Annotated in this window: 38 protein-coding genes and 1 pseudogene (2 of these 39 cut by a window edge); 7 read left to right on the forward strand and 32 right to left on the reverse strand. The window is 54.3% G+C overall.

What is annotated here, in order from left to right; all coding sequences use genetic code 11:
- A protein-coding gene (locus B1748_RS08130) for an alpha-mannosidase (RefSeq protein WP_087567397.1) crosses the window boundary here: on the reverse strand, positions 1–2,063 show its 5' portion. It extends 670 nt beyond the left edge of the window; the window shows 2,063 of its 2,733 coding nt (coding positions 1–2,063); its start codon is at positions 2,061–2,063; its stop codon lies off the left edge, out of view.
- A complete protein-coding gene (locus B1748_RS08135) occupies positions 2,060–3,814 on the reverse strand; it encodes a GxGYxYP domain-containing protein (protein ID WP_087567398.1) in 1,755 nt (584 codons plus the stop codon). Before B1748_RS08135 ends, B1748_RS08130 begins: the two co-directional genes overlap by 4 nt.
- A 319-nt stretch (positions 3,815–4,133) precedes the next feature.
- Here B1748_RS08135 and B1748_RS08140 point away from each other — a divergent pair, with 319 nt between their 5' ends.
- Together B1748_RS08140 and B1748_RS08145 are read left to right on the forward strand one after the other, a co-directional pair.
- Positions 4,134–5,123, forward strand: coding sequence for a Gfo/Idh/MocA family protein (locus tag B1748_RS08140; protein ID WP_087567399.1), 990 nt, complete (start codon positions 4,134–4,136; stop codon positions 5,121–5,123).
- A gap of 33 nt (positions 5,124–5,156) precedes the next feature.
- Positions 5,157–8,981 (forward strand): malectin domain-containing carbohydrate-binding protein, encoded by a 3,825-nt coding sequence (locus B1748_RS08145; protein ID WP_087567400.1) that lies wholly within the window; start codon positions 5,157–5,159, stop codon positions 8,979–8,981.
- A gap of 128 nt (positions 8,982–9,109) precedes the next feature.
- Here B1748_RS08145 and B1748_RS08150 read toward each other — a convergent pair whose 3' ends face one another.
- From B1748_RS08150 to B1748_RS08245, 20 genes are all read right to left on the reverse strand, one after another.
- The gene (locus tag B1748_RS08150; protein WP_087567594.1) at positions 9,110–9,829 is read right to left on the reverse strand and encodes a sulfite exporter TauE/SafE family protein; all 720 of its coding nucleotides are present in this window, start codon (positions 9,827–9,829) and stop codon (positions 9,110–9,112) included.
- Positions 9,830–9,930: 101 nt separating this feature from the next.
- Positions 9,931–11,508: a response regulator gene (locus B1748_RS08155; RefSeq protein ID WP_087567401.1), complete on the reverse strand. Its 1,578-nt coding sequence runs from the start codon at positions 11,506–11,508 to the stop codon at positions 9,931–9,933.
- Complete coding sequence (locus tag B1748_RS08160; RefSeq protein WP_179215467.1) at positions 11,505–13,265, reverse strand: sensor histidine kinase; 1,761 nt, start codon at positions 13,263–13,265, stop codon at positions 11,505–11,507. Before B1748_RS08160 ends, B1748_RS08155 begins: the two co-directional genes overlap by 4 nt.
- Before the next feature lie 115 nt (positions 13,266–13,380).
- Positions 13,381–14,742: an ABC transporter substrate-binding protein gene (locus B1748_RS08165; protein WP_087567403.1), complete on the reverse strand. Its 1,362-nt coding sequence runs from the start codon at positions 14,740–14,742 to the stop codon at positions 13,381–13,383.
- Between the two features lie 108 nt (positions 14,743–14,850).
- Complete coding sequence (locus B1748_RS08170) at positions 14,851–15,681, reverse strand: carbohydrate ABC transporter permease (RefSeq protein ID WP_087567404.1); 831 nt, start codon at positions 15,679–15,681, stop codon at positions 14,851–14,853.
- Positions 15,682–15,696: 15 nt separating this feature from the next.
- A complete protein-coding gene (locus B1748_RS08175; RefSeq protein WP_087567405.1) occupies positions 15,697–16,638 on the reverse strand; it encodes a carbohydrate ABC transporter permease in 942 nt (313 codons plus the stop codon).
- 235 nt (positions 16,639–16,873) lie between these two features.
- On the reverse strand, positions 16,874–21,352 hold the full coding sequence (locus B1748_RS08180) for an S-layer homology domain-containing protein (protein ID WP_179215468.1): 4,479 nt from the start codon (positions 21,350–21,352) through the stop codon (positions 16,874–16,876).
- A gap of 73 nt (positions 21,353–21,425) precedes the next feature.
- Positions 21,426–22,475 carry a peptidylprolyl isomerase gene (locus B1748_RS08185; RefSeq protein ID WP_087567407.1) on the reverse strand — a complete coding sequence of 350 codons (1,050 nt, stop codon included), beginning with the start codon at positions 22,473–22,475 and terminating at the stop codon, positions 21,426–21,428.
- 280 nt (positions 22,476–22,755) lie between these two features.
- The gene (locus tag B1748_RS08190; protein ID WP_087567408.1) at positions 22,756–23,658 is read right to left on the reverse strand and encodes a DMT family transporter; all 903 of its coding nucleotides are present in this window, start codon (positions 23,656–23,658) and stop codon (positions 22,756–22,758) included.
- 104 nt (positions 23,659–23,762) lie between these two features.
- Positions 23,763–25,658, reverse strand: a complete 1,896-nt coding sequence (locus B1748_RS08195; protein ID WP_256975576.1) for a cache domain-containing sensor histidine kinase — start codon at positions 25,656–25,658, stop codon at positions 23,763–23,765.
- Complete coding sequence (locus B1748_RS08200) at positions 25,645–27,285, reverse strand: response regulator (protein ID WP_087567409.1); 1,641 nt, start codon at positions 27,283–27,285, stop codon at positions 25,645–25,647. The genes B1748_RS08195 and B1748_RS08200 overlap by 14 nt, the downstream gene beginning before the upstream one ends.
- Before the next feature lie 169 nt (positions 27,286–27,454).
- On the reverse strand, positions 27,455–29,008 hold the full coding sequence (locus B1748_RS08205) for an extracellular solute-binding protein (protein ID WP_087567410.1): 1,554 nt from the start codon (positions 29,006–29,008) through the stop codon (positions 27,455–27,457).
- Between the two features lie 148 nt (positions 29,009–29,156).
- Positions 29,157–30,032, reverse strand: coding sequence for a carbohydrate ABC transporter permease (locus tag B1748_RS08210; protein ID WP_087567411.1), 876 nt, complete (start codon positions 30,030–30,032; stop codon positions 29,157–29,159).
- Positions 30,033–30,044: 12 nt separating this feature from the next.
- Entirely contained in the window at positions 30,045–30,992 is a 948-nt protein-coding gene (locus B1748_RS08215) for an ABC transporter permease (RefSeq protein WP_087567412.1), read from the reverse strand.
- A gap of 613 nt (positions 30,993–31,605) precedes the next feature.
- Positions 31,606–32,895 (reverse strand): Gfo/Idh/MocA family protein, encoded by a 1,290-nt coding sequence (locus tag B1748_RS08220; protein WP_087567413.1) that lies wholly within the window; start codon positions 32,893–32,895, stop codon positions 31,606–31,608.
- Between the two features lie 98 nt (positions 32,896–32,993).
- Complete coding sequence (locus B1748_RS08225; RefSeq protein WP_087567414.1) at positions 32,994–34,694, reverse strand: response regulator transcription factor; 1,701 nt, start codon at positions 34,692–34,694, stop codon at positions 32,994–32,996.
- Positions 34,695–34,720: 26 nt separating this feature from the next.
- The gene (locus B1748_RS08230) at positions 34,721–36,460 is read right to left on the reverse strand and encodes a sensor histidine kinase (RefSeq protein ID WP_087567415.1); all 1,740 of its coding nucleotides are present in this window, start codon (positions 36,458–36,460) and stop codon (positions 34,721–34,723) included.
- A 31-nt stretch (positions 36,461–36,491) separates the two neighbouring features.
- On the reverse strand, positions 36,492–37,376 hold the full coding sequence (locus B1748_RS08235; RefSeq protein WP_087567416.1) for a carbohydrate ABC transporter permease: 885 nt from the start codon (positions 37,374–37,376) through the stop codon (positions 36,492–36,494).
- Positions 37,377–37,409: 33 nt separating this feature from the next.
- Positions 37,410–38,270 carry an ABC transporter permease gene (locus B1748_RS08240; protein WP_087567417.1) on the reverse strand — a complete coding sequence of 287 codons (861 nt, stop codon included), beginning with the start codon at positions 38,268–38,270 and terminating at the stop codon, positions 37,410–37,412.
- Between the two features lie 142 nt (positions 38,271–38,412).
- Positions 38,413–40,074: an extracellular solute-binding protein gene (locus B1748_RS08245; RefSeq protein WP_087567418.1), complete on the reverse strand. Its 1,662-nt coding sequence runs from the start codon at positions 40,072–40,074 to the stop codon at positions 38,413–38,415.
- A 180-nt stretch (positions 40,075–40,254) separates the two neighbouring features.
- On the opposite strand from B1748_RS08245, the pseudogene B1748_RS37935 reads away from it, so the two are divergent.
- Positions 40,255–40,386, forward strand: a pseudogene (locus tag B1748_RS37935) (ROK family protein); the annotation flags it as partial.
- A gap of 77 nt (positions 40,387–40,463) precedes the next feature.
- Here the strand turns inward: B1748_RS37935 and B1748_RS08250 are convergent.
- The 7 genes from B1748_RS08250 to ligD form a co-directional block, all read right to left on the reverse strand.
- Positions 40,464–41,219 (reverse strand): arylamine N-acetyltransferase family protein, encoded by a 756-nt coding sequence (locus B1748_RS08250; RefSeq protein WP_087567419.1) that lies wholly within the window; start codon positions 41,217–41,219, stop codon positions 40,464–40,466.
- Positions 41,220–41,241: 22 nt separating this feature from the next.
- Positions 41,242–42,477: an aminopeptidase gene (locus B1748_RS08255; protein ID WP_087567420.1), complete on the reverse strand. Its 1,236-nt coding sequence runs from the start codon at positions 42,475–42,477 to the stop codon at positions 41,242–41,244.
- A gap of 29 nt (positions 42,478–42,506) precedes the next feature.
- Positions 42,507–43,904 carry a hypothetical protein gene (locus tag B1748_RS08260; protein ID WP_087567421.1) on the reverse strand — a complete coding sequence of 466 codons (1,398 nt, stop codon included), beginning with the start codon at positions 43,902–43,904 and terminating at the stop codon, positions 42,507–42,509.
- Positions 43,905–44,100: 196 nt separating this feature from the next.
- A complete protein-coding gene (locus B1748_RS08265; RefSeq protein ID WP_087567422.1) occupies positions 44,101–45,327 on the reverse strand; it encodes an RtcB family protein in 1,227 nt (408 codons plus the stop codon).
- 877 nt (positions 45,328–46,204) lie between these two features.
- The gene (locus tag B1748_RS08270; RefSeq protein WP_087567423.1) at positions 46,205–46,789 is read right to left on the reverse strand and encodes a ribonuclease H-like YkuK family protein; all 585 of its coding nucleotides are present in this window, start codon (positions 46,787–46,789) and stop codon (positions 46,205–46,207) included.
- A gap of 208 nt (positions 46,790–46,997) precedes the next feature.
- A complete protein-coding gene (locus B1748_RS08275) occupies positions 46,998–47,744 on the reverse strand; it encodes a tryptophan-rich sensory protein (protein ID WP_143810265.1) in 747 nt (248 codons plus the stop codon).
- Between the two features lie 320 nt (positions 47,745–48,064).
- Positions 48,065–49,384 (reverse strand): non-homologous end-joining DNA ligase, encoded by a 1,320-nt coding sequence (ligD, locus tag B1748_RS08280; protein ID WP_256975577.1) that lies wholly within the window; start codon positions 49,382–49,384, stop codon positions 48,065–48,067.
- 180 nt (positions 49,385–49,564) lie between these two features.
- Between ligD and B1748_RS08285 the strand changes: the two genes are divergently transcribed.
- The 4 genes from B1748_RS08285 (at position 49,565) to B1748_RS08300 (ending at position 54,990) form a co-directional block, all read left to right on the forward strand.
- Positions 49,565–50,767 carry a patatin-like phospholipase family protein gene (locus B1748_RS08285; RefSeq protein WP_087567425.1) on the forward strand — a complete coding sequence of 401 codons (1,203 nt, stop codon included), beginning with the start codon at positions 49,565–49,567 and terminating at the stop codon, positions 50,765–50,767.
- A 33-nt stretch (positions 50,768–50,800) separates the two neighbouring features.
- Positions 50,801–51,403, forward strand: coding sequence for a dihydrofolate reductase family protein (locus B1748_RS08290; protein ID WP_373271263.1), 603 nt, complete (start codon positions 50,801–50,803; stop codon positions 51,401–51,403).
- 5 nt (positions 51,404–51,408) lie between these two features.
- On the forward strand, positions 51,409–53,685 hold the full coding sequence (locus tag B1748_RS08295) for an ATP-binding cassette domain-containing protein (RefSeq protein ID WP_087567427.1): 2,277 nt from the start codon (positions 51,409–51,411) through the stop codon (positions 53,683–53,685).
- Positions 53,686–53,766: 81 nt separating this feature from the next.
- The gene (locus B1748_RS08300; protein ID WP_087567428.1) at positions 53,767–54,990 is read left to right on the forward strand and encodes an MFS transporter; all 1,224 of its coding nucleotides are present in this window, start codon (positions 53,767–53,769) and stop codon (positions 54,988–54,990) included.
- 160 nt (positions 54,991–55,150) lie between these two features.
- On the opposite strand, the gene B1748_RS08305 is transcribed toward B1748_RS08300, so the two are convergent.
- The 3 genes in view from B1748_RS08305 to B1748_RS08315 are tightly spaced (at most 56 nt apart) and all read right to left on the reverse strand, a layout consistent with a single transcriptional unit that may run on beyond the window.
- Positions 55,151–56,176 carry an SPFH domain-containing protein gene (locus B1748_RS08305; protein ID WP_087567429.1) on the reverse strand — a complete coding sequence of 342 codons (1,026 nt, stop codon included), beginning with the start codon at positions 56,174–56,176 and terminating at the stop codon, positions 55,151–55,153.
- 20 nt (positions 56,177–56,196) lie between these two features.
- Positions 56,197–56,946 (reverse strand): TPM domain-containing protein, encoded by a 750-nt coding sequence (locus B1748_RS08310; RefSeq protein ID WP_256975591.1) that lies wholly within the window; start codon positions 56,944–56,946, stop codon positions 56,197–56,199.
- 56 nt (positions 56,947–57,002) lie between these two features.
- Positions 57,003–57,671, reverse strand: the 3' portion of a protein-coding gene (locus tag B1748_RS08315) for a TFIIB-type zinc ribbon-containing protein (protein WP_087567598.1). The gene runs 363 nt beyond the window's last position; only the last 669 of its 1,032 coding nucleotides appear in the window; its start codon lies beyond the right edge, outside the window; the stop codon is at positions 57,003–57,005.

The raw sequence follows: 57,671 nt of genomic DNA on the forward strand, positions 1-57,671 counted from the left end.
GGCTGAGCAACCTTCGTTGACCGTCTAACCATATCGAAGGCAGAGGATGCCCATGATTGCGCGGCCCCAATGCCGGTCGCAATCTTCACGCGCAGGCGATGATCGCCGACCTGATTGTCGAAGCGCGCCGTCACGCCCACCCAGCGGTCGTGTTTGCCAAGGCTGAGCTCCGTCGTCAGGAGACATTCACGTCTGGTCGTTGAACGCCGCTTGCGGTCGCTCTCCAGTCCGACAGGCAGCTGCCAGCTTTGCGCGATACGGAGAGCCCCCCTTGCCGGACCTTCTTCCATCACGGAGATGGAAGCCTGCAGGCCCGCCGTAGAGAAGCGCTCGTCGAACAAAGGCGGCGAGAAGGTATAACCGTCGCCGATATCGCCTCCATCCTCGTATACGAGGACGTTGTCGTACTGTCGGCCGCTCGTCTTGTCGAGAAGCCGAACGCTTCCGTTCTGGCCGACCTCTACCCGAAGCCACTCGTTCTCGAGCGCATGTCCATCCACTAACGTGCGTTTATCCAGGGAGGCCATCCGAACAGGCGTCGCGGTAAAGGTCGCGTAACCGAGAGCCGGTAGCTCATGGGGGACAAAGCGCACGGTCGCCTTGCGAACGAACGCCAGACCGACCAGAATCCCCTTCTCCTCCGGAGGTACGGCTGCCTCCAGCAATCCGAGATCCCGGACCTCGTCGTCGGGATGATTGCCGGCAATCAGCTCCCGCCTCATATCCACCCATTGCGAAGGAAGCACGCGGCCTTCGCTGTCGCGGATTTCGAAAAAACGAATATCCGCGTCGGCATCCGGAAGCATCAATTCCACGGTCACCGTATCCTTGCGGCCGCGTTCCAGCGGGTTAAATACATGGAACACAATCGCCCCGTCCGGCAAGGCTGACGTATCGATTTCCGACGCGATATAACGGAGGGATTCATCCGTCAGCTGCTCCGCGATTTCCTGGGCCCATTCGAAACGGGTCATCATCTGCCGATGTACTTCGTCGCGACTGCATCCGCATATGGAGTCGTGGGGATGGTTTTGGAGCAGGTATTTCCAGGACTGCGCGAGCAGCTTATCCGGATAAGCGCCTCCCATGCCGTGCCATATGGCCGAGAACGGCTCCGCCCATCGTTCCAGCTCAAACTGCACCTTCGCGTTGAACTGCTTGAGGGGCATTCTGGAAGATAACACATTGGCCAGCAAAAAGTTGATCGAGCCGTCCGCCGAACGGTTCGTATCCCTCAGCTCGCCGACGGCCGTATACAGCCCATCGCCGATGCCGTCCGTCTCCGCCTTCGCGGAGGCCAGAAACTGCTCCATCGTGCTGTGGATCAGCTTGTATCCCGGAAAGCGCGGCGCCAGCTTGTTTACGATTTTGCTCAAATCGTCCTGCGGCTCCATATGGTCCACGCCCACCATGACAAGAACCGACGAAGCTTTCGTCGGAGGCAGCAGATGCCCCTCGAACAGCTCCCGCATCTGCCGTTCGGCCTTGTCTATATCGCCGTGAAGGCGGAATACGCTGTTATAGCCGAGCGCATTGGGGAACCGGTAAGCGAACAGCGTCGTTCCGTCCGCGCCCTGCCACTTCAGCTCCGTGCCCGACTGCGTGACGACCTCTCCGAGACCGCGCCAGAACACGGCCTCCTTCATGCCGAAACCGTCCAGAATTTGCGGCAATTGCGAGATATGGCCGAACATGTCCGGCAAGTAGCCGAAGCGCTGGCTGCCTCCCATTTCCTCGGCGATCCGAATGCCCAATTGAAAATTCCGAATAAGCGATTCGCCGCTGACAATCGATTCATCCGGCTGCACATACCAAGGGCCCAGCTTGATCCTGCCTTCCGTTATATAACGCTTCAACCGTTCCCGGTCTTCCGGATGAATTTCCAAATAGTCGTCCAACACGCTGCTTTGCCCGTCCAGATGAAAGCTCGCGTATTCGGGATCCCGCTCCAGAATCGCCAGCAGCTTGCCGACCAGCCGGGTAAGGCGAATGCGGAACTCCTGGTACGGCAGGTACCATTCCCGGTCCCAATGCGTATGCGGGACAATGTGTACGTTTATCATCGTTGCTCCTCCGATTGATATTGTTTTTTCATGCCGAAGAACGTATAAGGATCCAGAGGCTCCAGCGAAATCTCCGGCCGTTCCGCCGCAATCGTCTCCAGCAGCTCGACCAGAAACGACGGAGACACGAGCACCGTGCGATAGACGATAAATTGCGGCTCTTCCGTGGCCGCCAGGCTGCCGTAAACGACATCCACGGCTTCGCGTATCGTTCCATAAGGTCCGATGTTGTGGAAAAGCTGCTGGAACGGCGTTCCGTCCATCTCTCCCGGTCCTTGGTACTCCTGCGTAACGACGCCATCCGGCGAAAATTCGGCGTAAGCCTTCTGGACTTCCGTGTTGATGGAATCGTAGCCATTAAGCAAAAAGCCCGTTATCGTGAGGTCGAATCGCTCGTAGTACCGCCGGTTATGCGCGATCCAGGCATCCATGCCCGAAGGCAGACCCGAATGAATTCTCGGCTCCAACAAGTGGGTCGGATTTAAGTAACCCGCCCCGGAATCGCCGGATACAAATACATCCCGGTCCGATTTCGTCCGGTAGACGTAATCGAAAACTTGCGGAACCCGCTCCGACAGGTTGGGATTGAAGCCCCAAGCAAGCGGAAGCTCCCCTCTTCGCGGGTCGTCCCACAGGACGCCGACATGGGCGTTCAGCCATGCCGCCGAATCGTAATCCCCCATATAGAACATGACGTAAACCTTTCCCCGCTCAGGCTTTCGTGCCGCCAAGGCCGATCTTGATTGCTCATACCGTTCCCTGAGCGGATAATGGCGGTGGATCGAAGCGTTCGCCATGCCGGACAAACCGTAAGCGTCCGCGTCCATGATCGCATTGTAGCAAGATAGGATTTCCGCATGCCGCCACTCCGTCTCGATCGCGCCGTGCTTGCCGGGCCACATGCTGGCATCCGTATATTTCACGTACCAAGGCGTAAAGCCGCCGATTGTAAATATTTGTTTGCCCCCGCTGTTGCGGTATTGGCTCAGCAAAATGTCCTTCATCGTCCGCAGGTCGGCGCCTGGCGGCTGGTCGGGATCATCGCCGGGCGTCTCGTCGTCCCACGGACTGAGATCAAAGAAGAAGGCTTTGCGAGCGATATAATAGTCGTGATTGGAAAGCATCGTATTGTTCAAATCCGGATACCATTCCCCGTCCGGAATCCATCGATGGCCGTCCAGATAATAGGCAAGCAGCGTCGGGTCGCAAAATCCGGCGTCCAGGTAGTTTTCCTTGGCCCAAAGGTAGGCGTCGCACTTGGCGCTGCCCGTGCTTGGCGACCCGCTGCCCGGAATCGTGCCGGTTCCAGAGAATAGACCGACCAGGCTGCGTTTGACGGGAAGACGTCGATCCCCGGCAATAAATCTACTGTAGAACGATCCCGGCGACGGATCGTACCGCACCGGCAGCAGCCCTTCGACGCCGCAAATCGTAGCGGCTACATTCGATGTGGCCGGCACCTCGTCATCCCACAGCACGACGCCCTTCAACCAAGGCTCGAAGGCATCCAGCAATTCATCCCAGTCTCTCAGCTCGTGCCAGTCCTCTTCTGACAGAAACCCATCCGCGGATCGGTAATGCTTCAGCCAGTATTCGTCCGTCTCATCCATGAACGTCATATATAACCTGCAGCAATCCCGATTAACCACCCCCTGCAAGGCTGAAGCAGCTTTCAATAAGTCGTATCTCAGCTTGCTGTTTTCGGGACCGGTGAAGGAATGGATATAAGCCGAGGCCTGAAAATGGTACATCGCGATCCTCCTCGTTGATTCCTTGCCGTTTGAAAACGGCTGCCCTTATGGGCATCTTTATTGTAGGATGATCGTCCGCAATTAGACATTGATTATCCTACACAAACCTTTCATTATCCTACGGCAACGCTTTCATTCCTTAAGGAAACGCGATTCATTGCATGTTCCGCGAACTTTTTTGCAAGCGGATACAAACTGCGTAGAATTTTGAAACGTGTGCGTAGAATTCTGAATTTCGCGGCTGCCGCTCTCCTTTTATACTAGGGTCTATCAAGTTCATCTTCAAAAAATCAGCATTGAATCGGAAAGGTGGAATTTCATGGAGTTAAAAGTCGTAGCAATCGGTCTCCGCATTCATGGAGAGTACGCGATTCAGGAAATACTGAAAGCCGACAATGTGCAGCTGGTCGCCGTCATGGAGACGGAGGAACGCTGGCAGGCGGTTGCGGATCGGTATGGGGTGCCGTTCTACCGGGATTATTCCCTGATGCTGGACGAGATGGACTGCAATACGGCGATCGTCTGCCTGCCCAACGATCTCAAGACCGATGCCGTCATCGAATGTCTGAAGCGCGGCAAGCATGTCATCTCGGATAAACCCGTCTCGATCACCGAAGAGGAGCTGGAGCTGCTGGAGCGGCAGATTGCGGTCTCGGACGCCGAGTTTTCGGTTCTGCTGACCGAGCGGTTCAATCCGCTGTATGTGAAGGCCAAGGAATTGATCGATCAAGGAGCGATCGGCGATATCGCGGGCTGCATCATGATGCGTCCGCATGAATCGACGGCTCAGCGCGAGGAGCCCTGGATGTACGAGAACGCCCGCAACGGCGGCCTGATCGTGGATCTGATGATCCACGACATCGACCTGGCCTTGTGGATGAGCCGCGGCGAGGTCCGCGAAGTGACGGCTCGTTCGCTTCATACCCGTTTTTTCGCGGACAAGCCGGATTACATCGACTTCGCTCAGGCGCTGTTCGTCCTGGTGGGAGGCGTCACGGTTCATATCGAGGCGGATTGGTTGACGCCGCGCAATACGTCATGGGATTGCAGAATGTTCGTCGTCGGTACGGACGGCACGATCGAAGTGCTGATCAAGACCGGCGAGGTAATCTTATGCACGCATGACCAGAATCACCGCAATGTGATGGAGGAGGTGCAAAAGCACGACAGCGTGTGTCTGGACTTCGTTCGCAGAATCCGCGGCGAGCAGCCGCAGGTTCTATCCGCCGCGGACTGCATCGCGTCGGCAAGAGCCGTCTTGCTGGCGCGCAGATCCAGTCACTCGGGCCAATTGGAATCCGTTAGATAAAGCCTTACATTCGATCGTATCGGAGGGTGCTTTATGACAATGACAATGAACCGATTGCTTAAGCTGTTCCTAATATTTGCGCTCGTTATAACCGGCTTGACGACCTACCAGTCCAAGCAGGCCGACGCCGCTGCCTACCCGGTCATCTACACGTTCGATCTGCGGCAGATCTCGGGCTCGTTCAACACAGCCGAATCTTATGATATCAAGCTTTTTGTCACCACGCTGCAAGGGATTGTCAACCAAAAGGGACCGCGGCTGTACGTCTACAATTCCTTTTACGTCCAGACCCCGTCCATCACGTCCGTTCAATCGCTGCAGATCGACGAAAAGTGGCTGGAAACCTTTCGCAAGCCGGGACAGTGGCTGAGCGAATATACAGTAAGCCCGATTGCCACGCTCGAAGCGCTCGTCGATACGTTCCGTGACGACCTGGCCGGGCTTGTCGTCTGGGATCCCAAGGTCCATGCCACGGCCAACGTGGCAACGACCGTCGCCGGCATTGAGCGTACGCCGGCCGTCATGGGAGGCGGGCGCCTCCATGCCCGCTTGACCTCCGCGCCGAACAGCCTGACCGTCGCGCGCAATCTGGCGGGCCAATTCAGCGGCGCCAATGCCAAGACGGATGCCTATGTGTGGGCAAAGCAGCAATATTTGGATACGGGACTTGCGAATGCCGGCGTGCTTGGCTACATCGAAGACGCTTACGCGATGCTGCCCGCCACCCACTCGCAGGAATACGTATCCGCAAGAGATATCCTCGTCATGCGCAGGGGCTTCGTATTCGACCTTAGTCCTTGGGGCGACGAACGGCCTTTCGATGCCCCCAATCAGACGCTTGGCAAGGATCTGGAAACGTTCCTCGCCATCCTTCAGTCGGCGTACGCCTTGCATGGGAACAAAACCATGATCGAGGTTTACGGATTTTTCCCATGGTGGGACAAATATTCGACTTACGGCGGCAAAGGGTCCCATACGGAGTTCGAAGGCGAATGGAAGACGGTCGAGCTGCTCTCCAAGTACAATGCGGCCATCGTCAGCATCCTCGATACGATGGGCGACTCCAACATGTCCGTTCATTGGTGGTCGCCCGTCGCGACGAATTTGAAGCCGGCGAACGAGGCCGGCAGCCGTCCTACTCTCGCCAACAAAACCTATATCCTGTGGGGAATGGGCGATCATGACTCCTCGACCGTTCATTATCAATTCCCTTACGTGTGGAATGCGGACCCTGCCAGGGGCAAGACGCCGATCGCGTGGAATATCGTGCCGGCCACCCGCAACGCCGGGGACATCATGCAGTTCCTCTACGATACGGCAACGCCGGGCGACTACCTGGTCGCGGGCGCCGGTGCGGGCGGGTATGCCAATCCGGACTTCATTAAGGATGTCTCCGTCTGGAAGGGTTGGAACGAACAGCTCTACCGCTCGACGGGCTATACGATGTCCGGCTTCGTCCTGAACGGCAACGCCGGCGTCGTCTCCCCGTCCTCGGAGGAGGTATACCGCTGGTTCTCGAACGACTTGTCCCTGGTCTACAATCCCAATCTCAGCTCGCCCAAGCCGGATGTACGAAGCACGAATATGGTCGTGATGGGCGACAACGTGCCGATTGCCACCAACAACGTCAATGCGCAGGCTGCCCAAATTTACAGCGCGACGGCAGCGTTGACAAGCCCGGGAACGACGCCCAACTTCCTGTACATCAAGCCCGCTTTCACCTCAACCGAATATATCAGTCAGGTCATGAAGAAGATCAAGGCCGAACATCCGGAGTATAACTACGAAGCGGTTGATCCGTATACCTATGCTTCGCTGATCAGACAGAAGGTCAAGGGCAACGTGGCCAACGACGCCATTATCCTGGATCTCCAGCTTCCGGATCAGATGATCGCCGGCCAGAAGTACACGGCATCCGTCACCGTCCGTAATGTCGGCAGCGCCGCATGGACGGCCGCCAACAATTTCAGATTAGCCGCAACCGCGGACAATGCGCTCGTCTGGAGCGACTTCCCTGATGGCGGCTATTCCTTGGCTGCCGGCAATCAGCGTGTCTTTCTGGCATCATCGGACAGCGTCGCGCCGCAGCAGACCAAGACGTTCACCTTCCAGGTGCAGGCGCCGACAACTCCCGGCAGTTACCTGTTCGGCACTTCGATGATTCGGGATGGCGTGGCCGCATTCGGCGACAACCGCAAGAAGACGGTTCAGGTCGTCCCGGTTCCGGCCAATGCGGCGCGCATTACGGCCGTCACTGTTCCATCCGTCATGAACGAGGAACAGGTATCCACGGTTTCCGTCACGGTGAAGAACATCGGCACCAGCACGTGGACGGCCGCCAACAACTTCAGACTTGCCGCCATACCGGACAGCAACCAGGTACTGTGGAGCGCGTTCGGCAGCGGCGGCGGATACAGCAACGGCGCGGATAATCAACGGGTTTACCTCGGCGCCGCGGACAGCATCGCGCCAGGCGGAAGCAAGACGTTCAGCTTCTCCATCGCGGCGCCGCGAACGAGAGGCGTCTACAGCTTCGCGGTCCAGATGATCAAGGACGGCACCGCTCTCTTCGGCGATACGGGGGTATACGACATCCGTGTCACGCCGGGCGGCGCTTCCGCCAACGATGCGGTTAGCTTCCATGACAATATCCCCGAATACGTGGCGCCAGGCGACGTCGTCCCCGTCTCCGTCAGCTTCAGGAACACGGGAACGAACGACTGGACCCGCGCGGGCAACTACACGCTTAAGAGCGCCAGTACCAATCAATTGACTTGGAGCCGCTTCCCTTACGGCGGCACGAGCGTCAGCGCAAGCAATCAGAACGTATACATGAGCTCGTCGGAGCGTATTAAGACCGAACAGGCGAAGACCTTCTCCTTCTTCGTGACCGCGCCGAGCACGCCGGGCAACTACACGCTTTCGATGCAGTTAAACAACGGCAGCGCAGGCTTCGGCACCGCGAAGACCTTCACCATTCGCGTCGCCGATCCTAGGGATGCGAAGTTCGCGGGGTGGGAAGTGCCGACCGTTATGGCGGCCGGCAGCAAGGCCGGAGTGAGCATCGATGTTCAGAATGCCGGGGCGAACGAATGGACGGAAGCGAATATGTACAGGCTTTATGCCGGTCCGACCAATCAATTCGGCTGGAGCGACTTTGTCAGCGGCGGATACAGCCTGAGCGCGACCAATCAGCGCGCCTTCCTGCCCGGCTCGGAGACGATTGCAACCAGCCAGCGCAAGAGCTTTACATTCAGCATCCAGGCACCGGCAACACCAGGTACCTACACCTTCAGCGCAGGCATGATTCAGGACGGAGTCGCGACCTTCGGCACCGTCAAGACCTGGACCATCAACGTGGTCGACGCTTACGAGCAACGAGTGAACGTAGGGTCCTCCACATCCTACAGTGATGCGAGCGGGCTCCTTTGGGCGGCGGATCAGCCATACGCGGGCGCCAATACATGGGGGTATACGACGTCCACGACATCCGTCACCACAACGACGGATACGATATCGGGAACGAGCGACCAGGCGCTGTACCGCACTCAGCGTTTCGGCAGCGGAGGCAACGCGTTCGCTTACAAGTTCAACGTTCCGAACGGCACTTATAAAGTAACGCTCGACTTCGCGGAGATCTACTACAATGCCGGCGATATAAGGATATTCAACGTCGACATCGAAGGGGCGAACATGCTGTCGGGCTACGACAACTTTACGGGAGCACTCGGTCACGATAAGGCGCGCAGGTACACCTTCGGCAACATTGCCGTAACGGACGGCGTGCTGGACATCGACTTCAGCGCTCTAGCCGATGCGGCAGCCGTCAACGCCATCGAAGTGGTGCGTACGCGTTAAGCGGCCAATGCCGTCGAGTCCTGGAATAGCGCGCAAACGTTTGAAGCCCGTCAGGAATTGTCCTGACGGGCTTGTCGAGTTCTATGGGCGTTCGGACGCCAGACGGTGGGCCTTTCCGATTCAAGACCCTACGGTTTCCAACTGTCAATGAACAGATACACGCCTGTAAACAACAATATGACATAGGTGAATATCCGAAAAAACCTCTGATTAACCCTGTTAAATAAAAGTTGACCCAGATACAGACCTAACCCTACAAGAGGTAGAGCCAGACCGCTTGATAGCCAGACGGTTTTACTTGTTCCGGCAAAAATGATTTGGATAAATAAACTCATTAAATAGATAAACAAATAAAAGGCCAGCGTCGTGCCTCTTAGCTTTTCTTTTGAAGTATCTGTTCCCGAAAAATACAGCAAAACAGGCGGTCCGGGCATACCTATGCTTGCAGTAAGGGAGCCTGATAATCCTCCGACAAACAAATCCTTGCCCTTATTTTGATTGATACGAAACTTAAGTATTAATAACATGGTTAACAACAAGATAATGATGCTTATACCCATTTTCAATTTATTAATGTCTAAAAACAGAAAGGTAACGATTCCCAATGGTAGACCAATAACACTCCCCGCTATTAACCTCTTTAAAATGCCAAAATCTATATCCTTTTTGATTTTAGTTATTAGGGCCAACGATATAATGAGCGATAAAATCAAATTGATTTGAATAGCTTCCATTGGTTCAAACAAAAGAAGAAGAAATGGAGTGGCTAGAATAGAAAACCCGAACCCCGTGCTAGTTTGCAATATGGAAGCCATCAAAATAATGATAATAAATAGAAGGATCGACATCTGTTTATTGTAACAGTTTGCAATTCCGATTAAAAGAATCGCACAAAAAGCGAGGCTGCCCCGTAGGTGGACAGCCTCGCTGATCATGATCGGCATCGCGTTTATTTATTTGACTTGTAGTCCAACGGGCTAATTCCGATATATTTTTTGAACACCTTGGAAAAGTACGTCCGATCCGAGTATCCCAGCTTTATGGCGACCATCTCCACCGACTCGCCCTGTTCAAACAATTGCTTGGCAATATCCATCTTGTACCTATGCACATATTCGGTAAAGTTAATGCCGGCAATCTTCTTGAAATAACGCGAAAAGTAGCTCGGATTCAGATACAGATGGTTGGCCACGGAAACCGAAGACACGTTCTCGGCCAAATGGGTGCTGATATATTCATTGATTTCGTGCAGCCTTGGCTCCTTCATGGTCTCCCCGCGATCTTGCATGCCGCCCAATTTGCCTACATGCTGCTTCGCAAGCTGGAGTGCCTCCCGAGAAGAAATAATATGCGGCAACAGCGCATGCAGATGCTCCTTTTCGTGTTGGATATTCCATTCGTAGTCCAACGACCGCAGCATCTGGGACAGATGATACACATATAATTGCGGCTTCAGCATGACCGTCCGGGCATAGTGCTCCATTCGCTCCAATACCGCTTCCAACGCGTTTAGATCCTGCTTTTCATTGGCCAGTAACAGCTCATCCTTATACCTTTTGAACTCTTGATCGTTAACGGTCCATATAGAAGGAGCATCATCGGACAAGTGGGATATGGTCCATGGTTTGTAATAAAGCGCCTGTTGGGCTTCCATTAATTGTTCATGGGCCGTCTTGATTGCGCCGAGTCCATTTAGCTCGCCGCTAATGATGCCTCTCATCTCAATCTTCAGGTAACTTTTGATTTTTTCGCGGAGCTTCTCCAAATAAGCTTCAAATTCCTTACGAATGTTAACGGCCAGGTTGGGCCTATAGTTCAAAATAAATACGAACTTGCCCGCTTGCTCCTGCGGAATAATAAGGACCGGCGCCCAATCGGCAGCCGTCTCTTCCGCAATGTTGTAGAAGGCATAGTGGATCAGGTCCAGATCCTCATAGTGATAATGTTCCAGCAAAGAGGCGTAATCTACCGTTGCCGCAGCCAGCATAAAACGCGGCAGTTCCCAGCGCATTCCAATCTTCTGCAATAATTGCGACGCCTTTTGTTCATCGAGCTTGCCGCCGAGCTGGCGCCACAACTGTTTTTTGATTTGGTCCTTATGGCGTTCCAGCTCTTCCCTAAAGGACAATTCATCGATACGCTCCCGCGATTCATCGGCCAATTTGGATGCTTTCTGCAAGCTGCCCATCAATTTCTCCGTCGTTAATTCATACTTGATCAAATAATCATCCGCTTGCAGGTGCATGGCGCTTCTGGCATAACCAAAATCCTCATGGCATGTGACAAAGATAAGCCTTACAGCGGGGTTGATCTCGCGGACACGAGTGGCCAGCTCGATTCCGTCTATTTGCGGCATCCCGATATCCGTAATGACGATATCGGGGTCCTTCTCGCGAAATAACTCCAGCGCCTTGACGCTGGAGAAAGCGGTTGCCACAACCTGCAAATGCAAGGACTCCCATTCGATCATCCGTTCCAAATAACGAAGCATCGGCACATCATCGTCTATAATCATCACTTTTCTCATTCGAATCCCCCCTTTTCGCCATCTTGCAATGGAATACGCATGGAAACCGTCAAACCTTTATCCGCATTTTCATAGACCCGAATGGAAGAAGATTCGCCGAAAGTCAGTTGCAGCCTGCGCAACACATTAGGCAATCCGATACGTTGGTTGGAAGCGGTCGGTTCCTTGTCCTTTTCCAGCGTGGAGTGCAAGTTTGCCAGCGCAGACGCAGCCATCCCTTTGCCATTATCTGCAACATCGATCGTTAGGGCATCTCCCGAACCGTAAACCTCCACTCGGATCATCGGATCGGCAGGGAAATCGGGAAGATTAGAGAAGCCGTGAATAATTGCATTTTCTACCATCGGCTGCAACATCAGTCGGGGCACCATAAACCCTTTCCATTCTTCGGGAATGTTGATGTGAAATTGAAAGTCCATTTCGGTACGCATCTTCATGATCTGGGTGTAATCGACCAGCAGCCTGCACTCGTCTTCCAGCGTGCTCATTTCATTGACTCGCATATAAGCGCCCAGTAAGCTCATTAATGAGCCAATCTGACCGCTATAAATCCGATCCCCGCCCAGCGCAAGGTTACACTTGACTGAATTTAAAGTATTAAGCAGGAAATGCGGATGAATCTGCGCGAACAAGGCTTGCAGTTCAATCACTCTTTTTTCTTCCTGTTCCTGCTCGATGTTCAAGAGCAGACGATTGATTCTGTCCAGCATATTATTGAAAGCGATCCCGAGAACGGACAGCTCGTCTCTGCCTTTTACCGGGAAACGGACGATGCGATCGCCCTCGCCGAAATTCTCGGCCACCCGGCGAAGCTTGTCCAGCGGGCGATAGAGCTGCCTCCCGATAAAGATGGAGATGAATAAAAATAGAATCAAGCAAACGATGATTAATAGAATATGGATACGGAAAACGTAAGTCAGTTCCTTGGTAATTTCTTTGTAAGAGAACCGATAAATCAGCTCCCACCCCGTAATAGGCACTTTAGACCGAAGCTCTACCTGATTGTTTTGCGCAATCGCGGCCGTTCCCTCCATAACATGGGAAAAAACCTTTGCCCCGTTCTCATTGACCAGTTCGATTTGCCCAAAATTGACGGTTGACATCACTTCCTGGAAATAATGGTTCGGAATGCCGATAAACAGGGTTCCCAGCCGCTCGCCCGTATATAAATGATTGACGGGACGCATGGCCATATAAAAGGTATCCGATTTCCGCCAGTTGCTTACCTTAAGATCGTCGGCCATCATCCATTGCAAACGGTTGGGATTCGCGTTGGTAATCCAGTCGGAAACCTCTTTCTCTGCCACCCATGTTTTGAGCGAGCGAAAATCAAGCTCATTATTGTTTCCATAAACAATATAACCCTGCTGATTCAGATAAAAAATAGAGGCGTTCATCCCCGTCGTTTTGGAAAATACCAGATCGATATATTCCGAAATCGACATCAAACTTTCGTAATCCTTTAAGGATTGCAGAACCGATACATCCTTGAAATTTTTCAGAGATTCCAGAAAGGCCGAGCTTTTGTTAAAGCTGACCAGATTGTTAGAGTAAATAACATCCTCGACCGATTTGGACAAATCGTGGGCAATCATATTGATCACATTATGCTGGGAGGCCTTTACCTTATCCAGCGTAATATCTTTGATAACGATGTAGGCAAGCAAGCTCGCGCTGAAAAGGGGGAGCAGGATGAATAAAAGGAATGATAACTGGATGCGCAAATAAAACGAATATTTATGAAACCACTTCATCATGCCCTGCTCCTCCAATTTACGCACATTATAATGTGACGACATGATACCCTTAAAACACATAATAAGGCAACCTTCAAAGGTTACCTTATTATACATTTTCTATAAGCAATCTTTATCACTTGGATTGTTTGATAATTTTGTTGGCTTCCTCTACCATCCATGCTTGCGCGTCCGCAGCCGATGTTTTATCCAGCAAGAACATGCTCAGGCCGTCCTCCAGCACTTTCTTTAATTGGCTGGAATAAGCCGTGGAGAAAGTCGGATCGTAAGGGATATGGACACGGCTGTCGTATACCGTATTTTTGAGGGATTCCACATCGATCAGGTCCTCAAAGCCGCCTGCCATGCTGGAGATGACGAGTTCCGCATCTACGCTTTTGGAACCTGGGAAGTCGGTAATAACGTCCGTTTGTTGCGCCAGGAATTTGATAAAGTCATACGATTCCTTCTTGTGCTTGGAGTTGGCTCCGATCGCATTGTAATGGCCGCCTACATAGGAAGAACCGATTTCTACGCTTTCCGAAGAACGCGGCAGCGGCGCAAACACCGTTTGGAAATCATGCGGATATTTTTCCTTGTCCTTGATCATGCCAACCAGGAAGGAGCCCGCCGGAACCATGGCAGCCTCGCCGTTCAGGTACTCGGATGCATAATGCAGCTTGGATGCAACGACATCCGAGAATGGCTTAACCGATTTGCTGTCTTCCAGCGCGCGGCGCATATCGAAGAAGTCTGCAAACACTTTTTCGTCAAATACCGGCGTTTCGTCTTCTTTCAGGTAAGGATGCGGCAATTCGTTATAAGCCGGGAAGTTTGCATATTCGCCCCATGTGTGGAAATAGGTGCCGTATTGCGCGTCCTTGGTCATCTTTTGCGCATACTCGCTGAAGTCATCCCATGTCCAGCCCCAAGTCGGAGCCTCGAGCCCAGCCGCATCCAGAGCTTGTTTGTTAATCGCTACAAGCCACGGCTGCGCCAAATCCTGAATGCCGTATACCTTGCCGTCATAGATCGGATTGATAAAGAACTCGTTCTCAGGTTTAATTCCGTCAGCGCCCAAATATTCGTCGATCGGAGCCAAAATGCCGCGGGCTGCGCGTTCAATCAAGAAATCGACATGCGAGAAAGCGACAACGTCGATGGCATCGCCCGTACCTGCCATAATGTCAAGCTTCTGGTAAAAATCCGTGCTGCTTGCATTCGTAACCAGCTTTACGTATTCCACTTTGACGTTAGGATTCGCTTTCTCGAAGTTGGCGATTTTTTTCATCGTATTTTCTTCGGCCGTTCCATCTTCCCAGCTATAATACTTAATCGTAACGTCTTCCTTCTTTTCGGTTTCCTTGCCGCCCTGCTCGTTCGAAGCCGTTTGCTTAGGCGTTTCCGTAGCCGAGTTTCCGTTATTGTTTAGCGAGCTGCATCCTGCTACCAGTGCCAGGCTGAGCATGGCGGTCGCCAACACTTTTACCGTTTTCATTTTTATTTCCTCCCTTTTTGTATATCAGTCGTTCTTCATTAGTATCTTACAATGCCGTTTACCCGGACACCGTGTACAATCTTTTCATTTACGTGCACTTATTTGACCTTATCCCTTTACTCCGCCTACCGCAATTCCTTTAATGACTTGTTTCTGCAAAATGATAAAGACCAGCAGCAATGGCAAAATAGCCGAGACGGCAGCCATCATGATCGCCGCGTAGCTGGTGCTGTACATTCCCTGGAACGATTGAATGCCTAACGGGACCGTGTACAGCTTGCTGTCTACCAGGAAGATCAGCGGGTTCTGATAGTCGTTCCAGGACCACATAAACTTCAGAATGCCGGCGGTAGCCAAAATGGGCTTGGCCATAGGCAGGACAATCTGCCAGTAAATCCGGAACAGGCCCGCTCCGTCTATTTTGCCAGCTTCGATAAATTCCTGGTTGATGCCTAACATGAACTGCCTCATCAGGAAGGTCAACGGGATCGAGAATGCGGTCATGACAATAAGAGCCGCATGCGTATTGTATAACCCCAGCCATTTAATCAGCACGTAACGAGGCACCAATGTCGATTCCGCAGGAATCATAAAAAAGGTCAGCAGCATAAAAAACACGACGTTTTTGTAACGGAACTTCATTTTGGCGAACGAGAAACCGGCCATTGACGAGAAGACCAGCGTAAGAGCGGTTGTAATCAAAGCGATCTTAATGGAATTCATGTAATAATGTCCGAACGGAACTTTTCCGTACCATACGGTTTGAAAGTTATTGATCAGGTTCCAGTCGGTAGGTATCCATTGGACGGGAAACTTCATAACATCCTTTTCGATTTTGGAGGCTGCCGACAGCATCCAGAGCAGCGGAGAAAGGAACACCAAGGAGAGGAGCCCCATCAACAATGTAACGATAATTTTCGATATTTTTAACTGCGCCATGGACAACACCTTTCCTTAATATTGATTGCGCTGCATTCTGACCGTCAACAAGGTTATAATGCCAATCACGATAAACAGCACCCAGGATAACGTAGCCGCGTATCCCATGCGAAACTTCTGGAACCCTTCTTCATAGAGATAATAGACCAATACATTCGTCGCATTTCGCGGTCCGCCGCCAGTCAGGAAGGCAACCAGGTCAAACACTTTAAATGAATTGATGACCGAGGTGATCGTCAGGAAAAACGTCGTCGTTCCCAGCATCGGGACGGTAATGCGGGTAAACTGCTTCCATTTGTTGGCCCCGTCGATTTCCGCGGCCTCGTACAGATCATCCGGAATAGCGGTCAGGCCCGCCAAGTAAATAACGACATTGTAGCCAATGACCTGCCATACCGCAATAATGATAATGCTCCACAACGCGAAATCCGTGCTTCCCAGCCATTTGGGCGGGTCCATAATCCCGAAAGACATCAGCAGGTTGTTGATAACGCCTTGCGACGGGTGGAACAGGACGGAGAATACAGCCGCTACCGCAACCGTCGTCGCGATATAAGGGATAAAGAATACCACTTTAAAGTATCCTTTGAAGTAAAGAACCGAATGAATCACGACCGCAATAACCAAGGCGATTATAATACTGAGAGGCACGGTCGCTGCCGTATACATTAAATTATTTTTCAGCGTGATATAAAATTTCGATTCCTGGAACAATTGAATATAGTTGTCAAAGCCGACATAGTTAATGCCTTTAAACCCTGAAACCAGATCCCAGTCGGTGAAGCTTAAATAAAGCGAAAAAAGCAAAGGAAAAGCTCCCAGTACAACAATACCGATCGTCTCGGGAGCAATAAATAGCCATCCTAGCAACGTTTCTTTCCGAGAACCCGTCCAATATTTTTTTTTCAATGATTCCGATTTGGGCAGCGAGATTCGGGATTGAGAATTCCCTTGCATATTGTTCTCCCCTCATTCTGTGGTTGTATGATTATGACCCCATTATAGTACGCCTGCGGCAGCCAAAATGCTGACGATTTATACTACAATGTGCACTTTTTTGACCTTAACGTTCCTGCAAAACGTCGCTCCCGTCTTCCGGACGCTCGTGCCGGCCGTATCGCCGACAAGCCAAAAACAAAGGCACAATAGGGAGCTGACGCCTCCTATTGTGCCTTTATACCAAAAACTAATTTTATTGTTTTTCCAATATACGCAAGAGCACCACTACCGCTTCCGCCCTTGTTGCTTGGGCTTTTGGCGCAAACGTGTTGTTGCCGCGGCCTGTAAGCAGACCCGATTTGCGCAACTCTTCAATAGCAGACTTCGCCCATTGCGGGATGCTGTCATCGTCTGCAAAGCTGCTGCTACCGACGTTTGTCGTTTTCAGCCCAAGCGCTCTAGCCAGCATGACGGCCATCTCGGCCCGCGTAATTTGCTGATTCGGACGGAAGGTGCCGTCGGTGTATCCTTGGATGATCCCTCTCTCAATGCCTTGCGCAACCGCTCCTGCGGCCCACGAGCCGATCTGGCCGCTGTCCGCGAATGCAGGCGACGATTCCGCAGCCTCCCACTTGAACAGGTTGGCCAACATCGTGATAAATTCCGCGCGGGTAGTTGCGGCATCGGGCTTAAATACTTGGTCCGGATGCCCCTTTACAATGGCCAGTTCCGCTGCGCGTTTGATAACAGCTTCTGCCCAGTGGCCTGCCACATCCTTGAATTCTACCTTAGGCGTCTCTGCGCCCGGTTCTTCCTGTTCTTCCTCCTCGACAGGTTGTTCCGGCTCTTCAACAGGTTTCTCCGGTTCTTCGACAGGTGTAGTCGGCTTCTCCGGAATGATGATCGGATCGCTGCCATTTGTGGTTGCCCTAACGCTCGGGCCATTGGCACTCCGGTTGCCGGCCGCGTCCACTGCCTCCACCTTAAACGTATAGCTTGTGCCTGCCGACAATCCGGTTACTTGGACGCTTCTGGCATCGCCTGCAGCTTCCTTGCTTCCACCTGCCCACGATACGACATATTTCGTAACGCCTACGTTGTCTTCTGCCGCCGTCCAGGACACAGTCAGGCTAGTTTGCGTAATGCCCGACACGGTTGCCGCGCTGTTGTTTGGCCAAGTTGGAGCCAACTCATCGACTGCAGGTGCAGGAATTTCGGAATCCTTGAATGCTGCAATAGCTGCCGTCAGGTCTTCCCACGCTTCATCCACTGCTGTTTGCGTCGCGGCTTCATTGCCCGCAGTCTCATTTGCAGCAAGGAGTGCAGCGTCCAGTGCTTCAATTGCGGCTTGCAAGTATTTGCCTGGCGTTGCAGCCGCATCTGCAAGGAGTTCTTCTGCCATCTCGATCGCAAGATTAAGATCCGTTTTGTCCACTGGACCGAGTTCATGCGCGCCGATGTCAGGCGCGTCTCCGTAATAAAGCGGCGTACCGTATATATCCCGCTCGCCCGGATTTGCAATAGGCGTTCCTGCATCAATGGCCGGAGAGCCTGGCTGCAGCTTGAACTTGGCAATGTTGCGATCCCAAATTTTCTGATCCCATGTATCCATGACCTCATCCGCCGCCGCAGGGTTCGTCAGCATCGGATTGTCCGTAACGAGGCTTGCATAGGCTTTCGGACTGCCCGGCAAGCTGGCGGTTGAGGCGGGATAGAACAGATTGTGGGACACGTTAGGCGCATCGTACCCCGCAGTGAGCGGCGAATATTTTTCCAGCGTGCCGTCCACCTGAACGATATTATTTTTAAAGATCATGTTGCTGACGCGTCCCTGATTGCCTTCATTGACCAAATATTTGACCGTATAACCTTCGCCAATATAGATCGTATTGTTATAAATGGCGGTATTCGGCTGCATACAGAAAAAGATTTCCGTGCCTTGACCATCATTTTTACTAATGTTGTAGCGGAATATATTGCCCGCTCCCGCGCTTGTCATCGTCAGCAAAAATCCGCCGCGATTATGATGGCTGTAGTTGTACTGATAAATATTGTTGGTTACGTTAATGTCGAAATCAAATGCTTCGCCGTCATTGTAGCCATGAACGCCATCATACACTTCGTTGTATTGGATGACTACCGCGTTCGTCTCATACAACCAGAGGCCCGCATAGTTGGTTGAAGACGGATTTTTGCTATGTTTTCTGACGATATTTTTTTCGATCAGACCGCCGGACGATACTTCGGCCATCACGATTCCGTCACCGTACACCTCTTCGATCAGGTTGTTTCTAAACACAATGTCCGTACCTTTTATATTCGTGGTATCCTGGCCGTTGCGATGAATTTTGGTCCGCAGACCTTCGATTGCTACGTCCTTTACATGCGAATTTTCTACCAGAATACGATTAAAGCCGGACGGGATATTCGTCACCTTGCCTTTTTCGTCCACCGTGTCGCCCTTGAACAAAATGCCGCCCGAGAACTTCGCTGCGCCCGTGCCAGAATTGACGTCATGGACGTACACATTGCTGATCGTAATATCATTGACATCGCCCGCTCCGCCTGCGACAACCATAATGCCGGCGCGCAGGGCGTTGTTAATTGCTGGCCCCGTATTCGTCACTTCCAGATTGCGCAGCTCCCAGCCGGACAGGTTGTACAAATGTACGGCGCCTTCCGCAATCATGTTCCCGGTATCCAGATGAGAGATGCCGTTGCCGTTAATAATCGGTTTGCCGGCCGAAGCTTCGCCATAAGCATCTACGACGATCGGAGCTTCCGCCGTACCCGAGCCATGCGGTCTGAACTGGCCGTTCCAGATCGAGCCGCGTTTGAACAAGATCGTGCTGCCCGCCTTAAATTCAGCCGCATTTAATTTCTCCAGCGACTTCCACGGCGTTGCTTCGCTTGTGCCGTCGTTATTGTCATTACCGGCTGCGCTGTCTACATAATAAGTGCCGACCGGCGTATCAACAAGCCTGGTGAGCGTATATTCCGCTCTTGTTTCATTTCTTTCGGAATCCGTGGCTACGATGGTAATTTTATTTGTGCCTGTGCGCAGCGGAATGTCGTACAGATCGCTGCCCGTCGAGGTTACGTTTTGCCCATTGACCGATACCGCCAACGTTACATCGACGCTTTCACTTACCGACTCCGCCTTTATTTCTACATTGGACAAAACATCGGTAAAATAAATTTTTTGGTTCTCGATTCCGTTTACAGTTAAAACAGGCGCCGGCACGCCTTCGGTAATCAATAGTTTGGCCGCATTTGCAAGATCATTTTCTTTGCTGGCCATAAAAATACCCTTCTGGTCGTGCCCGTTGTCCATCTGCAGTACAAGGTTTAAAGTTCCCAGTTGCTGCCCGGGAGCCAATGCAGCCAGCTTGCGATTGATGTATTGCGAAATATCCAAATAGATCGGCTGGTTGTGACCCTTTCTTTCGTAAGTCGCATCGGCGGCCTTATCGCCATTTGCCGGGGCGTTGCCGGAAGTCAAGGTCTGTTCGTTAAACGCCGGCACTTCGTAAATGCCAAGGACGTCGCTTGTCCGATCCGTACCCATCAATTCCTTTGCAAAAAGCTGAATGACCGCTTTTTTGGCATAGGGCTTGGTATTGGCGGACAAGTCAAAAGATAGATACACTTTACGGGTGGTAGGAGTCCCCGATGCCGCCGTTTTTAAGTGCAATCCGCCTTTTTCGGTGGAGCTGTTATAGTTCGTATTCTGATACCTGATATCCGTATACACGTCGGCAACGACCGGATAGGCGGTCACTCTCTCATATTCCACCACAAACACTTGCGAAGCGGATCGATTGCCAGCGGCGTCTACTGCGCTAACCTCAATCACATTGCGTCCGGCAAGCAACGAAATCGTATTGGAGCCTCGAAGGGCAGGAATCGGATCTCCCCCGTTAACGATCAACGAAATTGCCGGATTCGCGTCCACATTGTCAATCGCGTTAATAGTAAATGTCAGTTGCTCGCTTGTCACCTGCTGGCCGTTCGTTAAGCCGGTCACGGTTACGTTCGGCGGAAGCTTGTCCACATATTGTTCGTAGATCATAAGATGCGGCGTATATTTTGCATTCTCGCGGTACTGCGACGCAAAGACCATCCCGGCCTGATCGTCCACGGCCCCGGAATAAAGAGCAAGAAACAGCTCCGAAGCGGCGTTTCCGTCGATAAATCGATCTTTTACATTCGTAATATCGATTTCGACCCAAGTGCCGTTAAGCGAGCCGCCAAAGCTCTGCCCGCCCAACAAAACCTTGCTGTCGCCCATTAAAGGATCCGTGTTATTCCATGTCCAGTTTTCTTCGCTAATGCCTGGATTATCGGTGCTGAACACGTTGATCGTGTCCTGATTGCGGGTTCCGAAACGATCCGCCACATACAGAACGAGCATGACCTTCTCCACATCGGCCCAATTTACAGCGTCCGGCTCCGGCATATTAAATTGCAGATGGCTTCTGCGGCTCGCGCTGTCGTTGGCGGACCATTTCACTTCGAGCCTTTCTTTGCTGCTCGCTCCTCCGCTAACCGTTAAGTTAGCATAGTCGCCGCCGCGCACCGCCGCGCCATACGCGGAATCAACGCGAATTGGCTCGCTCACGGCAGCCTCGCCTTCCGGCAGCTCATCGGCAAAAACCTGCGGAGCTTGCACGGAAGAAAAAATCTGGAGAACCAGCATTGCGATTAACGCAAGGAGTAATGGTTTTCGCATCTTCTTCAACCCAATCATCCCTTCATCATCATCCTTATTTTTATCTCTTGCATCCTTGCATCTGCACTTGGACCTACTTCATTTGCAGCTCATTCCACTTCGCTTCATCTTTGACGACGACCGCTTGGCTCACCGCCTGGTCGATCCGCTGCTCGAATCGTTCCTCCTTGACCGCATCCTCGATCAACAGCTTGACTTCATCGAACGTCCCGCCTTCTCCCCGGCTCCTTTCCGTACAAAGTACAACAAAGTGCTGGTTGCTGTATGACATCACTTCACTCGTTTGATTGGGGCTTAATTGATACGCTTGCTCCTTCAGCATCATCCCCAAATCCGATGAATTCTCGTCTTTTCCTTCCTGTTTTCCATACTGTTTTTCCTGGATTCGCAACGAGTGTAAGTGCTTGTATTTTGGCAAAAGCTGTTCGGCGGGAATGCCGTTTCGAATGTCCTCTGCCAGCTTGTAGGCCGCTTCCTGTTCCTCTTCCGTATTGTCGCCCGTCCAGCTCACCTGCCATGCCGTTAACTCGTCGGGCGCTTGGAACAGCTGTCTATTCGCCTCATAGCGCTCGAGCAATACTTCTTCTGGAACCGCCTTCAATTTTTCCTTAAATTGATTTTTGGCCTCCAGCACCAGCTTGCCGTGAAACAGCATGTATTCCTGAAGCGGGCTCAGGCTCTCCGCTCCGTATATACTTTTTTCCGCTTTGCGCATCGCCTGCTGCACATCCTGGAATTCGGCGCTTTTAATCAGACGATACCCGGCCGCCACTTGCTGCTCCGCCTTGATCCGGACAAGCTTGTCAAGCGCATTGCCGCGGGCAACCTCTATCGGCACCTCATCGCCGTAGGCCGTTTCCCAAAAGTCGCCGCCATACTCCGCGCCGTACTGTCTGGCAAAATAGCTCGCCGTCGCCGCCTTTTCATCCTGAAGGAACAGCTCGAACTCCTCTTGATCTACGGGAATGCCATCAACCGACAGCAGTGCCGGTCCAGGAGCTTCGTCCTTTCCGTTTGCCATCTGGGCAATGCCAAAAATCAATAGTATCGTTGCAATCATAACAATGGATAGTCCGACTTTCAGATAAGGGTGCATGTTAAACTTCACCCTGCTCATCCCCACTTACAATCCCCCCTCCCTCGTAAAAAATGACCAAAGTCTCCGGACCGGACTCTGCCTGGAGAATCTCTATGATTCCAATCATATCTTTTGCAATCGGGCTTTATTGTGCGTTATTTTGATTTGCTTGTGCAGTTTTTTTACACGTTCTCGAAGATATGTACTTAAAACTCGAAACAGCGATGAAATAGGCCCATGCGCGATTGCATGGGCCTTCAGAAGTAAAAATGGTTTGACGGTATGTAGTACGACGGTGATCAAAAGCAAATAGGCGCTTATTAAATTAAATCCCGGGCTTCTGCTGACGCTCCATGCCGATCCACACCAGGCCGAGCGCGATGCAAATGCCGCCGCCGAGCTGCAGCATCGTCACCTGCTCATTAAACATAATATAGCCGACAACGACGGCGGATGCAGGGACGATGTATCGGAAGAAATTCGCGCGAGCGGCGCCGATCTTGAACATGCAGGCGTTCCAGACGACGAAGGCGAACAGCGTGCAAATCAGAATATTATAACCGATCGCCGCGTAATGTCCCGCGCCGAGGCTTGCCCACTCCACCTTGCCCCAGCTCCCAAGCGTCAGCGGGAACATAAACAAAGCTCCGAACAGGATAAACCACGCGCTTACGCGCAACGCGGAATACTGTTTCATCAGCGGCATGCAGGCAAGATTAAACAGCGCGCCGATTATGCTGACTCCCAGGGCGAGCAAATTGCCAATCATATGCTCCGAAGACAGATCGAGGCCGTCTCCTCCGCCCGTAATGATGAGCACGACGCCGACGGCCGCGGCCGCTCCCCCGACCGCCAGCCTGCTCGTAAATTTTTCTTTCACAAACAGAGGAGCGAGCAACGCCGCGAAAATCGGCCAAGGCGCCACATTGAGCAGCGACGCGTTGGCCAGCGTTGTGTACTTAATCGAATACATGACGGCAATCTCAAGCACCGTAACTCCGATAAGTCCGATCACTGCGAGCTTTAGCGCCGCTTTCCACGTAATGCCGACGCTGCCCTCCCTAAGCTTTAGAAGCAAGAAAAAGAAGGGAATCGCGCCTCCGAACCGGATAAACGTAAACAATATCGGATCGAACGTCTCCATCGCCGAGCGCGAAACGCCGAAGTTGGCTCCCCAAATAATCGAAACTAAACCAAGACCCACATAATAAATCCATTTTCTGTCCATCTAGCGTCATCAACCTGCCCCGTTGCCCTCTAAGTTCCACTTTACATATTGAAGGAAAACGCGACAATATTCAATATTAATTTTCACCGCCGGCCGGGCAGCCGCTAACCTCCATGATTACCCGAATCCCGAGAATCCGCAAACTCTGCGCGCAGCCGAACGGAGACGGTCGTTCCCGCTCCAAGGCGGGAGGAAATCGCGAGTCCGTACCCCTCGCCCGCGTACAGCTTGATCCGCTCGTTGACGTTGTACAAGCCGTAGGAGCTTCCGTTGCCGGCAGGATCGCCGGTCCCCGTCCGTTCTTCCGTCAAAAGACGGCGCGTCAGCTCCTCTTCCATGCCGATGCCGTTGTCCGAAACGGCAAAGACGAGATCCTCCCCTTCCGCCCGTGCCGTAATGATAATGCGCCCCTTGCGATCCTTTGCCTTGCGGATGCCGTGCAGCAGCGCGTTTTCAACGATCGGCTGCAGGATGAGCTTGGGCATCCGATACTCTTCCAGCCCCTTGCCCGCGTCCACCTCGAAGTCAAACGAGCCGAGGAAACGGCTTTGCTGAATTTCAAGATACACCTCGGCGAGCCTCAGCTCGTCCGTCGCGCTGACGACGCTCTTGCCCTTGTTTAAGCTGAGCCTGAAATATTTCGCCAGACTGTCGATCATCCCGCTGATATCCGTCGCTCCCTTGCCGATGGCAATCCAGTTGATCGTATCCAGCGTGTTGTACAAGAAATGAGGATTGATCTGCGCCTGCAGTGCCTGCAGCTGAGCTTCGCGCTCGCGCAGCTCGGCGGAATATTTTTCTTCGACAAGCGTGCGCACACGAAGGATGAGATGATCGACGCTTCGCTCCAGCATATGAAAATCACCGCTAACCGCCGGCAGCTCGTGCAAACCCTCTACGCTCTCCTTGCCTTCCTTCTCTTCCTTCCGGATGACCGTTATCACTTGATTGACCCGCCGATTCATGCCTCGCACGATGATGGCCAGCAACACGAACGGCAGAATAAGGAACAAGGCGACGTATTCGATAAGCGAACGACGTTCGGACTGCCTTGTCAGTTTGACGGTAGCAGGCGACAACTGGGACTCCGAGCCCTGAGCCACCAGCTTCCAGCCCGTCGGCGGCAGAGTCGTGTACAGCACGTCATGCCTCTCGTTGTCTAGCCGGATCGACGCCGTTCCTTCCGAACCCGCGACAATAACGTCCTGTACCGCCGGATCTACCTGCGTTCCGATCCGCAACGGATCGGAATGATATACGACGGAGCCATCGGGCGCGACGAGGTATACCTCTGTGCCAGGGGAGAATTGCAGCTCGGACAGAATGTTGGACACCAAACTCTGCTTGACATCTATCATAAGCACGCCGGACACCTTATCATAATCACCGGGATCCCGCAGCATGCGCGCTGCCGACAGTATGGTCTCGTCATCCTCCCCGAGAAAAGCTTCCTGGTAGACGCCCGTCCAGACGATGCCGCCGTTGCCCGCAATAATGGTGTCGAACCAGGGCCTGCCCATCAAGCTGTCCAGCGCAAAGAAGTTGACCCGTTCGCCCGCGTACAGCTTGGACTTGTCCACAAACAAACGAACCCGGAACACGTCGGAGTTGGATTGCACCGTCTCCACCAAATAACGCAGATCCTCGATGACCCTAATCTGTGTGCCAATCGACTCGTCGTCCGAGCTGATGGACAAATAAGAGTGCAAGTTCGCGTTCATGAGCGCAGCGTTGCTAATATCTTCGATGCGTTCCAGCCGATAAGAAAGATTGCTGCCTGCCTGGTTAAGCGCCTGACCCATCGTACGAACGACCTCGTTCTTCAATATGGTGGCGGAACGTTCGTAATAGCCGTACAGGAACACGCCCGCCGGAAGCACGATAAGCAGCAAGTACGCGACAAGCCAAGGGCGCGGGATCGAGAATCGGCGAAAGGAGAGCGATCTTTCCAGCGGCTCCAGCAGTCGTTTAACGGCGTTAACCGCTTTACGCATGGCCATCCCTGTAGGCGCTCGGCGTGACGCCCGTCACCTTCTTGAACAGCTTCGTGAAGTAGCTGGGGTCGGTGTAACCGATGGCGTGACAAATATCGTAGAACTTATACTGCGGATCCCGCAGCAGCTCCTTCGCTTTATCCACGCGCACCTGCGTCAAATATTCGCCGATCGTACTGCCGGTCTCTTGCTTGAACAGGAGGCTGACATAGGTCGAGGACAAGTAGACCGCCTTGCCGATGTCGGCTACGGTTAGGCCAACTTCCGCATAATGCTGATCGATGTACGCCCGCACGCGCTCCACGACATTCGCCGTCTTGCCCAATCTTTTTTCGCGGATTCGGCCCAGCGCAGCGAACAGATACTCCTCTATTAATTGGTGCATATCCCCGAGCGTCTCCTTCGCGTACAACGCTTCCGTCAGCTCTGTCTCCATCGCCTCCAGCTCGGGATCCGCCGCTCCAAGCTCCATAACGTGCTGCCCGACCGCAAGCACGAGCTGCAGACACAAATTGCGTCCATACTTGAGTCCGTCCGGACGTCCATGGGACATGCTGGCAAAAATTCGCTTAACGGCTTCGCTCAGCTTCTCCGCATCATCGGCCTTAAGCGCGGAGATCAGCTTTTCATTTAACTCGTAATCGTATTTGGGCAAGGAGGAGCCGTCCCCCTGCCCTGCACTCTCCAAACTATCCATCGTAATGATTCTATTTTTGCCAAGATACCACTTGTAGTCGGCGGCTTCGCGGGCCTGCTTGTAGGCCAAAGCCAGGCCGCTCAAGCCGGCTGCCATATCTCCGATGCCGATCGTGACGCCGATTTTAAGCCAACGCTCCAGATTGGAGCGAAGATCGCCGGCCAGCGCGAACAACGCCTCGGCGGTGTCCGACATCGAGTTGCCGCCATGCTCGGGCCGCAACACGCCGATAAACTCGCCTCCCCGGCGTTCGAAGGCGTAGCCCCGCATATACGCCCCCAGCAGCTCCTGATAGATGTTTAGCACAGAATACCACAACAACTGGCGGTCCCTCTCGGATCGGCTGGCCATGACGTCGGCAAGATCGTCGACGGAGACGACCATGATCCAATAGGGAGACTCCACGGGCAGCTCCAGCCCGAGGAAGGAAATTCGCTCCTCCAATTCCGTCTTGGGCGCGCCTTCCTCGATGAGGGAGAGCAGGAACTTCTCGCGAAGGAGCGGCATGCCCTCATTGAGCTTGACCAGCAGTTCCTCTTTATTACGACGCTCGATGCGTTCCGCGTCCAAGTCTGTCACGACGCGCTTGATGACCGCGCTCAGCTCCTGCAGATTAACCGGCTTAAAGATATAGTCGACGGCGCTCACCTTCATCGCCGACTTTAAATAATCGGCGTCGTCATGACCGCTGACGAACACGATTTTGACATCCGGATATTCCGCAGATATGCGCTGCGACATCGTGATGCCGTCCAAATTCGGCATCCGGACATCCGTCAAAATAAGATCTGGAGTCTGGCGGGCGATCATCTCCAGCGCGACGTCCCCGTCGTCCGCTTCTCCCACCACTTCTATGCCGTAAGCTGTCCAGTCGAAATACATCCGCAAGCCCGCCCTGACCGTCGGCTCGTCGTCTACAATGAGCAAGGAATACATCGCCGCGCCCTCCTTATCTGCATGCTGAATGTCCCTTAATCATAACATCCCCGGGGCCGTATCGGCGTAACCGGATATGTCGCTGCTTCGCGCCTATAATCTTCCTTAGATAGAAGGAAGCGACTGACGATCTTGCATGACCGCCGTCGCTTCTACCTTCATTGCACCACTATTTCGCTAATGTTGCGTACCATTCGTTAACTTCCTTGGAGCTGGCCTCTCCGCCTGCTTCCATATATTTTTTCTGGAAATCCTCGAGGCCGTCAATGGATTCCGCGCCTGCGATCAGCTTGACCGTATAGTCGCCGATCATCGTGTTGAGCTGCTGGTTGTTTTTGGCATATTGCTGCATGTATGGCGCCAATCCCAACAAGTTCGTTACCTTCGCTTCGGCCGGCTGCTGGTTGTTCAAGAAGTCAAACGCCTCGAACATAACAGGGTTTTTGCGAACGCGAGCTTGCCAGTACTGCGGATAATTCGTCTCGTCCGTGCCCGCCATGAAGTTGTTCGCCAGATTGCGCTCGTCCGTAAAGATCGGCTGGATCGGCTCGTAAGCGCCGTCCACAACCTTGTAGTGCGTGCCCTCTACGCCGATCGCCATGTTCTTGAACGTCTCCGGCTCCAGGCTGGCATTGATCCACTTAATGGCTTCCTCCGGATGCTTGGAGGACTTCGGAATGTAAGAAAGTCGGTCGAAACCGGCATTTGCCGCGAATCCGAATTCGCCGTTCGGCCCTTTGAGCGGCGGAACAAAAGCAAATGTCGCTTCGGGCTTCGTTTTCGCCAAGGATTCGGACAACGCGGGAATATCCGCCCAGTGTACGACGATCGCGCCGGCTACGCCGCTCGCGAATTTCTCCTTGGCCGTGGCATCCTTGTTCGCGACGAATTCGCGGTCGATCAATCCGTTTTTGTACAAGCTGCCGGTATAGGCTACATAGTCCTTGTACGATGGATCAAGCACGCGAGGTACGAGCTGCCCGTCGACATCGTTCCAAGCATTCGGCATCCCGAATGCGCCTACGATATTGTCGATGATGGATTGATCGCCTTTGATCGTGAGCGGTACGTTGCGATCGCCGTTGCCGCCGGGATCCTTTTCCTTGAATTGCGTCAGCACGTTCGTCAGCTCGTCGGTTGTCGTCGGCATCGACAGGCCCAGCTTCTCGAGCCAGTCCGTCCGGATCAAAATGGAGCTGTTGATTTCGTAAGTGACGGTTGTCGGAATGGCGTACAGCTTGCCATTTACTTTCAAAGCTTCGATGGACTCAGGCTTCAGCGCCGCTTTGATATTGGGCCCGAATTCCTCGATGAGAGGACCCAAATCGACAAGCGCGCCTTTCTGGGCATAATCGGAATACAGCGCCATATCGCTGTAGGAAGTTACGATATCGTAAGCCTCTCCCGAAGACATAATAAGGTTAAGCTTCTCCGCCCATTTGTCCTGCGGAAGCATATCCGTTTGCATTCTGTAACCCGTGTTCTCCTCCAGGAGCTTCGCGACCGGATAAACGTTGTAATCCTCGCCCGCCCAGACGTTCAGACGTTTTAGAGCCGGCTTCGGCGCATCCGGTTTGGCTGTCGCTTCGCTGCCGGTTTTCGGGGCATTCGTGGAACCGGACTCGTTGTTGGCGGTACCGTTATTTCCCGAGCATGCCGCCATTACCGAGACCAGCAGCGCAGACATGGCGATTGTCGAAATCAGCTTAAATGGTTTTGTCATAGTGAGACCCTCCTGCTTGTATTGTAATCTATATCATTAATTTTCCACAGAAGCCCGCCCGCCGCCGCATCGCCGCGCTCCGGTACCTGGATTTCGCTTGCGTTCGGCGCGAGCCTGCCCGCGAGAAAAGTTAATGCGAGGTTTTCCATCAACCCTTGACGGAGCCGATGAGCACGCCTTTGATAAAATATTTCTGCAAGAAAGGATAGACCAGCAAAATCGGAATGGTCGACGCGATGACGGTAGCCGACCTAACGCCTTCCGCCGGCACGTTCATGAGATCGTCGGCCGTTTTGTCGAGCGCCGAGGATGTGTCCGCATTCATGACGATGTCTTGCAGGTACAACTGCAGCGGCTTGAGCGACGTGCTGTTGATGTACAGCATCGGGTGGAAATAATCGTTCCAGTAGTACACGGCGTAGAAAAGTCCGATTGTCGCGAGCACGGGACCGCTGAGCGGCAATATGATTCGGAACAGGATCGTCAGGTTGCGGGCTCCTTCGAGCTTGGCGGACTCCTCCAGGCTGGCGGGCAAATTTTCGAAGTAGCTCTTGATCACCAGCATGTTGAATACGCTAATCAGAGCGGGCAAAATCAGCGAGCCCAGATTGTTGATCAGGCCCAGCTCGCGGACGAGCAAGTAGTTCGGAATAATGCCGCCGTTGAACATCATGGTGAAGATGAACAGGACGATGATGAATCCCATGCCGGGCAGCTCCCGCTTCGACAGCGGGTATGCCGTCAGCGCCGTGATAAGAAGCGAGCCGAGCGTGCCTGCCACTGTGATGATCACGGAGATCCAGAGCGAATTCAAAAACTGGGAGCTCGTGACGACGAATTCCATCGTGTCGAGCTGGAATCCAACGGGGAAGATCCCGACCTGGCCCGACATAATCGCCCATTCCTCGCTGACCGACTTGGAGAAGACATTAACGAAGGGGAGCAGCGTGATCAATCCCATCGCGATCAGCACGATGTAGATGGTGCCGTCGAGCATATAGTCTTTTGCTGTTTTTCTGTACATGAACGTCCCTCCTTACCAAATACTGCGACCTATAAATTTGCGGCTGAGCATGTTGCCGATTATGATCAGCAGAAACCCTACCGCGGAGTTGAACAAACCGACCGCCGTGCTGAAGCTGTAGTCCTGCTGGCCGAGGCCCATCCGGTACACGAAGGTGCCGATGACGTCCCCCGTCTCGTAGACGAGCGGATTGTACATCGTCAAAATCTGCTCCGTGCCTGCCTCCAGAAGGCTGCCGATTCGCAGGATGAACATCAGGACGATCGTGGGCAGCATGCCCGGCAGCGAGATCGACCACATCTGTCTGATGCGCCCCGCTCCGTCGATGGCTGCGGCTTCGTATTGCTCCTGCTCGATGCCCGCAAGGGCGGCGATAAAGACGATGGCATTCCAGCCCATCTCCTTCCAGCCTGCGGTAAACACGACCAGGCTGCGGAACAAGCTGTTGCTCGTAAAAAACGAGATCGGCTCTCCGCCGAAGGATCGAATGATTTCGTTGACGATGCCGCCCGACGGCGACAGGATGTTGATAAACAACCCCGAGATAATGACCCAGGAGAGGAAATGCGGCAAGTAGATGATCGTCTGGATCGTCCGCTTAAAGAACATGCGCCGCACTTCGTTCAACATAAGCGCGATGACGATCGGAATCGGAAACAGAATGGTAATTTTGTACAAGCTGATAAGCAGCGTGTTGGTCAGTACTTGCAGGAATTCGTCGGAATGCAGCAGCCTCTCGAATTGAGCCATCCCGACCCATTCGCTGCCGGATATGCCGCCGAAGATGTTGAAGTCCTGGAAGGCGATGATGATGCCGTACATCGGCGCGTATTTGAACAAGAATAAAAAAATCAAACCCGGTATGAGCAGCATATACATATCCATATTGCCGCGGATCAGCTTCAGGCGCCGTCTCCCGGTCCCCAGCGAAACACCTTCTCCTCCGCGAGGTTTGCTCATGTTCTCCACCTACTTTTCTCTGTCTTGATCCTTATTGTAGAGGCTGAGGACGGGGGCGAGTAGCGGACGATCCTTTTATTTCTGGTCTAATCCGACACAATTTTCGTCATGTACAAGGGAAGAGTTACGGCCTAACGGACAAAAAGAGGCTGTCGATTCATTGTGAGTAACGGAGCTGAAACGTTCTGCTTTCGCTAACGGACCTCAGTGCCTCTATTTGCAGCATTTTCGCGATATTGAAAATCTAACGGACTTAGATGACGCTATTTGGTGCATTTCCCCCATTCTATGCGGTTTTGACGGAAGTAAGGTCGTCTGTGTCCGTTACAATTTGAACAGGCCCCATTTTTGCGAAATAGCGACTGTGGTGTCCGTTACGGTCAGCCTTTTACTTAACTGCTCTGCCGTCCACTTTTTTGTTCACAATTCTGGCAGATGAATAGTTTCCTAAACAAAAAAAGACGTTGAGCCGTCGGCCCTACGTCTTTTTTCTATATTTTACTTTCCCGCTATTGAGGCGAAGCCGGCCCTTTTATGCCGTAAATATTAAATGAGGTTTATTGTTTCGTCCTTACAGTAAGTTACTGCATATCCTGCAAGCGGAATATGCAGCCTAACACTTTTGTGCGCGCCCGCTCGCCGCTCCCTGCTCCCGGAACTCTGCAAGACGGACGGACTCGCCGTCGCGAAGACGGGAGTGTTCCGCCGCAAAGGCGATGAGATGGCTCTGGAGCGACGCGGTTGCAGACGTTAGTCCCTGCGACGGATTGCGGTCGAAGCTCCGCACGTCTCGCAGAAACGCGGCTACCATCCGCTCGTCGCCGCCGCCATGCCCGTCGCCTTCGACGCTGCAGCGATGTTCGATGCGTTCGTCCGTCGCGTAGCGATATAAAACGAACGAGCCCTTGTCCATGTCGCCAATAATCTCGCCTGCCGTGCCCATGATCTGTACGCGGCGTGTTCCGCTCTCGGTAAGCCCGGACATAATAAACGACGCGTTCGCCCCGTTCTCGAAGGCCATGTTGACGACCTGATGATCCACGACGTTGTTGTCGCAGCGATAAACGCAACGCCCGAACGGACCATCCTTCAACGCCGTAATGATTCCTTCTTGAGTAGGGTCATCCGTCATATAACGAGCCCATTCGTGCGTCGGCTGCCGCAAGTACAGCTTAACCGCCGAGAACGGGCAATCCCGCTCTACCGCGCAGCCTTCCATGCAGCGTTCCGTCGAGCCCGCCGGCGCATTCTCCGGCCTGAAGTGCAGCAAAGAGCCGTAGGAGCTGACATTCGTGCATGGCTGTCCCATCATCCACGAGACGAGATCGAGATCATGGCACGACTTCGCCAGAATCATCGGGCTCGTCTCCTCCGCCTTGCGCCAGTTGCCCCGCACGTAGCTGTGCGTCATATGGCGGTAGCCGACATTCTCCGTCAGCTGGATCGTTCCCACCGTGCCGAGCTCCCCCTCGTCGATGCACCTCTTGATGCCCGACCAGAAAGGCGAATATCGCAGCACATGCGTCACGGCGAGCAGCCGCCGCAAGCGAAGCGAGGCCTCCTCCAGCCGAATGCACTCCTCCATGGAGGGCGACATCGGCTTCTCGAGCATGACGTGGTACCCTAGCTCCATGGCCTTCATGGCCGGCTCGTAATGCATTCGGTCCAGCGTGCATATGATCATCACGTCCGCGATTCGCCCCTCGTCGAACGCGCGCTCCCAGCTCGTGTACGTTCGCTCGGGAGCAATACCGTGAAGCGCGGCAAATGAGCTTCTGCGTTCCGCGTCCGGCTCGGCCACGGCAACGATCCGGAGTTCGTGCGGATATTTCTCCGCGTATGGCCCGTAAATGTATCTTCCCCTGCTGCCCGCTCCGAGCAGGACGGCTGTTAATGGTTTCATCTGTTCTGTTCTCCTCCTCGCAAGCCCTCGTCTGTAGTTTCATTGTAGAATCGCCGGGGGACCCGAGAAAGAGATCGTTGATTACTTTCCGTATACAGTTATTGACCATGTCCGGACGGCTGGCTTCGCGACGAACGGAATTCGAGCGGCGTGGCGCCGTTCTGCTTCTTGAAAAACCGAATAAACGCAAGCGCCGAGTTGTAGCCCAGCGCGCCCGCGATTTCGTTGACCTTCATCGACGTGTTAAGCAGCATGTCCCGCGCCGTCATGTTCCGGTAATCGTTAATGTACTTGGACAGGCCGATGCCCGTATTCTGCTTGTACAGCCGGGACAAATACGACGGATTGAGCCCGACGCAATCCGCCAGCGCGTTCAACGAAATGTCGGTCGCAATATGCTTCTCGATGTATTGATGGACTTTGTTTACCACTTCGGAAGGAATGACCGCGCCGTTAAGCTCGTTCCACTCGAAGCAGCAATCGGCCAATTGCTGGTAATAGAGAATCAGCTCCGGCCACGGCAGCGCGTCTCCGCGGCCGAACAGCGGCGCCAGATCGAGCTGCGTATTGGCATAGTCGCAAACGTCCCGGTTGCGCTGCAGATGGAACAAAAAGACGGCGGACAAAGAATGGTACAGCTCCGTCTTCCTCTCGTTCGACGCGCCGGACTCGTTCCAGATGGAAGTCAATTCGGCATACAGCTTATAAAAAGGCTCCCGCTGGCCGTTCTCCAGACAGCCTGCAAGCATCTGCACCCGGGCATGGTAAAATCCGTCGCTGACATCCGTCGTTTTCCCCACGAACCCTTCGGCAGGCACGGAACCCTCCCGCTCGATCAGAATGGCTTCGTGCAGCAAGCCCTGCCCCTGCGCCAGCTCGTACTTCACCGCATAAAACCGCTCCGCGACGCCGTCCCACTCCACAGGTTCGGCGCCTAGCGCGAACGACACCGACATGCCGAGCAGCTCCTTGCAGGTTGCCTGAATGGACTCCAGCACGCCGGCAGCGTGACCGAGACAGCTGATCTTCCCGCCAGAGCCATTAGCGGCTGAGTCGTCCTCGACACCAGCAGTCTCGACCAGCGGCTGGATCAGCCAGACGATCTTGGCGAACTCGAACGGGGCGGAGTAATAACGCGCGCCCCTCGCCAAATATTCGTCGCCGATGTTCTGGAAAGCCGACGTCAGGAGCGCCTTGTCGGGGGCGGACATCATCTCCTTCCAGCCGTCGACGCGGCCGATTAACAGATAGACCGGCTCCTCCGGGTCAAGCGGAATGTCCATCTCGCGGAACAGCCGCTCCAACCCGCTTCGCGTTGCCGTCCTCCCTTGCAGAAGCCCCAGCATATATTCTTTCTGCAGCGATGGGAGCGCCCGTCTCATGCTGCTCTGCGCCTTCGTGACGATTCGTTCCCGGTCCAGCTCCTCGTCCAGCTTGACCATGGCCCGCTCCACCGCGTCGATAATCTTGTTGTCGCTCTCCACTTTTAGAATATAATCGAATCCGCCGTAAGTGACCGCATCGCGCGCGTACTGGAAGTCGTTGTACCCCGTCAGGAAGATGACCTTGCAGGACGGCCATCGGGCCCCGATCTCCTTCAGCAGCTGAATACCTTCGATGCCGGGCATCTTGATGTCGGAAAGCACGATATCGACGCGGTGCCGGTTCAGCAGCTCCAGCGCCTCTTCTCCCGAATAAGCTTTCATGACTTCAAGCTCCAGCCGTTCCTGCCCTTGGAACAATTCCAGCAAGCCGTCCACAATAATCGGCAGATCGTCAACGATAAGCAGTCTATACATATGTCTCCTCCCCCGTTCGTTATCCTTTAGCCAGCGCTTAATCGGATCCGCACCTGCAGCCCGCCCAGCTCGGAACGCGCGACCGCCAGACCGTACTCCTCGCCATAACGCAGTTGAATTCTGCGATGCACGTTCAGGAGACCCGTTGTCTCCTCGATCCGGTTTGCGGAATAACGCAGCTTCTTCCTGAGCGCTTCAATCTCCTCGTCCGTGATCCGGTCGCCGTTATCCTCGACATAGAAAACAAAAGAACCTTCGTCCGGCTCGCCGCGCAGCCATAATTCCCCGGGGCCCGGCATACGATCAAACGCATGTTTATACGCGTTTTCGATGACGGGTTGGAGAATGAGCCTCGGAACAAGGATGTCCGGCAGCCGATCCTGGCCGTCAAACGCAACCTGTATCCGGTCTCCGTAGCAGATCGACTGCATTTCGACGTACGTGCGGGAATGCTCCGCCTCCAGCTTGAGCGGGATATCGTCTTCGTCGTTGCGCGTGATGAACTGGAAATATTGTCCGATATGCAAGCAGAAGCGATAGGCCTTCTCCTGCTGGTTGCCGGACTTGATCAGCCTGCATAACACGAAGAAGCAATTATATAGAAAATGGGGATTGATCTGCGATTGCAGCCGCTTCAGCTCCGAGCGCTGATTGCGGATTTGCCCCTCGTAGTTTTCTTCGATCAACGTTTTCAAATGCAACACCGTGTCGTTAAACGCCTCGTACAAATAACCGAATTCGTCGGCTCCGCGATCGACGGCGATCGTCTCCAGCCGGTTCATCTGCACGCGGCGGAAGGAATGCACCAGCTTCATCAGCGGGCGGTAAATAATCCGAAGCAGGAAATAAGTGAAGAACAGCACGATGACGACCGCAAGCCCGCACGCCCACCAAAATAACGTCCGGTACACCTCAAGCGAGCCCAACACTTCGGCTTCGGGCACGTACGTAACGGCATACGCGTTCCAGACGGCGGAATACGTATAGATCGCCACATATCGCGCTCCGTTATACGCAATCGTCTCGCTGCCCTGACGAGCGCCGGCAGCGCTCTTTTGGCGCGAGAACTCCTGCATATGGCTCGCCATGTCGGCATCCGCGCCGCTCTCCACGCTCCATCCCCGATCCAAATTGATCATGGCGCTCCCCCCGCCGCGGGAACCGCGAATTTGCGCGAGAGTCCCTCTTATTTCCGGTACGGATAACTCCACGGCGACGATATACAACGGCTTCGAGGACGTGCCGGTCGGATATTGCATGGACATGAACAGCCGGTCGCGCCAGATAATAAACGGCTCTTCGTACAGCTTCCCGCTTTGCCGCATGGCCGCGTATTCCTCCAGGTCGAGGAACGTCTCGAAGCTGTGGGAGAGCACCGTCCGGTCGATGACGGGAATATAGGCTTTGGTCTCCCGGATGAACGGGCTGGAATTGCGCATCAGGTCAAGCCGCTTCTGAATATCCAGAATGCTGCTTGACCTCTCGTAGGAGCTCATATGATCCCCCGTCGCGGCGATCTCCATGAGATCCTGGTCCATGACGTAATTGGGCAAATATCGTTCGATTCGATCCGCTTCCTTATCAAGCGAATCCATATAGTACCGCGCCGTATTCAGCACGGATTCGGATATTTCTCCGCGAATACGGTTCGAGCCCTGCTCGACGATCATCCACGTGATCGCCAGCAGCGGCAGCAGGGCAGCCAGAAAGGCAACCAGCATTTTCTTGAAAATGGAGGAGTCACGCAGGAACAATAAGCTCTTCATCTCTCGTCCCCCCGAATGATTGAGTCAACTCCTATTCCTTCACGCTGCCCATGACGATGCCCTTGATGAAAAACCGTTGAAGAAACGGATATACGATCAATATTGGAAACGCCGCCACAAATATTTGGGCCGCGCGGCTCGTCCGGTCGGACAGCTTCAGCAGCAGCTCGGCATTTTCCGCCTTGATGAAGCGGAAGTCGAGCTTGATAATGACCGTCTGCAGGAACGTCTGGAGCGGATAATTCTCAGTATGATTCATGTACAGCATGCCGTCAAACCAGCTGTTCCAGTGCCCCACCATCGTGAACAGCCCCGTCGTCGCTAACGCGGGCAGCGACAGCGGCACGTAAATCTGCCACAGCGTGCGGAAGTGGCCTGCTCCGTCGATACGCGCCGATTCCTCCAGCTCCTTTGGCAAGTTTCGGTAAAAGTTCAGCAGAAGAATAATATTGAACACCGGAATCGCGGTCGGCAGTACAAGCGCCCACATCGTATCGATCATGCCAAGAGACTTGACGGTCAGATAGGACGGAATTAGCCCTCCGCTAAACAGAATCGTGAAGACGAACAGCCAGGCATAGAAGGTGCGCAGTCTAAGCTGGCGGTGATCCTTGGAGAGCGGGTACGCCGTGATGATCATAAGCACCATGCTGAGCGACGTGCCGAGCGCGACGCGCTGGACGGATACCCAGAACGCGCGCAGGTACTCCGGCTTGCCGAAGACGTTATCGTAAGCGGCCGTCGTAAAATCGACCGGCCACAGCGCCACTTGTCCCGCGGCCGCCGCAGCCCCGGAGCTGAAAGACATCGCCAGAATGTGCACGATGGGCATGAGACAGAGCAAGGAGATAAGCAGCAGGAATGCGTAATTGCACCCCGCGAAAACCGTTCTGCCCCAAGTGCGGTAGTTCGTCATGATGATGCTCCCTTCCGTAGAATTGGCGACGGGTCAGAAGATCCGGTAGTTCGCCAATCGGTAAGCCAAGAAATAAGAAAACGAAATAAACAGGAACGATACGATCGACTTGAGCAGTCCCACCGCCGTTGCGAAGCCGAACTGCGCTTGCTGCACGCCCATCCGGTAGACGAACGTATCGATAATGTCCGCGCTCTCGTAGACGGGCGGACTGTACAGGTTGAAGATTTGCTCGAAGCCCGCGTTCAGCACGTTTCCGATATTGAGCGTCAGCATCAGCACGATAATCGGCATCATGCCCGGCAGCGTTACGTGGAACGTTTGCTTTAGTCGCCCCGCCCCGTCGATCTCGGCCGCTTCGTACAGCGACGGATTTATGCCCGTCAGCGCGGCCAAATACACGATGGTGCCGAAGCCGAATTCCTTCCATACGTCGGAGATGACCATCGCGTAAGGAAACCAGTCATTGCTGCCGAGAAAAAAGATCGGCTTCGCGCCGAAATACCCAAGCAGCTGATTGACCACGCCCGACGTGGGCGACAGAACGTCGACCAAAATGCCGCTGAGCAGCACCCAAGACATGAAGTGCGGCAAATACACAAGCGTCTGGAACGTGCGCTTTACCCATTCGCGGCGCAGCTCGTTCAGCAGGATCGCGATGGTAATCGGGACAAAAAGTCCCGCAACGATTTTCATCACCGCAATGTAGATCGTGTTAAAAAAAATGCGCCCGATATCGGGATAATCCATCAGCAGCCGGAAATTCCGCCAACCGATAAACGGGGAGCCGAACAACCCTTTGTTCGGCACGTATTTCTGGAACGCCATAACGATGCCGGCCATCGGCACGTAGCTGAATATGACGACCAATACGATGGCGGGCAGCAGCATCATGTGCAGGGGCCATTCCCTCTTCCACAGCCTTGTTATTCCGTTCAAGACGATCACCTCGCTGTTTCACTAAATCGACAGTCCTCCGCAAGCAATACGGGGGTGAGAGCAATGCCCCCATCCCCCGACTCCTTCGCGCTATCGATTATTGATGGGTGGCGTACCACTCGTTCACTTCTTTCGTAATTTCGTCGCCCCCAAGCTTCTTCCACTCCTGCACGAAATCGTCGAACGCGTCGACCGGCACCTGGTTCATGATGATTTTGAAATAAACCTCGTCCCGCTTCTTGAGCAAAATTTCCTGGCGCTCCGCCATTGCCGGCGTCGGCGCTCCATAGAACTTGTTCTGCAAATATTGTTTGTTATCCTGAATGGCAGGCACCAGCGAGAATGCGCCTTTCGGACCGGAGATCAAATATTCCCACCACATGCTCGTATCGCCGTCGACGTATTTCATCGCGCGTTCGTACCGCGTCCGGTGATCCTTCGTCTCCAGGATGCTCGGATCTTTGTTCTCGATCGCTTTCGGCAGAATTTCGCCGTTGTTGTCCTTCTGCTTGCCGACTCTGAGCGGGCTGAGCAGCCAATAGTTGTTGCCTTTCTCCTTGAGATCCTTGCCGAACTCGTATACCTTCTGCTCGTCGGTCGGATGGTTGTCGACCGCGATCCAATGGTTGAGCAGCTTGATGACGCCTTCCGGATGTTTCGCTTTCTTGGAGATGACGTAATATTCGTCTACGCCGAGGCCGATCTGCGACAGCGCCGGCTTGTCGTCCGCCGTCGGGATCGGGAACACGCCCCACTCCTGCACGACCTTGCCGTCCTTCACCGCGCCCTTCGCGAGCTGGGCAGGCGTCCACGATGCGCCGTATACGATGCCGACGCTGTTATCGTAGAGAAGCTCGGCCGCTTTCTCCGTATCCTTGACCGCGAACTCCGGATCGATCAGCCCCTTCTTGAACATATCCTGCAGCGCGGCTAGCGCCTGCTTCACTTCCGGCTGGATGTCGCTGTTTACGAGACCCCCGTTGCCGTCCTCGATCCAGATATTCTCGTATGCGTGGTAGCCGTTTAAGAAAGCGCGAAGGCCGGTCACGCCCGTATCCATGCTAAACGGGTTTTTGCTGACCGAAAGACCGTACGGCGTTTTGGTGCCGCCCGGATTTTTGGTTTTGAAAGCTTCCGCGATCGCCATGATGTCGTCCATCGTCTTAGGCTCCGGCAGGTTCAGCTCCTTCAGCCAATCCGTGCGCACGTATAAATATTGATACTGGTATGGATTGTACGAACTCGGAATGCCCATCAGCTTGCCGTCGAACGTTGCCGTCTTGAGTTGCATGCCGCCATCCATCGTCAGGAACTTTTTCGTCTCTTCCGTGGCGTGCTGGTCGTACACTTCCGTAATATCCATAATCATGTCCGCTTCGGTCAGCTCCTTGAGCTGCGTTGCGTTCACCAGCAGGAAGTCGGGCAGATCGTCGGAAGCGATTGTGATTTTCACCTTTTCCTTGAACTGGCTGACGTCGGCGATCCAATTGTTTTTGATCCGGACGCCGATGTCCTTCTCGTAAGCGTCGTACACGGCGTTTTTATCGAAGCTTTCGCCTTCGTCGAACTTCAGGTACGGATCGCTTGGCGATACCGTCGTCACCTCGATCACTTCATTCGTCTCGGGCGGCTGTTCTTGCCCCGCTTCCGCGCTTGGACTCGGCGATGCGGCCGGCTCGTTTGCTCCGTTGCTGCAAGCGGACAATGTCAGGCACGCTAGCGTTGCTGCAATGGTCAACATTTTGTATCTCTTCTTCATGCTACTACCCCTCCGTCTGGTCTTGATATGGATCCATCCGCCGCCCTGCAGCGCGGCTTGTCGTCCCTGTTTTCAGTATAGAAAGGACCCAGCGCGCCAGCCATATACTACTGTTTACTTTCGTATACACCTTTTGAGAAATGGCCGTCCAATCGATTGTAATGGCAAGCCGGAGACACGCTCGCGACGGACATTATGCAAGAAGCGATTGCCGCGCTGGGGGCGGCAATCGCTTCGATCATCCATCTGCTCAATCCTGGACTGATTATTATCGGAGGAGGCGTTGCGGATTCGGACACCCCGCTGCCGGAACTGCTTCGCGAGGACGCACATACTGGATACTTGTGGCCCATCGTCGTTCTCGACGTCAATGGACATCCCATTCCACTCTACACCACAATGCCGAAATACTTCTTGAGCGCTTCGGCATCCTCCGCCTCGGAGGCCGGTGTAAAGGCATGGACGCCGTCCGGGCGGAACAGGCGGAACTCCTCGTTCCACACCGTGTTTCGCCCGTCTTTCGTATGCATGGCTACGATCCGGTTATTTTTGAACACGGAATCCGGCGCATGCTCGCACCAGAAGGACGCCATCAGATAGTCCTTCGGCAGTTGAGGCTCCTCCGTGAACGAGAAGAGGCGGGCCCAGCCGTCCTTCTTCTTCTCCATCAACATCCAGCCAAATTCCGCGTCCCGGTCGAATCGATAGCTTTCGCCGCCCTGTTGCTGCTCTAAGCCCTCCTGAAGCAACAGCGGCCTGCGGGGCACGATACCGCCTACCCCGACATCGCACAGGAAGACGCGGCCCTCGGCCTCGACGCGAAGCACCTGATGCCTGCGCTTAGGCGGCGTATTAACCTCGTCGCGCCAGAACCGGGCGAAGTAGTCGGTCACTCCGTAGCCGAGCTCCCTCAGCAGCCAGCCGAACAGCGCGTTCAGTTCGAAGCAATAGCCGCCGCGTCCCCGGCCTACAATTTTGTCGTAGATGGACTCCAACTGCAATGACAGCGGCACGCCGTTCATAATATCCAGGTTCTCGTACGGCACGGCCTGGAGATGCAGCTCCTGCAGCTTGCCCAGCGTCTCCGTACCGCCATCCGGCTTCCCTGTCAACCCGATTCTTGCCAAATACGCCTCCACGTTCATTCCCCCTGCTCCCCCTCCATTTTTATTGCTGCGCCCAATTCCCCTTGCGGAATACCGGCTCGATCGTGCCGTCCGGCAGCTCCCCGTCGATGTCGAGCTCCGCGCAGCCGATCATAAAGTCCACATGCGTCAGGCTGACGTTCGCCCCGCGGGCGACCAGCTCTTCGCCCGACAGCTTTGTGCCGCCTTCAAGATTGACGGGATAGGCGCTGCCAAGCGCGAAGTGGCAGGATGCGTTCTCGTCGATGCCGGTATTGTAGAATACGCGGTTCAGGTTCGAGATCGGCGAGTCATGCGGCACCAGAGCCAACTCTCCCAGATAGGACGCTCCTTCGTCCGTCTCCAGCAGCGTCGTCAGATGCTCGCGGCCCGAGTTGGCGTCATACTCCACGACTTTGCCTTCCTTGAACGTCAACGTGATGCCCTCGACCAGTCTGCCGTTCAAATTCAGCGGCAGCGTGCTGCGAATCGTTCCGTTGACGCCTAGCCGATGGGGCATCGTATACACTTCCTCCGTCGGCATGTTCGCGACGAAATAAACGCCCTTCTCGTTTTCTCCACCGCCGCCGCGCCATATATGGCCTTCCGGCAGAGCCACCTGCAAATCCGTGCCCGGGGCGCGGTAATGAAGGCTTCTGTACTTCTTGCCGTTCAGCAGATTCTGACGCTTCTTCAACTCCCCGATATGCTCCCGCCAGGCGGCTACCGGGTCGGCGGCGTTCACGCGGACCATGTGGAAGATCGCCTCCCACATCGCCTCCATGCGCTCCTCCTCGGGCAAGTCCGCAAATACCTTGTCCGCCCATGCGCGGGTAGGCGCCTTGATCAGCGACCAACTGATCCGGCTGTTGCGCGTATAGGCCGAATACGCCTTGCGCGCGACTGCCGCGGCCTTGGTCGCCGCCGCCACCTTGGCGGAATCGATGCCGCGGAGCAGCTCCGGATTTGGCACCTTGATATGCAGGATGGCGCCGCCTTCCTCCGCGAACCGCTCCATCCGGTCAGCCTCCCACCCCGGATAATAGTCAAACGAATCCTGCGGCGCCTTCTCGTACCGGATGCGAGTAATGTCCTCGTCGTCCCATTCCACGATGACGTATTTGGCTCCGGCCTCATACGCCTTCGCCACGATGAGTCTTGTCAGCTCCGCCGTCTCGATAGGCGCATGCACGATCAGCACCTGTCCAGGTTGTATGTTGACGCCGACCTTGACTACAAGCTCCGCGTATTTGATCAACTTGATTTCAAAATCATTCATTCCTTGCTCTCCTTCCATCCTCGCCAAGCCTAATTCAGTTTTATTTTGTCCAATTCATCGAGGAGCGCAGCCCTCTTCTTGTAAGCCTCGCGAAGCGATTGGATCAGTCCTTCCGCATGCTCGCGTCCTCCCGCCTTAATCAGATGCCGAATGATATCGCACACCTTGCGGTACTCTTTGCGGTTCTCGCTATCCTTGGCTTCTTGCGTGATCTGCTTTACAAAAAGCATGTGCAGCTCTTCCGGGTGGCTGTCCACCAAATGCACATAATAGTGCGTCAATAAATGGGGGTTCTTTTCTACATATCGCAGCAGCCTGTCGTTGCGCTTCTCCTCTATAATCAACTTTTTGTACAACGAGCCTGCTTCCCAATCGCTTCGGGCAGCCTCTTCGATTTCGTCCAGCAGCCCCTCGTAGCTCGCTTCCCACTCCAAAGCGTCCGTCGCTTCCTTGAGCTTAAGGAAAAATTCATATTCGCCTTCGAGCGTATATTTTTTGGCCAAAGCCTTCAGCGCTTCCCGATCGCCGGTCGCTTCGTAGATGATGGCCCGTTTCTTTTCCCAGTGGCTGACCAGGCCCCAGTGTCTTCGCTCCCTGTCCCCAAGCTCTCCCTGTTCGATTAAGGATAATGCATCGCCGTACCGTTCCTCGAGAATGGCCTTCTCGATCGCGATGTCCCGAAACGCTTTGATTTCCAAATGTTCTTCCATGTATCGGTTGGCCTGCTCAGGCCCGTCGAATCTCGCGAGAACCTCGTAACGAAGCTGCGACGCCTCCTCCGTGAAGAAGCTGCTTCGATATTCCTTCGTTTGCTCCTCGGCCTCGAACGCGTCCAGTTGGCTCCACCATTGATCCTTCTCCTTCGGACTGACCATCCACAAGGAAGCGGTTCGCATAAGGGACAACCGCCATTCGTTCCAGCCATCCCAATTCGAATGCTTCGCTTCTTTTAATGTCATAGCAAACAGGGAGGCTCGTATCTTCGTATCGACGCCTCCCCCTTGCTCCGCGGAGGTCAGCAAGTGCCTTAACCCCTCCTTGATCATTCCTCCCACATCGCCGCCGGAGTCGTCGCTTTTTTGCAGCAGATCGCACATTTCATGAAGCACGCACAGAACGATCTCCGCCGCGGCAAGATGCTGCCCTTTTGCCGTCGCCGCGTCGGCGGCTTCCATGACTTTCCGTGCACCCGTTAACGCCCTGTACACATTGCGATAGAATACGAAACCCCGATCCGAATATTGTTTGATTGAAGCCTTGATAATCGCTTTGTATTGCTTCAACGACTCTTTGCTGCCCGTCTCGACGAAACGAAGCGACAAATCCTTGTTCACCTCGTCGTATTGCTCCGCCAGCCCTGCCAGCAGCTGAACAAGCTCTTCCTTCGCAAGCGAAGCGAGCTGCTCTTCCAACCCTTTTTTTGTCATACGAATGCACCCTCTCTCGCACCTCAAGCTCTTGTTACTATCTTATCCATTGATCGGGCGGTAGAGCAAGCCATTCCATCGCCAACCAAGGTGAAACGGCTGTCGCTGTCGTTTGGCGGCGCAGCGCGTTTCATTCCGAGCATTAGAGGTCAAGTATGGAGAAAACACCTGCGCCGGGCTGCGCAAGTGTCTTCTGCTAATCCTTATACGGGTCAAACTCGTCCGCTCCCGCCATGCACACGCCAATGGGCTTCAATACATGCAGAACCTCGATCGTCTCCGAGTGCGCGTCAAGAACATCCTGAAGCTTGCGGTACACAAATGGACTTTCGTCCGTACCGGCTCCCCGAAGCTCGACGTCATATGCGTCGACGGCTTCCTTCATGGCTTCGGCAGAGATTTGTCCGCCTGCGCGCGTCCTCGTCTTCCAATTCATTTTGCCCGCGGCCTGCGTCCGACTCATGATTCGCCCCGCACCATGTACGGTGCTATAGAAGGAATCCCGATTCTCGTCCGTTGCCTTGCCCCTCACGATGACCGAGATGTCCCCCATACTGCCCCCGATAAAACCAAGCTGCCCCGGCGCCGACGGAGTCGCGCCTTTGCGGACGACGACGGCTTCCTTGCCGTCATGCCGCTCCCGCCATGCGAAGTTATGATGGTTATGCACCTCGAAGTCGGCTTGCGCACTCAAAATGGAAAGCACCTGCCCGATCACGTAATCCCGACCGGCATACGCGTATCTTCCGGCCAGCTTCATCGCGCGCTCGTACATATCTCCAAGCTCGCTGTCCAGATCCAGCAGAACAGGAGGTTGATCCATGCTCTCGCCGGGCGCTTTTCCAAGAAATTCGCGTCCTGCCGCCAGATTCAGGAACCCGCTGGCCGTCTTGTGGCCGAAGCCCCTGCTTCCAAAATGGTTCGCGATCCACAGCCGTCCCGTCGCCTTCTCCTCGAATAAATCGACATAGTGATTGCCGCTGCCTACCGTGCCGAGTTGACTGTGCGCGAGCGCCTTCAATTTGTCATGCTCCTGCTTCCCGATTGCGTTATACACGTTCCAGTCTAGATCGTCGAACAGCGGGTGGTCCACCTTCTCGCTATTGACGCGCCCTACGCCGAAGGACACCTTGCGGGCGATGGCGTCCATGATGGAAGGCAAGGACGACTTGACGTCCGCTGCCATCAGGTTCGTGCGCACCGCCTTGTTGCCGCAGGCAATGTCGTAGCCGACGCCGGACGGAGAGATCTGCCCGTCGTACGCGACCACGCCTCCGATCGGCTGGCTATACCCTTTATGATGATCGGCCATCAGCAGCGCCTGCAAGACGTTGCCGTGTTCGGCACATGTTTTTGCCTGCGACATCGCGCCCGGATCCGGCGTTCCCCACACACGTACGCCGTCTATAATTTGATAAGCCATATAAATGATTCGCTCCTTTAACCTTTCATGTTCGCCGCACCTTATGTATGCCGCACTCGCTCCATTGTCGCTGATTTCGCCGCCTCCGAACAGGGTGAAAGTATGGCTGGCGAAAGATTGCGCCGGCTATGGGCATGCCGATGCCGCTATAAGGGATGCCGATTGCAGCTACGGTCGGATCGGTTGGCTCACATGTTCGGTTGCTTCGAAGGAGCTGTACTGATGCGTTCAGCTACATTTGCCCGGATCTGCTCCATTGCGCGATTTTTCATACACATTCGCTCGTCCCCGCCTGTCCGCGCCCCATTGTACTCGGTTTTTCAGACACATTTACTCGTCCACGCCTGTCCGCGCCCCATTGTACTCGGTTTTTCATACACATTCGCTCGTCCCCGCCTGTCCGCGCCCCATTGTACTCGGATTTTCATACACATTTACTCGTCCCCGCCTGTCCGCGCCCCATTGTACTCGGTTTTTCATACACATTTACTCGTCCCCGCCTGTCCGCGCCCCATTGTACTCGGTTTTTCATACACATTCGCTCGTCCCCGCCTGTCCGCAGATGGCGCAATGTACTCGGTTTTTCAGACACATTTACTCGCCCCGCCTGTCCGCGCCCCATTGTACTCGGATTTTCATACACATTTACTCGTCCCCGCCTGTCCGCGCCCCATTGTACTCGGTTTTTCATACACATTCGCTCGTCCCCGCCTGTCCGCAGATGGCGCAATGTAGTTGATTTTTCAGCTACATTCGCTCGGATCGGTCCCCATGCGGCTCAGCTCCCACATCGCCAGCTACTCCAGGTAACAAGCTTGTCCGACTCCACCCGGCGGGCGACCTCATCCGCAGGGCATCCGGCCATCCACCATCGAGCTTAACTCGACTGGTTGACGCAAGTGCCGCGATGTGGCGTCTTCGTGAAGCGGTTGGAGACAGACGACGCCACGATGGCCTCCGGCTTTACGCGGGCCGACACGCCCATTGCTTCGACCCTGCCCACCATTTCGGACACGAAAGCCGCAGTCTGGTTGCGCCTCTCGTCCGTGCCCGCGTCGATGTCGATGTACATGCTGAGCTCGGCGCCTTGATAAACATGCGGCAGCAGAATATCCTCGAGCTCCGAGAGTTTGGCCGCGTCGAAGAACGCCGCTATCTCCTGGCTAAACGTCGTTTCCAGCGTCAACTTTTCTTGAATGGAATAGATCTCGCGAGGCAAAATGACCTGCCGATAACAGAACCACGCCCCCCGACCCGGCCGAAAAATAACGATCGACGTAACAAACTTGGTATGGCCGGGATGCACCTGCGCGTCCGTGCCGATCACCAGCTGGTACGAAGAACGCGCATCGCTTTTCATAAAGCCCACAATCCGCAGAAATACCTCGTCCAGCGTCATATCCCTGTCGGTCCTATTACGAAACACGGTCTCGTGAAGCAACGCGTAATGTTTTTTCTTCATAAGGATCACCGTGGAAGCAATTTCGGCTTCTTCCTTTCTATGACTATGGCCTCTGCTTCTGTATCATACGCTCGCCCCCAGCCTCTGCGGTTGTACGAACGCCCTTATAACCCCACTTAGATTTGTACTTCCGCTCAACGAAAAAAAGACCCCGAACATCAGGGCTCTCTGAGACGGAAATCATCGGAGAACGTTCGAGGGTACTCCATTAGCTTGCCGTTCGCATGCTGCGAAGGAAAACGAGAACCGCCGCTGCCGCGAGGACTACAGCCAGGACAGCAGCCGTGTAGACGACACCCGGATGATCTTGTTGCTTCATACAGATGGCAACATAAGCCCAGACGAAGACAAGCGGCACGACCGCATCCCTTCTGGTAAAAGCGATAGCGAGCGCAATCACGGCGCCGACCGCAAGCACGATTGGTGCCCACAAAGTCTCCGACAGTCCGAATCCGTCCCATTTGCTTGCATGCAGCGCCGAGGAGATGTTGACGATGGTTGCGACACAGATCCACCCCAGATACAGGCTAAACGGCACGCGGACGAACCATCGCTCCCCCATCGACACGTACGTTTCGCCTGCCGCCCTGACGCGGGTATAAATCGCGATTATCGTAAGAAGCAGCGCAAGCATGACGAATACGCTTTCGTATACATATTCATAATGCCAAGCAAGAAGCCAGCCTGCATTAAACACGCAGCTGAGAGGGAAATAAAAACCGACCGCTTTCACGGCTTTACTGTTCCTGCCGGCATGCGTGAAGGAATAAATAACGAATCCGATCAGAAACGCGTAGATGAGCAGCCAGATGGAGAAGGCGTAACCGGCCGGCGTAACGAGCGAGGGGTACTTCGCCGACAGCTCCCCCATCGTTCGGCCTCCTAGCGGCAACCTTTGCGCCAAGACATTCATCACAAGCACGAGTACCAGACCAATAGCATGAACATATCTCATAGCTAGCACACCTCCGAATAGACGAGCTTAATCCCTATCTATTCACCTTATTGCTTTATTATTAAACAAGGACAGAGCCAGTCTCGCTGCATTAGTGCCAAAAAATACAGATCCGGTCCTAGTATCCCTGGCTTGCAGGAATCTTATTCCTGTTGCCCCGGGCTTGTCTTGCGGTCCGGTCCGCGGTTTCCGAAAGAGGAGACGTGTTACTTCATCCGCAAGCTGGGCCAATTCGATCCGGCGCTGCTGGAGTCCGCGAGCAAGCGCTCGCTTAAGAAGACGTCCTTCCGCTAAGGGGGACGGCTTTGCTATAGCCTTGATCACAAGCGAGTCGTTCCCGCTTTCAGTTGCGCAATGACAATGCCAAGGACAGAGTTGGATTGGACCCCATAATTCCGCATCGGACAAGGCCTTGTATGAAGCCGCTCCAACACCGACGGAATCGTAAATTGCTCCGGCGCGAGGCCATCATTCACCTCGTCCCACTCCAAGGGAGCCGCCACCGTGGCCGTTTCAGTGCCTCTGGCGGAATAGGGCGCTATGATTGTTTTGCCGGGCGCATGCTGAATATAGTCGACATAAAGCCGGCCGCCCCGCTTCTTCTTTAGCCGCTCGATCGTGAACAGCGCCGGGAACTTCTGTACCAAATATTCCGCGACGAATGACGTGAACACTCTTGTGTCGTCGTACGTCACCGTGTTCTCCGGGCCAAGCGGAATGTGGATCTGGATCCCTTTCCCTCCGGATACTTTGGGATAACCTGTTATTCCGAACCGGTCAAGCACCTGGCGAATTTCGATGGCCGCGCGCACCGCGAGCGCAAACTCCTTGCGGCTTGGCGGATCGAGATCCAGCACAATCTCGAGCGGATTCGCTTCGCCGATGCGCTGGAACGGGACATGGAGCTCGATAACCGCCTGATTGCCAAGCCAGACCAGCGTCGACAGGTCGTCGCAGACGATGTAGTTGATCCCTGCGGATTCCGAGGTACGGACAAAAGGCGGTGCGTATGTGGGACAATTTTTTTGATAAAACAACTCCCCCGGCACGCCGTGAGGATACCGAATCGAGGTCAATACTCTATTCTGCAAAAACGGCAGCAGCCGAGGAGCGATCCGGATGAGATAAGCCGCATAGTCCTCCTTGGCGATGCCAGCGGAAGCCCACAATGGCTTGTCCGGGTGCGTCAATCCCGCCTTGGGGAGCAGGTCCGCATTGTCCACGATCAGCCTGCTCCAGGAGCAAGTGTCCGCCTTCTCTCCAAACCGGAAGGAACAAAAAGCGGGATGAACAAGATGAACGACCGCCGAGGCAAGATTCATCCCGCCAATATCGCCGGCTGAAAGTCCGTCGAAACCGAGCTCCACGCAAATCCCCGGCTTGGTCCGAACCAGCGTACGCAAACCGCCGTCAGCCTCCCGATTGTCCACAATCGTTTTGGCGAGCGTCTCCCGCTCCTCCGGCTTCATCCCTTCCCGGAAGGAACCGACTGCCGTCCATTCTCCACTCCCTTGCAACAACCCTGCTATGAAACTGTCTTGCATCCTGTCGTATCCAAGCACGACGAAGACCCCGCGATAGAGTCCGGCTCCTTGCTTGAAGTGCGCCGTCATCCCCGCTATACTTCCGAGATTTGTCATGACCATCTCCTTCCTCTCTTCATTGATATAGTCTGACGTTATGCAGGCCGAATATACCTTCTCGCCATATGCATGGCACGATTGCCGGAGGTATAATGGAAATGTCTGCAAGGTACGGCATACATATCTTTATAAGCGGATACATAACGAAGCAACGAGACAGACGGGAGGATTGCCATCATGGCGGAAGCTGCAAAGCCGGGGCTGGGGCTGGCGCTTGAAGGCGGCGGCGCCAAAGGCGCTTATCATATGGGAGTGGCGAAAGCGTACTTGGAGGCGGGCCACACGTTCGACGCGGTAGTCGGCACCTCGATCGGCGCGCTTAACGGAGCCGTCATCGCGCAAGGCGACTTCGAGAACGGCTATCGGCTGTGGGAGCGGCTGGATGCCCGCGCGATTTTCGATATTACCGATGAGGAATACCATCTGTTGATGCGGCGCAGGCTCGACACAAGCGCCTTGCGCCACTTGGCCTCGAGAACCCGGAAACTCATCGCGAGCAGAGGCATGGATACCAGAAAGATGCGGCAATTGATCGCATCCGTTGTCGATGAAAGCCGGCTGAGAGAATCCCCTGCCGACTTCGGGCTGGTAACGGTATCCTTGACGGGCCGTGCCCCGCGCGAGCTGTACAAGGAAGATATACCGCAAGGACAGTTGGCGAATTATTTGATGGCCAGCGCTTCCTTTCCCGGCTTTCAAACAACCGTCATCGACAACGAGGCTTTTATCGACGGGGGGCTGTATGATAACTGTCCGATTAATATGCTGGCTCTTAAAGGCTACAAACAAGTCGTCGCGATCAGGACGCTTGGACTCGGGATTACTCGCAAAGCCCGGTATCCCGGCATGACGGTTACGACCATCTCGCCTTCCGAGCCGCTCGGCGGCATGATGAGCTTTAACCCCGAATCGATACGACGCAGCTTGAACATGGGCTACTACGACGCCATTCGGCAGCTTAGAGGGTTGCAAGGGAAAACGTATTGCGTCGACATCGGCGGACTAACCGAAGAGATGTGCAAAGAGATGCTCGACTCGCTCCCCGAAGCCAAGGTGTTGGGTGTCGGCCGCATGCTCGGCGTTGGCGGACTTCCGCCTCGGGAATTGTGGAGCAAAAGTATCGTGCCCAGGTTGTCCGGCAGCATGCGGTTGCCGGCGGACGCGTCGTCTCTGGCCTTCATCATCGCTCTGGCAGAGACTTTAGCGACAGCAAAGGACGTGCGCAAATACGCCGTTTACTCCTTCGCGGACTGGATTCGTACCGCCATAAGCGGTCCTCTACGGAACACCCGCGGTCTCGGCTTCCGTCAAGTGGAGCTGTGCATGGCCGCGCAGCGTATACTGGAGGCCGTTCGGCTGCCCGAAGGACCAGAAGCTTAATATGACATAAGGTGACGTATTTGAGGATCTATAATGGGGGTAGGTCAACGAAAGGAGTTACAGCTCATGAAACGAAAAATCATTTTAGATTTGGCGGTTACTTTAGATGGTTTTATTGAAGGGAAAAATGGTGAAATCGATTGGTGCATTATGGACGCCGAGATGGAGTTTAATCATTTTTTAGATCAAGTCGATACCATTTTATATGGAAGAAAAAGCTATGATTTATGGGGACAATATACTCCGGAAATCGAACATTCGGATTCTGAAAAAGAATTTTGGGAATTGGTTCATAGCAAAAAAAAATACGTTTTTTCCAGAACGCAAAGGAGTACCGATGATCAAGTCATTTTCATCAATGACGGTATTCTCGAAGAAGTGGCTAAATTAAAGAATGAGCCGGGCAAAGACATCTGGTTATATGGCGGAGCAAGTTTGATTACGACTTTTATCCATTTAGGACTTGTCGATGAATTTAGATTATCCGTTCACCCTGTTGTTTTGGGAGAAGGTAAACCGCTGTTCGCGGATATAAAACAGAGGTTGAATTTAAAAACGGTTCATACAAAAACGTTCTCCTCGGGCGTTGTACAACTCATTTACCATTCGCTCTTGGAAAATAGAAATCCGAGGTGATGTCTATGAACGGCTATGATATCGTAATTGAAGGAGCGCGCGAGAATAACCTGAAAAACGTAAATGTCCGCATCCCGAAGCAAAAAATCACGATCTTCACCGGCGTCTCGGGGTCGGGCAAATCCTCCCTTGTTTTCGACACTATCAGCGCAGAAGCTCAGCGGCAGCTTAACGAGACGTTTTCCGCGTTCGTCCGCAATCGGCTGCCCCGGATTAGTCAGCCGGATACCGATCTCATCGAGAACTTGTCTACGGCGGTTGTCATCGATCAGAAAAGACTCGGCGGCAACTCCCGTTCGACGGTTGGCACAATCACGGATATTTATGCCATGCTCCGGCTGCTTTTCTCCAGAATCGGCAATCCTTCAGTCGGCTCTTCTCGTGTCTTCTCGTTTAACGAACCGGCCGGCATGTGCCCGGAATGCTCCGGAGTCGGACAGGTGGTGCAGTTTAGCGTGGACAAGTTGTTCGACAAGTCCAAATCGCTTAATGAAGGCGCCATTCTGTTCCCCGTCTTTAAAGTGGGAAGCTGGTACTTGAACACGTACACCCATTCCGGCTTGTTCGACAACGACAAGCGGCTTGCCGACTATACGCCGGCAGAATGGGACGCTCTTCTAAACGGCAAAGAAAGCAAAATCGTATACCGCTCGATAGGCGGCGATATCGAATCGAATTACGAGGGGCTGCTGCCCAAACTCACCCGCCTGTATGTAAAACGGGACATCAGCGAGATATCGGATGCCAAACGCGAAACGGTGGAACGTTTTTTATCCTATTGCGAGTGTAGCCTTTGCGGGGGAAGCCGGCTTAATCAAGCGGCCTTGGGCTGCCGGATTAACGGATACAACATTGCGGAGTGCGCGGCGATGGAGATCGGCGAGCTGATCCGTATGATTGAAGCCATTCGGGATCCCGTTGCGGGTCCGATGATCGGCGGGATTTTGACCCGGCTGAACCATCTGGTCTCCATCGGACTGGACTATCTGAGTCTGGACCGACAGACCGCCACTTTGTCGGGCGGGGAGTCGCAGCGCATCAAGATGGTCCGTCATCTCAGCAGCAGTCTCACCGGCATGATCTACATTTTCGACGAGCCGAGCGTGGGGCTGCATCCGCGAGATGTCCATCGTCTTAACGGCATGCTGCGTCAGCTCCGGGACAAAGGCAATACCGTACTCGTCGTCGAACACGACCGCGAGGTGATCGAAATCGCCGATTACATCATCGATGTCGGACCTCTTGCAGGAACCCGCGGCGGAGAAATCGTCTACGAAGGAGACTTTGCGGGCCTGCTCCGCGCGGATACGCCGACAGGACGGCACTTAAAGCAAAGCCTGCCCTTGAAAACTTCAACAAGGACGCCTACGGATTGGATGACCGTAACCAGCGCCAGGCTTCACAATCTGAAGGATGTTACCGTCGATATCCCCGTCGGTGTGCTGACCGTGGTAACGGGCGTAGCCGGCTCGGGCAAAAGCACGTTGATTAACGGAGCCTTCCTGCCATCGCATCCGGAGGCGATTGTGATCGACCAGTCGGCCGTGGGCACATCCATCCGCTCCAATCCGGCCACTTATACGGGAATGATGGACGAGATCCGGCGGCTGTTCGCAGCCTCCAACAAGGTGAGCGCATCGTTGTTCAGCTTCAACTCCAAAGGAGCCTGTTCCAACTGTCAGGGTCTCGGGATGATATACACGGATTTGGCCTTTCTCGAGCCGATAAGGACGATTTGCGAAAGCTGCGAGGGCAGGCGGTTCAGCGACGAAGTGCTGGAATATAAGCTGAACGGAAAATCCATCAGCGACATCCTCGCCATGACGGTACGGGAAGCTTTGGAGTTCTTTAGCAGGAAGGAACTGCTCCGTCAATTGCAGACGCTGGAGGATGTGGGACTCGGATACGTGACGCTGGGCCAGCCTTTAAGCACCTTGTCGGGCGGAGAATGCCAACGCATCAAGCTCGCTGGCGAGCTGCATAAGGAGGGCAATCTCTATGTGATGGACGAGCCGACGACCGGATTGCATATGTACGATATCTCCCGTCTGATGGACATTATGAACCGCCTGGTCGATGGGGGCAACACGGTGGTGGTCATCGAGCACAACCTGGATGTGATCAAGAGAGCGGATTGGATTATTGACATGGGTCCCGAAGGCGGACATCAGGGCGGCCGCATTGTATTCGAAGGCACTCCTGTCCAGCTTGCCGCTGCCGAGCATTCGATAACGGGTGCGTATTTGCGCAAGTCGGAAAGCGGCCAGGGAGCGTCTTCCTGATAAGGATCGATACAGATCGGAAGGTTGGTGGTATACTCGTAACTAGATGATGATCCACTGATCCGATTGGGAGCGATTCGATTGAACATATGGAAGGACTTGCGGACGTTCGCGGACGTACCCGGAGCTCGCGGGTTATTGGGAGCGTTGTTCTGCTATGGCATCGGACTCGGCATACTTGCGCCTATGAATGCCATCTATCTGAGCGAGAACATCGGACTTGCCAAAGGACAGATCGTATCGGTATTCGCGATCTCCGCCTTGCTCAACCTCATCGTTACGATAACGGTCGGCATCTTTAGCGACCGGATGAGGAGCAAAAAAAGGATTGCCGTCGTCGCGGCAATCATCTGCATGATAGGGCTGCTGATGTATATGAGGGCGGATAATTACGCGCAGGCGCTTATCTTTCTGTGCGTGGCATCAGCTCCTTCCGGGCTCATTATGGGACAGCTGTTCGCGCTGGCGCGTAACCACTTCGCCCGCCTGGCGCCCTCTCTGGTCGAGATGGCGCTTATTTGGCTGCGTTCGTCGATGAGCGTCGGTTTCTTCGCCGGCTTGCTGATCGGAGCCAACCTGTATGTGCTCGCGACGTTTCAAGGGGTCTTATGGGGCAATCTGGCCGGTTATGCCGCCCTAATGCTCTTGCTTCTGATGCACAAAGAGCTAGGCGCCGAAACGCCGACGGCGGGCAAAAAAGTCGCGGCGCCGAAGGGAGGAGAACCTTTTTCTCTTCTCATGCTTCTCGCTATTCTTATGATTGCATGCGCTGACGCCGTGCGCGGGCTATACCTGCCGCTCGTCGTAAAAGAGCTGTTCGGCCGCGCCGAATTCGCCTCCTACATCTGGAGCGTACAAGCCGTATTCGAGCTGCTGCTCATGACCGTTTCCGGTTACTGGGCGGCACGCTATGGGACCAAGCGCATTTTAATGCTCGGCGGCTTGTGCGCAATTGCCTGCTACGCCGTCTATCTTGCGGCGCCTCCGCTGGCCTACTTCTTCCTCGTGCAGCCCGTCTATTCGCTGTTCGTCTCCATCAAGTTCGGCGTGGCGATGGGTTATGTGCAGCGCATGTTCCTCGGCCGCAGCGGTTTCGGCGCCAGCCTGTACGAAAGCATCATTCTGATGGCGACGCTGCTTGGTTATGTCCTCCCTCTCTTTATCGAAGGATATCATCCGCTGCTGTTCCTGATTCCGACCGCCATTATCGTCGCATCGCTTATTTTGATCGGCTGGTCGATGGCGAAGGAACGCGGCCGCAGTTCGGGAATAGAATCGTCGGGAGACACGGCAGTTGCGAAATAGGGAGCGTTCTCCGCAAGACCAGGAAAAAGCCGCCGCGATGGTCGCGACGGCTTGTTGGTTGTCCTGGGGGTTGGCGAGTTATGAGTGTTCGACCGCTGCCAGCTTGATCGCAACGGAGGCTCATCCATCGACCATTAGACGCACAGTGGATCTACTGCCGTCAGCCCAGCTTCTGACCGCAGTTCGGACAGAAATTCGCGCCTTCGTTCTTGGCGCCGCAGTTCGGACAGAAATTCGGCTTCACCCCGCCGGACGGAGCCGATCCGGAGCTCTGCTGCCCCGATGCGTTGGAACTCCCTTGCTGCCCGGAGCCTCCGCCGTTTCCGCCTTGCTGGCCGCCGTCGCCATTCATGCCCTTCATCATTTCCTTGGCCATATTCATGCCCATCATCATGCCTGCCGCATCGGCCGCCATTCCGCCGCTTTGCAGCTTGCCCGATGAGATCGCGTCGATCATCGACGCCTGCTGGAAGCGCCCCATATCCCCGATCATGCTGTGCGAGGCGTTTTTTGTAATCATCGCCTGGATTTCCGGCGGATAGTTGAAGCTCATCACCTGGAAGCCCGAAATCGTGATGCCGATATCCAGCAGCTCCATGTCGAGATCCTCGCGAATGCCCCGCGAGATTTCCGCTGCATTGGCTTGGAGGTTGAACATATCCTTGCCTTCCGTGCTGATCCACTTCATGAGCAGGCTGTCGAGCACGGAGGTAATGCGAAGCTTTACGTCGTCAACGAGATAGCTCTCCCGCACGCCGGCGATTTTATCGATAAACGTCACGTAATCCTTTACCTTGAACACGAACGTGCCGTTGGCGCGGATCGGCATGCCGCCAGGCAACTGCGGAGTCGGAATCATGACGGGGTTCTGCGTCCCCCATCTTACCGTAAATTCCTTCGTGTTGACGAACACGACTTCGACCCGCATGCCGCTATTGAAGCCGAACTTGAAGCCCTTGAGCGTGGAGAGGAACGGAATGATCTGAGAATCGATATTGTAATCGCCCTCGTCCTGGAAGATGCCCTCGATTCTGCCATTATGGACGAAGATCGCGTCCTGGCCGGGGCGGATGATCAGCTTGCTCCCCTTCTTGATTTCCTTGTTGCTCCACTTCCAGAATATCATGTCGTCGCGGAATTCTTCCCATTCCACTACGTTCGCGAACTGGTTTTTGAAAAACACCATTATGCCTCATCCTTCCCCTTTTAAAATGATCCTCTGCTTCCGCTATGCGAATGGCCGCCAGACGATCTGCCGCCACCGCCTCCTCCTCCGCCACCACCGCTGCTCGGCTTCGGAATATGCTGCTTCGTGACCGTCGTTCTTATATACTGGTCCCGATGGCCGATGACCCCGGAGGATCCGACGTTCTCGTAGGTACGGCTGTGCACCGTCACTTTTCCTCCCGAGTTCGCCACCATCCGCCAGACGATCAGGAACGCTACAACACCGGCTGCGCCGACCTGAAACCACCATTTGAACAAAATATTATCGGGATCCACGCCCGGCTTGTAACCCATGTAACGATGCGCCGTTACGATGTAGTCCGAAAACGCGGCGTAATAATCGCCCGCCGACAAATCGGACGTGATCCGGTTCCTGATGCGGTCCAGTCTGCCGTCGTCGAGATACTCCTCGCCCTTGTAAAAGCCCGCCAAATAAACTTCCCTGAACTTCATGTCCATCGTCAGAATGACGGCATTGCCATGGGGCTTGTCGAAGCCGGGAGCCTTGTTGTCGTAGAAGTCCTCCGTCATCTTCATGACATCGGCTCCCGACTCGTTAAGAGAGGTATAGATGATGATGTCGGTCTCCCTTTCGGCACCGTACGTTCTTGCCATCTCCGTAAGCTTGGCCTCCTGCTCCGCGTCAAGCAGTCCCGCTTCGTCGTAAATCAGCAGCTTCCCGTCCTCGGCCGCGTACACGGAGGCCAGCGGAAGGCACAGGAGGAGCATCCCTATAATAGCGACCATCCTGGCAAACGGGAAAAGGCGGTTCAAGTTTCTTACTGTCACCATATTCCGCCTCCCATCGCCAGCTGTATGGCTTTCATGGCCGCGAACCCCGCAAGAAAGATGCCCGCGAACCAGCCGAATATTTTGCCCTTGCTCAGCGGCGGCTTTCCGACGACCTTCCCCGTCTGCCCGTTCATCGCGAAGGTGTATCTTTGTTTATTGTAGTCATAATGCACGACCCAGACGGGCAGCAGCGCGTAATCCGCCTTCAGCGCGGAAGTCTGAATGTTTTTGTTCTGGTAAGTCAGTACATGGTAAGCCTGCATCGTGGACTTGATATACGATTCGATATAATCGCCAATCTTATGCTTGGCGCGAGGATACAATACGCTGTCGTCGTAATTGTATTTCTCCGCGACGTAGCCGGAGAGATAGGGCGCCTTAAATTCCTTTAGCCGATCATAGGGGAACGGCTCCAGCTTGTCCATAAGCTCGTCGTTCATCTTCTCCGAGGCATCCACCGGCACCTTTACGTAATCCAGCACGATGTCCCGATAAACGTCATAATGCTGCGTCTCCGTATACATGTAGTCGCCGCTTCTATAGGTTCGTACCTTGGTCCCGTGCACCTGCACCTGGATGCTGCTATGCAGATCGTATAACCAAAAAGGCACGTACATGCCCGTGATGCTCTGGATCCGATCCGCGGTCATAAAGCCCGGCGG

It is taken from the genome of Paenibacillus sp. MY03 (assembly GCF_002165585.1).
Taxonomy (GTDB): Bacteria; Bacillota; Bacilli; order Paenibacillales; family Paenibacillaceae; genus Pristimantibacillus; species Pristimantibacillus agaridevorans.

Coding starts and splice junctions, on each gene's coding strand:
- B1748_RS08290 (WP_373271263.1), top strand. CDS start 50,801: ATGGGGGTAGGTCAACGAAAGGAGTTACAGCTCATGAAACGAAAAATC.
- B1748_RS08210 (WP_087567411.1), bottom strand. CDS start 30,032: ATGTACAGAAAAACAGCAAAAGACTATATGCTCGACGGCACCATCTAC.
- B1748_RS08270 (WP_087567423.1), bottom strand. CDS start 46,789: ATGAAGAAAAAACATTACGCGTTGCTTCACGAGACCGTGTTTCGTAAT.
- B1748_RS08235 (WP_087567416.1), bottom strand. CDS start 37,376: ATGACGAACTACCGCACTTGGGGCAGAACGGTTTTCGCGGGGTGCAAT.
- B1748_RS08180 (WP_179215468.1), bottom strand. CDS start 21,352: ATGCGAAAACCATTACTCCTTGCGTTAATCGCAATGCTGGTTCTCCAG.
- B1748_RS08305 (WP_087567429.1), bottom strand. CDS start 56,176: ATGGTGTTTTTCAAAAACCAGTTCGCGAACGTAGTGGAATGGGAAGAA.
- B1748_RS08310 (WP_256975591.1), bottom strand. CDS start 56,946: ATGCTCCTCCTGTGCCTTCCGCTGGCCTCCGTGTACGCGGCCGAGGAC.
- B1748_RS08195 (WP_256975576.1), bottom strand. CDS start 25,658: ATGGCCATGCGTAAAGCGGTTAACGCCGTTAAACGACTGCTGGAGCCG.
- B1748_RS08250 (WP_087567419.1), bottom strand. CDS start 41,219: ATGAACGTGGAGGCGTATTTGGCAAGAATCGGGTTGACAGGGAAGCCG.
- B1748_RS08135 (WP_087567398.1), bottom strand. CDS start 3,814: ATGTACCATTTTCAGGCCTCGGCTTATATCCATTCCTTCACCGGTCCC.
- B1748_RS08150 (WP_087567594.1), bottom strand. CDS start 9,829: ATGTCGATCCTTCTATTTATTATCATTATTTTGATGGCTTCCATATTG.
- B1748_RS08160 (WP_179215467.1), bottom strand. CDS start 13,265: ATGATGAAGTGGTTTCATAAATATTCGTTTTATTTGCGCATCCAGTTA.
- B1748_RS08215 (WP_087567412.1), bottom strand. CDS start 30,992: ATGAGCAAACCTCGCGGAGGAGAAGGTGTTTCGCTGGGGACCGGGAGA.
- B1748_RS08245 (WP_087567418.1), bottom strand. CDS start 40,074: ATGAAGAAGAGATACAAAATGTTGACCATTGCAGCAACGCTAGCGTGC.
- B1748_RS08260 (WP_087567421.1), bottom strand. CDS start 43,904: ATGACAAAAAAAGGGTTGGAAGAGCAGCTCGCTTCGCTTGCGAAGGAA.
- B1748_RS08295 (WP_087567427.1), top strand. CDS start 51,409: ATGAACGGCTATGATATCGTAATTGAAGGAGCGCGCGAGAATAACCTG.
- B1748_RS08285 (WP_087567425.1), top strand. CDS start 49,565: ATGGCGGAAGCTGCAAAGCCGGGGCTGGGGCTGGCGCTTGAAGGCGGC.
- B1748_RS08175 (WP_087567405.1), bottom strand. CDS start 16,638: ATGCAAGGGAATTCTCAATCCCGAATCTCGCTGCCCAAATCGGAATCA.
- B1748_RS08225 (WP_087567414.1), bottom strand. CDS start 34,694: ATGTATAGACTGCTTATCGTTGACGATCTGCCGATTATTGTGGACGGC.
- B1748_RS08230 (WP_087567415.1), bottom strand. CDS start 36,460: ATGAAGAGCTTATTGTTCCTGCGTGACTCCTCCATTTTCAAGAAAATG.
- B1748_RS08145 (WP_087567400.1), top strand. CDS start 5,157: ATGACAATGACAATGAACCGATTGCTTAAGCTGTTCCTAATATTTGCG.
- B1748_RS08155 (WP_087567401.1), bottom strand. CDS start 11,508: ATGAGAAAAGTGATGATTATAGACGATGATGTGCCGATGCTTCGTTAT.
- B1748_RS08190 (WP_087567408.1), bottom strand. CDS start 23,658: ATGGACAGAAAATGGATTTATTATGTGGGTCTTGGTTTAGTTTCGATT.
- B1748_RS08240 (WP_087567417.1), bottom strand. CDS start 38,270: ATGATGCTGCTGCCCGCCATCGTATTGGTCGTCATATTCAGCTACGTG.
- B1748_RS08200 (WP_087567409.1), bottom strand. CDS start 27,285: ATGTATTCCTTGCTCATTGTAGACGACGAGCCGACGGTCAGGGCGGGC.
- ligD (WP_256975577.1), bottom strand. CDS start 49,384: ATGACAAATCTCGGAAGTATAGCGGGGATGACGGCGCACTTCAAGCAA.
- B1748_RS08255 (WP_087567420.1), bottom strand. CDS start 42,477: ATGAATGATTTTGAAATCAAGTTGATCAAATACGCGGAGCTTGTAGTC.
- B1748_RS08205 (WP_087567410.1), bottom strand. CDS start 29,008: ATGACAAAACCATTTAAGCTGATTTCGACAATCGCCATGTCTGCGCTG.
- B1748_RS08170 (WP_087567404.1), bottom strand. CDS start 15,681: ATGGCGCAGTTAAAAATATCGAAAATTATCGTTACATTGTTGATGGGG.
- B1748_RS08165 (WP_087567403.1), bottom strand. CDS start 14,742: ATGAAAACGGTAAAAGTGTTGGCGACCGCCATGCTCAGCCTGGCACTG.
- B1748_RS08265 (WP_087567422.1), bottom strand. CDS start 45,327: ATGGCTTATCAAATTATAGACGGCGTACGTGTGTGGGGAACGCCGGAT.
- B1748_RS08220 (WP_087567413.1), bottom strand. CDS start 32,895: ATGAAACCATTAACAGCCGTCCTGCTCGGAGCGGGCAGCAGGGGAAGA.
- B1748_RS08275 (WP_143810265.1), bottom strand. CDS start 47,744: ATGAGATATGTTCATGCTATTGGTCTGGTACTCGTGCTTGTGATGAAT.
- B1748_RS08140 (WP_087567399.1), top strand. CDS start 4,134: ATGGAGTTAAAAGTCGTAGCAATCGGTCTCCGCATTCATGGAGAGTAC.